This window comes from Streptomyces sp. NPDC102514, from assembly GCF_055584525.1.
This window is the reverse complement of sequence record NZ_JBVJLW010000011.1, coordinates 273,748-329,731: the sequence shown is the minus strand read 5'-3', so window position 1 is coordinate 329,731 and position 55,984 is coordinate 273,748. Positions and strand designations below refer to the sequence as shown.

At 71.3% G+C, this 55,984-nt stretch carries 50 protein-coding genes and 1 pseudogene (1 of these 51 cut by a window edge); 25 read left to right on the top strand and 26 right to left on the bottom strand.

The features are described 5' to 3' along the window. Positions 1-2,149 carry the 5' portion of a S8 family peptidase gene (locus ACZ60E_RS27415; protein ID WP_469443869.1) on the bottom strand. 1,283 nt of this gene lie to the left of the window's left edge, so the window shows 2,149 of its 3,432 coding nt (coding positions 1-2,149); it begins with the start codon at positions 2,147-2,149; its stop codon lies beyond the left edge, outside the window. A 30-nt stretch (positions 2,150-2,179) separates the two neighbouring features. Next, a complete protein-coding gene (locus tag ACZ60E_RS27410; protein ID WP_469443867.1) occupies positions 2,180-3,040 on the bottom strand; it encodes a DUF3152 domain-containing protein in 861 nt (286 codons plus the stop codon). A 98-nt stretch (positions 3,041-3,138) separates the two neighbouring features. On the opposite strand from ACZ60E_RS27410, the gene ACZ60E_RS27405 reads away from it, so the two are divergent. Genes ACZ60E_RS27405 through ACZ60E_RS27395 form a run of 3 tightly spaced genes read left to right on the top strand, consistent with a single transcriptional unit; the run spans position 3,139 to position 5,866 of the window. After that, positions 3,139-3,834 carry a response regulator gene (locus ACZ60E_RS27405; RefSeq protein ID WP_384805733.1) on the top strand — a complete coding sequence of 232 codons (696 nt, stop codon included), beginning with the start codon at positions 3,139-3,141 and terminating at the stop codon, positions 3,832-3,834. Positions 3,835-3,866: 32 nt separating this feature from the next. Next, positions 3,867-5,300, top strand: coding sequence for an ATP-binding protein (locus ACZ60E_RS27400; RefSeq protein ID WP_469443929.1), 1,434 nt, complete (start codon positions 3,867-3,869; stop codon positions 5,298-5,300). Further along, positions 5,297-5,866, top strand: coding sequence for a hypothetical protein (locus ACZ60E_RS27395; RefSeq protein ID WP_469443865.1), 570 nt, complete (start codon positions 5,297-5,299; stop codon positions 5,864-5,866). The genes ACZ60E_RS27400 and ACZ60E_RS27395 overlap by 4 nt, the downstream gene beginning before the upstream one ends. A 193-nt stretch (positions 5,867-6,059) precedes the next feature. On the opposite strand, the gene ACZ60E_RS27390 is transcribed toward ACZ60E_RS27395, so the two are convergent. Together ACZ60E_RS27390 and ACZ60E_RS27385 are read right to left on the bottom strand one after the other, a co-directional pair. Beyond that, on the bottom strand, positions 6,060-7,232 hold the full coding sequence (locus tag ACZ60E_RS27390) for a 4-hydroxybenzoate 3-monooxygenase (RefSeq protein ID WP_469443863.1): 1,173 nt from the start codon (positions 7,230-7,232) through the stop codon (positions 6,060-6,062). 224 nt (positions 7,233-7,456) lie between these two features. Then, positions 7,457-8,242 carry a helix-turn-helix transcriptional regulator gene (locus tag ACZ60E_RS27385; RefSeq protein WP_469443861.1) on the bottom strand — a complete coding sequence of 262 codons (786 nt, stop codon included), beginning with the start codon at positions 8,240-8,242 and terminating at the stop codon, positions 7,457-7,459. Between the two features lie 124 nt (positions 8,243-8,366). Here ACZ60E_RS27385 and ACZ60E_RS27380 point away from each other — a divergent pair. Then, a pseudogene (locus tag ACZ60E_RS27380) lies at positions 8,367-8,728 on the top strand (siderophore-interacting protein); the annotation flags it as partial. A 625-nt stretch (positions 8,729-9,353) separates the two neighbouring features. After that, entirely contained in the window at positions 9,354-9,926 is a 573-nt protein-coding gene (locus ACZ60E_RS27375) for a DUF4760 domain-containing protein (protein ID WP_469443859.1), read from the top strand. Between the two features lie 1,007 nt (positions 9,927-10,933). Here the strand turns inward: ACZ60E_RS27375 and ACZ60E_RS27370 are convergent. Continuing rightward, positions 10,934-11,332 carry a transposase family protein gene (locus tag ACZ60E_RS27370; protein WP_469443857.1) on the bottom strand — a complete coding sequence of 133 codons (399 nt, stop codon included), beginning with the start codon at positions 11,330-11,332 and terminating at the stop codon, positions 10,934-10,936. Between the two features lie 193 nt (positions 11,333-11,525). Further along, positions 11,526-11,753: a hypothetical protein gene (locus ACZ60E_RS27365; protein ID WP_469443856.1), complete on the bottom strand. Its 228-nt coding sequence runs from the start codon at positions 11,751-11,753 to the stop codon at positions 11,526-11,528. A 268-nt stretch (positions 11,754-12,021) separates the two neighbouring features. Here ACZ60E_RS27365 and ACZ60E_RS27360 point away from each other — a divergent pair, with 268 nt between their 5' ends. Further along, the gene (locus tag ACZ60E_RS27360) at positions 12,022-12,468 is read left to right on the top strand and encodes a hypothetical protein (RefSeq protein ID WP_469443854.1); all 447 of its coding nucleotides are present in this window, start codon (positions 12,022-12,024) and stop codon (positions 12,466-12,468) included. A gap of 268 nt (positions 12,469-12,736) precedes the next feature. Here ACZ60E_RS27360 and ACZ60E_RS27355 read toward each other — a convergent pair whose 3' ends face one another. Then, complete coding sequence (locus ACZ60E_RS27355) at positions 12,737-13,702, bottom strand: pirin family protein (protein ID WP_384805715.1); 966 nt, start codon at positions 13,700-13,702, stop codon at positions 12,737-12,739. A 205-nt stretch (positions 13,703-13,907) separates the two neighbouring features. Here ACZ60E_RS27355 and ACZ60E_RS27350 point away from each other — a divergent pair, with 205 nt between their 5' ends. Further along, positions 13,908-14,255 carry a tetratricopeptide repeat protein gene (locus ACZ60E_RS27350; protein WP_384805713.1) on the top strand — a complete coding sequence of 116 codons (348 nt, stop codon included), beginning with the start codon at positions 13,908-13,910 and terminating at the stop codon, positions 14,253-14,255. A gap of 63 nt (positions 14,256-14,318) precedes the next feature. On the opposite strand, the gene ACZ60E_RS27345 is transcribed toward ACZ60E_RS27350, so the two are convergent. Then, on the bottom strand, positions 14,319-15,767 hold the full coding sequence (locus ACZ60E_RS27345) for a PepSY-associated TM helix domain-containing protein (RefSeq protein WP_469443850.1): 1,449 nt from the start codon (positions 15,765-15,767) through the stop codon (positions 14,319-14,321). A 176-nt stretch (positions 15,768-15,943) separates the two neighbouring features. On the opposite strand from ACZ60E_RS27345, the gene ACZ60E_RS27340 reads away from it, so the two are divergent. Next, a complete protein-coding gene (locus ACZ60E_RS27340; protein WP_384805709.1) occupies positions 15,944-16,585 on the top strand; it encodes a peptide deformylase in 642 nt (213 codons plus the stop codon). Between the two features lie 90 nt (positions 16,586-16,675). Here ACZ60E_RS27340 and ACZ60E_RS27335 read toward each other — a convergent pair whose 3' ends face one another. Then, the gene (locus ACZ60E_RS27335) at positions 16,676-18,112 is read right to left on the bottom strand and encodes a dihydrolipoyl dehydrogenase family protein (protein ID WP_469443849.1); all 1,437 of its coding nucleotides are present in this window, start codon (positions 18,110-18,112) and stop codon (positions 16,676-16,678) included. A 113-nt stretch (positions 18,113-18,225) separates the two neighbouring features. On the opposite strand from ACZ60E_RS27335, the gene trxA reads away from it, so the two are divergent. Further along, positions 18,226-18,612 carry a thioredoxin gene (gene trxA / locus ACZ60E_RS27330; RefSeq protein ID WP_263973099.1) on the top strand — a complete coding sequence of 129 codons (387 nt, stop codon included), beginning with the start codon at positions 18,226-18,228 and terminating at the stop codon, positions 18,610-18,612. A gap of 141 nt (positions 18,613-18,753) precedes the next feature. Here the strand turns inward: trxA and ACZ60E_RS27325 are convergent, their stop codons facing one another. Beyond that, positions 18,754-19,788 carry a LacI family DNA-binding transcriptional regulator gene (locus tag ACZ60E_RS27325; protein WP_469443847.1) on the bottom strand — a complete coding sequence of 345 codons (1,035 nt, stop codon included), beginning with the start codon at positions 19,786-19,788 and terminating at the stop codon, positions 18,754-18,756. A gap of 134 nt (positions 19,789-19,922) precedes the next feature. Further along, positions 19,923-20,585 carry a TetR/AcrR family transcriptional regulator gene (locus ACZ60E_RS27320; protein WP_469443845.1) on the bottom strand — a complete coding sequence of 221 codons (663 nt, stop codon included), beginning with the start codon at positions 20,583-20,585 and terminating at the stop codon, positions 19,923-19,925. 118 nt (positions 20,586-20,703) lie between these two features. On the opposite strand from ACZ60E_RS27320, the gene ACZ60E_RS27315 reads away from it, so the two are divergent. After that, the gene (locus ACZ60E_RS27315; protein ID WP_384805701.1) at positions 20,704-21,267 is read left to right on the top strand and encodes an NAD(P)H-dependent oxidoreductase; all 564 of its coding nucleotides are present in this window, start codon (positions 20,704-20,706) and stop codon (positions 21,265-21,267) included. Positions 21,268-21,396: 129 nt separating this feature from the next. Here the strand turns inward: ACZ60E_RS27315 and ACZ60E_RS27310 are convergent, their stop codons facing one another. Beyond that, positions 21,397-22,278 (bottom strand): LLM class F420-dependent oxidoreductase, encoded by an 882-nt coding sequence (locus ACZ60E_RS27310; protein WP_469443843.1) that lies wholly within the window; start codon positions 22,276-22,278, stop codon positions 21,397-21,399. A gap of 248 nt (positions 22,279-22,526) precedes the next feature. Between ACZ60E_RS27310 and ACZ60E_RS27305 the strand changes: the two genes are divergently transcribed. The 4 genes from ACZ60E_RS27305 to ACZ60E_RS27290 all read left to right on the top strand — a co-directional run bounded on the left by ACZ60E_RS27305 (position 22,527) and on the right by ACZ60E_RS27290 (position 26,600). Then, complete coding sequence (locus tag ACZ60E_RS27305) at positions 22,527-23,996, top strand: amidase (protein ID WP_469443841.1); 1,470 nt, start codon at positions 22,527-22,529, stop codon at positions 23,994-23,996. A gap of 10 nt (positions 23,997-24,006) precedes the next feature. Further along, positions 24,007-24,225: a hypothetical protein gene (locus ACZ60E_RS27300; protein WP_199854866.1), complete on the top strand. Its 219-nt coding sequence runs from the start codon at positions 24,007-24,009 to the stop codon at positions 24,223-24,225. Positions 24,226-24,370: 145 nt separating this feature from the next. Further along, positions 24,371-25,867, top strand: a complete 1,497-nt coding sequence (locus ACZ60E_RS27295; protein WP_469443838.1) for an SPFH domain-containing protein — start codon at positions 24,371-24,373, stop codon at positions 25,865-25,867. A gap of 286 nt (positions 25,868-26,153) precedes the next feature. Then, a complete protein-coding gene (locus tag ACZ60E_RS27290; RefSeq protein ID WP_384805693.1) occupies positions 26,154-26,600 on the top strand; it encodes a type II toxin-antitoxin system PemK/MazF family toxin in 447 nt (148 codons plus the stop codon). Here ACZ60E_RS27290 and ACZ60E_RS27285 read toward each other — a convergent pair. Further along, positions 26,585-27,460 carry a TIGR02452 family protein gene (locus ACZ60E_RS27285; protein ID WP_469443836.1) on the bottom strand — a complete coding sequence of 292 codons (876 nt, stop codon included), beginning with the start codon at positions 27,458-27,460 and terminating at the stop codon, positions 26,585-26,587. The genes ACZ60E_RS27290 and ACZ60E_RS27285 overlap by 16 nt on opposite strands. Positions 27,461-27,718: 258 nt before the next feature. Here ACZ60E_RS27285 and egtA point away from each other — a divergent pair, with 258 nt between their 5' ends. The 5 genes from egtA (at position 27,719) to ACZ60E_RS27260 (ending at position 32,630) form a co-directional block, all read left to right on the top strand. Beyond that, the gene (gene egtA / locus ACZ60E_RS27280) at positions 27,719-29,122 is read left to right on the top strand and encodes an ergothioneine biosynthesis glutamate--cysteine ligase EgtA (RefSeq protein ID WP_469443834.1); all 1,404 of its coding nucleotides are present in this window, start codon (positions 27,719-27,721) and stop codon (positions 29,120-29,122) included. After that, a complete protein-coding gene (gene egtB / locus ACZ60E_RS27275; RefSeq protein WP_469443833.1) occupies positions 29,119-30,465 on the top strand; it encodes an ergothioneine biosynthesis protein EgtB in 1,347 nt (448 codons plus the stop codon). Before egtA ends, egtB begins: the two co-directional genes overlap by 4 nt. Continuing rightward, positions 30,465-31,331: an ergothioneine biosynthesis protein EgtC gene (gene egtC, locus ACZ60E_RS27270; RefSeq protein ID WP_469443831.1), complete on the top strand. Its 867-nt coding sequence runs from the start codon at positions 30,465-30,467 to the stop codon at positions 31,329-31,331. The genes egtB and egtC overlap by 1 nt, the downstream gene beginning before the upstream one ends. Next, positions 31,328-32,290, top strand: a complete 963-nt coding sequence (egtD, locus tag ACZ60E_RS27265; protein ID WP_384805683.1) for an L-histidine N(alpha)-methyltransferase — start codon at positions 31,328-31,330, stop codon at positions 32,288-32,290. The genes egtC and egtD overlap by 4 nt, the downstream gene beginning before the upstream one ends. 124 nt (positions 32,291-32,414) lie before the next feature. Further along, a complete protein-coding gene (locus ACZ60E_RS27260) occupies positions 32,415-32,630 on the top strand; it encodes a dodecin (RefSeq protein WP_107019416.1) in 216 nt (71 codons plus the stop codon). A gap of 117 nt (positions 32,631-32,747) precedes the next feature. Here the strand turns inward: ACZ60E_RS27260 and ACZ60E_RS27255 are convergent, their stop codons facing one another. The 3 genes from ACZ60E_RS27255 to ACZ60E_RS27245 all read right to left on the bottom strand — a co-directional run bounded on the left by ACZ60E_RS27255 (position 32,748) and on the right by ACZ60E_RS27245 (position 35,302). Next, entirely contained in the window at positions 32,748-33,236 is a 489-nt protein-coding gene (locus ACZ60E_RS27255; protein WP_469443828.1) for a phosphatase domain-containing protein, read from the bottom strand. 75 nt (positions 33,237-33,311) lie between these two features. Next, a complete protein-coding gene (locus ACZ60E_RS27250; protein ID WP_469443827.1) occupies positions 33,312-34,103 on the bottom strand; it encodes a sulfite exporter TauE/SafE family protein in 792 nt (263 codons plus the stop codon). A 143-nt stretch (positions 34,104-34,246) separates the two neighbouring features. Then, positions 34,247-35,302, bottom strand: a complete 1,056-nt coding sequence (locus ACZ60E_RS27245; protein WP_469443826.1) for a LacI family DNA-binding transcriptional regulator — start codon at positions 35,300-35,302, stop codon at positions 34,247-34,249. 126 nt (positions 35,303-35,428) lie between these two features. Between ACZ60E_RS27245 and ACZ60E_RS27240 the strand changes: the two genes are divergently transcribed. The 3 genes from ACZ60E_RS27240 (at position 35,429) to ACZ60E_RS27230 (ending at position 38,282) form a co-directional block, all read left to right on the top strand. Continuing rightward, positions 35,429-36,190, top strand: a complete 762-nt coding sequence (locus tag ACZ60E_RS27240) for an SDR family oxidoreductase (protein WP_384805674.1) — start codon at positions 35,429-35,431, stop codon at positions 36,188-36,190. Positions 36,191-36,261: 71 nt separating this feature from the next. Then, positions 36,262-37,266, top strand: coding sequence for a Gfo/Idh/MocA family protein (locus ACZ60E_RS27235; RefSeq protein WP_384805672.1), 1,005 nt, complete (start codon positions 36,262-36,264; stop codon positions 37,264-37,266). Beyond that, on the top strand, positions 37,263-38,282 hold the full coding sequence (locus ACZ60E_RS27230; RefSeq protein WP_469443824.1) for a Gfo/Idh/MocA family protein: 1,020 nt from the start codon (positions 37,263-37,265) through the stop codon (positions 38,280-38,282). Before ACZ60E_RS27235 ends, ACZ60E_RS27230 begins: the two co-directional genes overlap by 4 nt. 50 nt (positions 38,283-38,332) lie before the next feature. Here ACZ60E_RS27230 and ACZ60E_RS27225 read toward each other — a convergent pair whose 3' ends face one another. Beyond that, positions 38,333-39,220, bottom strand: a complete 888-nt coding sequence (locus ACZ60E_RS27225) for a sugar phosphate isomerase/epimerase family protein (RefSeq protein ID WP_384805668.1) — start codon at positions 39,218-39,220, stop codon at positions 38,333-38,335. A gap of 201 nt (positions 39,221-39,421) precedes the next feature. Between ACZ60E_RS27225 and ACZ60E_RS27220 the strand changes: the two genes are divergently transcribed. After that, positions 39,422-40,438, top strand: coding sequence for an LLM class flavin-dependent oxidoreductase (locus ACZ60E_RS27220; protein WP_469443822.1), 1,017 nt, complete (start codon positions 39,422-39,424; stop codon positions 40,436-40,438). A gap of 173 nt (positions 40,439-40,611) precedes the next feature. Beyond that, positions 40,612-42,987 (top strand): ATP-binding cassette domain-containing protein, encoded by a 2,376-nt coding sequence (locus ACZ60E_RS27215; RefSeq protein ID WP_469443821.1) that lies wholly within the window; start codon positions 40,612-40,614, stop codon positions 42,985-42,987. Here the strand turns inward: ACZ60E_RS27215 and ACZ60E_RS27210 are convergent. The 6 genes from ACZ60E_RS27210 to ACZ60E_RS27185 all read right to left on the bottom strand — a co-directional run bounded on the left by ACZ60E_RS27210 (position 42,975) and on the right by ACZ60E_RS27185 (position 50,208). After that, on the bottom strand, positions 42,975-44,495 hold the full coding sequence (locus ACZ60E_RS27210) for an acyl-CoA synthetase (protein WP_469443820.1): 1,521 nt from the start codon (positions 44,493-44,495) through the stop codon (positions 42,975-42,977). The genes ACZ60E_RS27215 and ACZ60E_RS27210 overlap by 13 nt on opposite strands. Before the next feature lie 33 nt (positions 44,496-44,528). Further along, entirely contained in the window at positions 44,529-45,335 is an 807-nt protein-coding gene (locus ACZ60E_RS27205; protein WP_469443818.1) for a lysophospholipid acyltransferase family protein, read from the bottom strand. 242 nt (positions 45,336-45,577) lie between these two features. Continuing rightward, complete coding sequence (locus ACZ60E_RS27200; protein WP_385838058.1) at positions 45,578-46,348, bottom strand: GNAT family N-acetyltransferase; 771 nt, start codon at positions 46,346-46,348, stop codon at positions 45,578-45,580. Between the two features lie 416 nt (positions 46,349-46,764). After that, positions 46,765-47,514 carry a succinate dehydrogenase/fumarate reductase iron-sulfur subunit gene (locus ACZ60E_RS27195; RefSeq protein WP_384805656.1) on the bottom strand — a complete coding sequence of 250 codons (750 nt, stop codon included), beginning with the start codon at positions 47,512-47,514 and terminating at the stop codon, positions 46,765-46,767. Further along, on the bottom strand, positions 47,511-49,499 hold the full coding sequence (locus ACZ60E_RS27190; RefSeq protein ID WP_453790358.1) for a fumarate reductase/succinate dehydrogenase flavoprotein subunit: 1,989 nt from the start codon (positions 49,497-49,499) through the stop codon (positions 47,511-47,513). Before ACZ60E_RS27190 ends, ACZ60E_RS27195 begins: the two co-directional genes overlap by 4 nt. A 1-nt stretch (position 49,500) precedes the next feature. Further along, the gene (locus ACZ60E_RS27185) at positions 49,501-50,208 is read right to left on the bottom strand and encodes a succinate dehydrogenase (protein ID WP_453790359.1); all 708 of its coding nucleotides are present in this window, start codon (positions 50,206-50,208) and stop codon (positions 49,501-49,503) included. A gap of 94 nt (positions 50,209-50,302) precedes the next feature. Here ACZ60E_RS27185 and ACZ60E_RS27180 point away from each other — a divergent pair, with 94 nt between their 5' ends. Further along, positions 50,303-51,187, top strand: coding sequence for a LysR family transcriptional regulator (locus ACZ60E_RS27180; RefSeq protein WP_453790360.1), 885 nt, complete (start codon positions 50,303-50,305; stop codon positions 51,185-51,187). Positions 51,188-51,470: 283 nt separating this feature from the next. Here the strand turns inward: ACZ60E_RS27180 and ACZ60E_RS27175 are convergent, their stop codons facing one another. The 3 genes from ACZ60E_RS27175 to ACZ60E_RS27165 all read right to left on the bottom strand — a co-directional run bounded on the left by ACZ60E_RS27175 (position 51,471) and on the right by ACZ60E_RS27165 (position 55,695). Further along, positions 51,471-53,606 (bottom strand): putative bifunctional diguanylate cyclase/phosphodiesterase, encoded by a 2,136-nt coding sequence (locus ACZ60E_RS27175; RefSeq protein WP_469443813.1) that lies wholly within the window; start codon positions 53,604-53,606, stop codon positions 51,471-51,473. Continuing rightward, entirely contained in the window at positions 53,603-54,415 is an 813-nt protein-coding gene (locus tag ACZ60E_RS27170; protein WP_384805648.1) for an SAM-dependent methyltransferase, read from the bottom strand. The genes ACZ60E_RS27175 and ACZ60E_RS27170 overlap by 4 nt, the downstream gene beginning before the upstream one ends. Before the next feature lie 305 nt (positions 54,416-54,720). Then, entirely contained in the window at positions 54,721-55,695 is a 975-nt protein-coding gene (locus tag ACZ60E_RS27165; RefSeq protein ID WP_469443811.1) for an SCO0930 family lipoprotein, read from the bottom strand. Between the last annotated feature and the right edge of the window lie 289 nt (positions 55,696-55,984).

Below are 55,984 nucleotides of genomic sequence, written 5' to 3'. Positions count from 1 at the left end.
CGGTCGTGTCCCGGTCCAGGCGAAGCCTCGGCTGGACCAGGACGGCGTGCTCGCCGGAGCCGGTCGACGGGTGGATCACCCCGGTGAGGAGGTAATCGGCCTTGGGCAGCCGGACCGTCAGCTCGCCGTCCCGCTCGTCGGCGTACTCGGCGTAGAAGCTGCCGTTCAGGTCCGCGACGGAGGTTACGGCGTCGCCGGTCGCCCTGCCGTCCTCGTCGGTGTGCCTGAGCGTCAGGTCGTACGACTCGACCTCGCGGTCCACCCCGACCGCGGAGCGCACCTGGATCCTCCCGTCGGCGGAGGAGGCCGTGACCGAGCCGCCGAAGCTGCCGTCCACGGTTCCGGCGCGGGTGTCCGCGGTGACCTCCGCGCTCGCCTCGCCGCCCGCGGGGACCGTGATCTGCTGCGGGGAGACGGTGAACATGCCCTCGGCGGCGAGCTTGCGGTCCACTCCGTACGCGTCCACGGACAGGTCGAGCGTGACCGGATCGGTGCCGAGGTTGCGGTAGGTGAGCTTCTTGGTCCGGGCCGTGTCGTCGTCGTGCGGCCACTGCTGGACGCCGAAGTCGAGGCGGGCCTGCTCGGTGACCACGTTCTCGTCCAGCGCCCGGACCAGATCGACCCGTCCGGTGCCCTGCTGGAAGGAGCTGTACGTGCCCGGCTTCGCGGAACCGGTCAGCACCGCCTTGATCCGCTCACCGCGCCAGCCGGGGTGCTGCTGGGCGAGGATCGCCGCGGCGCCCGCCACATGCGGGGTGGCCATCGAGGTGCCCTCGATCGTCAGGTAGCCGGGGACGTCCGAGGGATACAGGTCCGCCAGGACACTGTCGGCTGCGGCCGCGGCGGTGATGTCGACTCCCGGCGCGGTCAGGTCGGGTTTGACCCCGCCGTCGCCGACGCGCGGACCGCGGCTGGAGAAGGCGGCCAGCGCGTCGGACTTGTCGACCGCGCCGACCGTCAGGGCGGACGCCGCGCTGCCCGGTGAGCCGACGGTCCGTTCGCCGTCGCCCTCGTTGCCGGCCGCGATGACGAAGAGGGTGCCGGACTCGGCGGAGAGCCGGTCGACCGCCTCCTCCATCGGGTCGATGCCGGGGAGATCCGGGCCGCCCAGGCTCAGGTTGACGACGTCCGCGCCCTGGGCCACCGCCCACTCCATGCCCACGATGATCTCGGAGTCGTAGCCCTCGCCCCAGTCGTTCAGGACCTTGCCGTTGAGCAGCCCGGCGCCGGGTGCGACGCCCTTGTACTTTCCGCCGGACTTCGCTCCGCTGCCCGCCACGGTGGATGCCACGTGTGTGCCGTGTCCGTACCTGTCGGTCGTGCTGCCGGTGCCGCTGAAGTCCTGCTCCGCGACCACCTTGCCCGCGAGGTCGGGGTGGGCGGTGTCGATGCCGGTGTCCAGGACGGCGACCTTGGTGCCGGTGCCGTCGAAGCCCGCGGCCCAGGCGGTCGGCGCGCCGATCTGCGGGACGCTCCGGTCGAGCGAGGCCCGGCGCTTCCCGTCGAGCCACAGCTTCTCCACGCCGGCCGTGGAGGCGAACCGCGCCGTCCCCGCGGCCGAGTTGTCGGTCACGGCCTTCCAGAACCCGGCACCGCGCTTCTTCGCGGAGCGCATCGCCCTGCCGTTGACCACCGGCAGCTGTCGGCCCAGCCGTGCCCCGGCCGCGGTGAACGGGCTCGTGGAAGGAGCGCTGTTGCCGTGGAAGGTGACGATCAGCGGGAGGTCGGAACGGCCCGCGTCGTCGTAGCCGTCTTTGACCAGCTGGGTGACGTCGAACAGCCGGGGATCCAACGTGCCCCGCGCGAGCAGAAGTTGGGCATCACCGGGAACGACTCGGGTGTGCCCGGCGACGACCCGGACCGAGAACGGCATACCCTCGCGGCCCTGGGCCCGCTGCACCCCGGAGACCTGTCCGGTGCCGTCCACCAGGACCCGGTCGCCGGTGACGAGCGTGACCGTCCTGACGGCGGAGGCCTTGCGGGTGCTCTTGCCCGAGGCGACGCCGACGACTCCCGCACCCACCGTTCCCGTGCCGACCGTTGCTGTGCCGACGGCTCCCGCCCCGGCCGGCAGCCCGGCGAGGACCAGGGCCGCGGAGGCCACCCCCGCAGCCAGGGCCGCGTGTCTGTGGCGCACGCGTAACTGCATCTGAACTCCAATTGGTCGGTGGATCAGGACTCACGGGGCGGTGGGGCCCGTGATCAGGCGGCCGTCACGGTCGTACGGCCAGACATTGGGGACACAGCCGTGCAGGCCCTTGATCTGCTGCATCATCGCCGGGGCCGGCCGGCCCTCGCCGGGGCAGGTGACATGGCCGTGGCCGAGGAAGTGGCCCACCTCGTGGTTGATGATCAGGGAGCGGTATCCGACGACGTCCTCGGTGTAGAACTCGGTCGCCAGGACCCAGCGTCTGAGGTTGACCATCACGTCGTCGTGCACACTGCAATTGACCTTGCCGCCGGTGTCGAGGCCTCCCCCGGCGCAGATCGCGTCGACAGTTCCCGGGGTGGCGAGGCGCACCCTGAAGTCGGTGGGCCCGCTCGACACCCGCTGGAACGCCGAGTGGCCGTCGGCCGTCCAGCCGCGCGGGTCGGCCAGGGTCCGCTCCACCTGTTCGGCCACGTCCGCGGGGGAGATCGTCAGGCCCTTCTCCACCTCGACCCGGTACCGCAGGGGCGTGCCTCTGCCGACCTTCTCGCTCTGGCCGGAGGCGGTGACGAAGGTCCCCGGGCCGCTCTCGGGCAGGGGGGTGGTGGAAGGGCCGACCGCCGCGCTGCTCCGGTCCGGTCCCGGCGGCTCACCGGCCCGCGGCGGAGCCGGAGTTCCGGAGGGCGTGGGGGAGCCGGTCACAGGAATCCCGGACGGCACGGTCGCCGTGGGCGATCGTCTTGCGTCGGACGGCAGCCACGCCATCACCGCGCCACCGACCGCCGCGAAGACCGCCAACGCGGCCAGACCGCCGGTCAGTCGGCCCTGCACGCGCCGCGCGGAGCGTTTCCGGCGACGACCGCCGCCGGGCTTTCGTTTGTGCGCTGTCACGGTCGTTCACGATGTGATCGCCATGTGATCGGACCTGGCCCGGAAGGTAACGAAACGATAACCCTCTTCGTGGTCATGCCGATGTGGATACTGTGCGCATGTCACGCGTACTGCTGATCGAAGACGATCCCGCCGTCAGGGAGGGCGTCACTCTGGCCCTGCGTCGGCAAGGACATGACGTCGCCGCCGCCGCGACCGGCGAGGAGGGCCTTGACCGGTTGCGGTCCTTCCGGCCGGACATCGTCGTCCTCGATCTGATGCTCCCCGGCATGACCGGTCTGGAGGTGTGCCGCACCGTACGGACCCTCGACCAGACCCTGCCGATCATCATGGCGACCGCCCGGGGGGACGAAGTGGACATCGTTGTCGGCCTGGAGGCCGGCGCCGACGACTACGTCGTCAAGCCCGTCCTGGCCCGCGTGCTCGACGCGCGCATACGTGCCGTCCTGCGCCGGGCGGCCGGGGCCGCGCCCGGTGCCGAGGGCCTGCCGAAGATCCACACCTACGGCGAACTGGCCGTCGACCGGGCCGGTCTGACGGTCGCGCTGCACGGCGAGCCGATCGCCCTCGCCCCCTCCGAGCTGCGGCTTCTGCTCACCCTGACCGCCTCACCGGGCCAGGTGTTCAGCCGTCAGCAGCTTCTGGAGGCGGTCTGGGAGCACGACTACCACGGCGACGCGCGTCTGGTGGACGCCTGCGTCAAGCGCCTGCGCACCAAGATGTCCGAACCGCCGCGCGCACCCCGGTACATCCACACCGTGCGCGGCTTCGGCTACCGATTCGCGGCGCCGTGAGGAGGCGCCGGCTGCGCGGGCTCCGGTTCCGCATGGTGGTGGCCTTCGGACTCGTCGCCGCGATCTCCGCGGTCACGACCGGTGCCCTGACCTTCCGGGAGGCCCGCACAGGTGTGCTCCAGCAGAGTCAGGACGCCACCATCAGACAACTGCGCACCCAGCTCAACCAGTACGCGGCCGAACTCTCCCTTCCTCCCGAGCGGTCAGCGCTGCGGAAGTTCGCGCAGGACTTGGCGGCCACCGAGTCCCGGGGCAACTGGCGGGTCTTGGTAACCTATGGAGACCTCAGCGGCTCCTCCGCCTCCGGCGACCCCTTCACCGAGGTGACGCCCGCTCTGCGCGAGGCCGTCGCGTCCAGCCGGGCCACCGTCTTTCAACGGGTCCGCCACGGCGGCCGCACCTCCCTCGTCGTCGGCATGTCGATCCTCTTCAGCACCCAGCGCATCCCGGACAGCGTCGAGACGGCCAGCGGGGCCCGGGTGTTCCTGGTGGTCCCGCAGACCACTGAACAGGCCTACGTCGACGCCCTGGTGACCGCGGCCGAACGGGCCATGGCGGCCGCCCTGGCCCTCGCCGTGGTGCTCGCCCTCCTCGCCGCGCGCGGAGTGCTGGTCCCGGTGCGGAAGCTGCGGCTCGCCACCCGCCGGGTCGCCGAGGGCCGTCTGGACACGCGGCTCGCGGTCAACGGCTCCGACGAACTCGCCGAGCTGTCCCACACGTTCAACGAGACGGCTGCCGCGCTGGAGACCTCGGTCGCCGAACTGCGTGAGATGGAGGCGCGGGCCCGCCGCTTCGCCGCCGACGTCTCGCACGAACTGCGCACCCCGCTCGCCGCGATGTCGGCGGTCACCGACGTCCTCGACGAGGACGCCGCCCGACTGGACCCGGACACCGCCACCGCGGTCCGGCTGATCAGCACGGAGACCGTCAAACTCGCCCGGCTCGTCAACGACTTGATGGAGATATCCCGATTCGACGCGGGTGCCGCGGTGCTCCACCTGGACGAGATCGACCTCGCCGAGTCGATCCGGCGCACCCTCGCCTCCCGCGGCTGGACGGACACGGTGGAGACCGAACTGCCGCCGCCGCACGCGGTACGCGCACGAGTCGACCCGCGCCGCGTCGACGTGATCGTCGCCAACCTGGTCGGCAACGCCCTCAAGCACGGCGCCCGTCCGGTCATGGTGCGCCTGAACGGTGACGACACGGTGGCCGTGATCGAGGTCCGGGACAGCGGCCCCGGCATCCCGTCCCAGGCCCTGCCACACGTCTTCGAACGGTTCTACAAGTCCGACAGCGCCCGGATCCGCTCCGAGGGCAGTGGCCTCGGCCTGTCCATCACCGCCGAGAACGTCCGCCTCCACGGCGGTACCGTGCGCGCCGCCAGCCACCCGGCGGGCGGTGCCGCCTTCACCGTCGAACTCCCGCTGCGGCGGGCGGAGCCGACCGAGGAGTACCGGCCATGAAAGCCCTGCACCGCGCCCCGCTGCTGGCGCTGCTCGCCGTCACCTCCTGCGGGATCCCCGCAACCGGAGTGGTCGAGGCGGGCGGTCCCGCGAGCGGGTCCCTGCCGCTCACGCCGGTCTACTTCGTCGAGAACGGCCGACTCGCCGCCCTGCCGCGCAACACCGGCCGGCCCGGCGACCCCACGGACGCGCTGCGGCTGCTGATGGCCGGTCCGATGGCCGGCGAGGGGGGCACCGACAGTCTCACCACCGAGTTGCCCCTCCTGCCAACCGCCATGGCACCGCCGTCGGCCGCCGTCGACGTACCGGGGGGCTCGCCGTCGGACCCGTCCGGCGCAGCCGGGAGCGCGTCGGACACCCCGACCGTGACGGTCGCGGGGAACGTGATGACGATCCGACTGCCCGCGGGCATGGCCGGGTTGAGCGATCTCGGGGTTCGGCAACTGGTATGCACGGCGACCGCCGCGTACCGCCTCACCCGTCCCAGCACCGCGGCGCTGACCGCGGCGGTGACCGGCGGCGGACACCTGGTCAGGACGTCGGACGCGCGCTGCCCCAGCCGATGAGCGGCCTCCCCGCCAGAGCGGCCGCGGTGTCCGCCTGCTGGAACTGGCTCAGGAGCTGGTTCTGGCCGGCGAGGAGCTCGGTGAGGAACGGCGGGCGGCGCGCAGGAGTTCGGCGACGTCACCGCTGCGCGACCCGGAGGGGCCGGAAGTGGACGAGGACGACGACGCAGCATAATTCCGGAGGAGGTGGGGTCTAGTTGGTACCAGCGGTCAGTTCACTGAACAGCTTGTTCGCCGACTCCGAGGCGAACTGCCGCTGGAGTTCGGCGCGGGCGATCTGCTTCTTGAACTCGCCCTCGTAGCCGTGGAATCCGGCGTTGTGCATGGTGTCGGTGATCCACGTGGCGAACGCCTGGTAGTTCCAGATGTGCGGCAGGCAGGTCTGCGAGTAGCTGTCGAGGAGGCTGGAGTCGCCCTCCTTGGCGTGGCGGATCACCGCGCGGGCGAAGACCTGGGTGTCGTGCAGAGCGAGGTGGATGCCCTTGGCGCTCATCGGCGGCACGATGTGCGCGGCATCGCCCAGGAGGTAGAGCTTGCCGTAGCTCATCGGGTCGAACACGACGCTGCGCAGCGGAACGATCTGCTTGGAAACGATGTGCCCTCGCGAGGGCGGCGTGCCGAAGCGGGCCTCCAGCTCGCTCCAGATGCGCTCGTCCGGCCACTGCTCGAGGGTGTCGTCGACCGCGCACTGGAGGTAGATGCGGCTGGCCTCGGAGCCGCGGGGGATCATCCCGGCCAGGCCCAGTTCGTGGATCGCCATGCCTGAGGGCTTGGTCTCGGTGGCAGCCAGGACGCTGAGCCAGGAGTAGCCGTACGCGTGGGAGTACTCGGTCAGCGCGGAGGCGGGGATGGAGCGGCGGGAGACACCGTGGAAGCCGTCACAGCCGGCGACGAAGTCGCAGCCGATGGCTCGCGCCGCACCATCGGCGTCCCGGTAGCGCACCACGGGGTGGCCCTGGGTGAGGTTCTCCAGGGCGACGTCCGCGGCTTCGTAGCGCAGGTCACCGCCTTCGCGGAGGAAGACCTCGGTGAGGTTGCGCACCAGGACCTGCTGCGGGCAGTACAGGCTCTCGTTGTTGTCATCGTCCACGTCGATCGGCATCGCGTGGCCGTCGATGTAGAAGCCGCCCTCGCTGTGCGGGATGGGGTCGCCCGCCAGGACCTCCTCCAGGCCCCATTCGCGGAACAGGCGCACCCCGAAGGTGTCGATCGTTCCGGCGCGCTGGCGCTTCTCGACGTAGGCGCGCGGGTGCTTCTCCAGCACGGTGCAGTCGACGCCGTTGCGCAGCAGGAAGTTGCCGAGGGTCAGACCGGCGACGCCGGCCCCGATGATGACGACGGCTGTGTCGTCGCGTGTCTCAGTCATGCGTGGGAGCCCTTCATGGTCCGTGCAGTGGTCGGTACGCGCCGAGCGCGTACGTCGCGGCGCCGGCCGTGAAGTGGGAGGCCGGCGCTCGCTCGCTGTCCACTGTGGAAGATCCGGCGGGCTGTGAACCACTGGTAAGTCGACACCTGATACCGGAAACCCGCCAAGAAGGCTCGGACCTTGCGCACCGCGCACCTGACCAGGGCAAACAACCCCGAGGACGGCTAGCGCGCGTGGAAGCGCAGGCCGGCCTGGTAGCGGCCGGGGGTCTGGCCGACGACCTCGGTGAAGGCGTCGATGAAGGTGGACGGGTTGGACCAGCCGCACGCGACCGCGGTCTCCGTCACCGTCATCCCGTCGGTCAGGTGCGCCAGGGCGTGGTGGATGCGCAGGGTGGTCCGCCAACGGTGGAAGCTCATGCTCAGCTCGGCGTGGAAGAGGCGGCTGAGCGTGCGCTCGCTTGCTCCCACCGCCCTGCCCAGCTCGGCCAGGGTGGAAGGCCGGGCGGGGTCCGCGCGCAGCAGGTCGGTGGCGGCGCGCAGCCGGTCGTCGCTCGCTTCGGGAAGGTGGAGGGAGGTCTCTGCGGCGTCGGCCAACTCGTCCACGATCACGGCGAGCAGGCGCCGGTGGGCGCCGGACCGCCGTTCCGGCTCGTCGGTGAGCGCCAGGAGAGCCTCGCGCAGCAGCGGGCTCACCGCGAAGACGCTGGGGTGATTGATGAGCTCGGCGCACAGGTCGAGCGGTACGGACACCAGCCGCACGTCGGTCTGGCCGTAGAAGCGGTGCGAGTGGGCGAAGCGCGGGGGCGTCCAGGTGATCCGGTCTGCCGGGGCGACCCAGGTGCCGCGCTCCGTCGCCGTGGCCAGGGCGCCGGCGGCGGCGTAGACCAGCTGGCCCTGGACGTGGCTGTGGGGGTCGAGCTGGAAGCCGTGCGGCAGCCAGGCACCGCCTTGCAGGATCTGATCCTCTGCCTCGGCGGGCGTCGGTGAAGGATGGCGGGTTGTCGGCATCAAGCGTCAGTTTACCGGTGGTCTCGCGGGGTGCGCCGCGCCGACAGTGGTCGCATGACCACGATGACGCTCAAGTCCCGTCCCCGGGGGAGGTAGCGGTGGCCTCCCGCCGCACAAGCGGCGGATGCTGTCGTTGACCGTGCGGGGAAGCGAGCAGCCCAGTCCGCACTTCATGACCGTCACACTGGGCGGCGAGGACGTCCGGCACCTTCAGCGATCAGGCTTCGACCAGGCCGGACGTCTGTTCTCGCCGGCCCCGACGACGACGCCACCGAGGTGTTCCTGCCCAGCAGCGAGCGGTGGATTCTCCAACTCACGCTCCAGGTCGGCAAACAGCGTCCGCAGATGAGGACCTGCTCGATCCGGCGGTTCCGGCCCGAGGCGTCGGCCTTCGACATCGAGATCTCACGCCACGCGGACGACAGCCCCGGCGCAGCCGGCCCGGGCACCCGGTGGGCGCGCGCCGCCGAGCCCGGCACCAGGGTCGCGTTCATCGACGCAAGACACAGGACAACAGCGTGGGGAGCAAGGCGAGGGGGCGTCCACCCCAGCCGAGGCCCTTCCGTCTACGGACGCTGGCGCGTTCCTCATGTCGCGCGGCGAGGACGTCGGGATGCCGGGCGTTGGAGTCCCTCCGGCCCGCGGAACACAGCTCGTCCCTGTCCCCCATGTTGTTCCACCGGAGACGCCAAGCGGCTTCCTCACCGGCGGTCGAATATCCTTCCCCACCGGTTATGGGCCTGGCGGTGACCTGAAGCTCTGATCTGGTCCAGAGATAACCGAGCTGATCCACCGCCAGATGGCCGCAAGAATCGTGTCGTCGCCGTGTCTTTTTGCTTCGGCCGCGATCACCGCGGCATCATCACCGCGCTCGAACCGCTCGGCCGCCTCCCGCCTCAGCAGTTCCCGCTTCTCCTGCTCGGCGGGCGTGTACCCGCCCCTCTGCGCGTACCTCATGATCCCGTCGTACCGCAGGGATCATGAACCGTCACGATCCCGCAGGCTCTACGATTCAACCTGAATAGCGACGGGCTCACTACAAGAGCAGGCAGAAATATTCCAGATGTGTGCATCCGGCTTTTCGGCTGCGATTCCTCTCTAGCTTGATCGGATGTTCAAAGCGTTCCTCATCAACGTACTCCCAGTCGTCATCGCCGTGGTCGCCATCGCTGTTCCCACCTGGATTGGTGTCCGGCAGACGCGGATCAGCCAGCACGTGAACAATATTCAGGCGATGATCACTCTGCTCGACGAGTTCCGGTCAGCCGCGTTTCACAACCAGCACGACTATGTGTGCAACCGTCTCCAGCAGGAACACGACCCGAGCGAGGGAGTGCGCGGGCTTCCCAGCGAGGCGAAGGCGGCCTTCTGCAATGTCGTGTACTACTACCAGTCCTTCGCCACCCTGACCGTCTTCCAGCTCGTGGACGAGAAGTTGTTTCTTCCGCTTCTACGGCACCGGATCATCAACGTCTGGAGGGCCACCCAGCCATTCGTGGAACGAGAGCGCGAGTTGCGAGGAAGCGACAGCTCATACCTCTCAGCGTTCCAGGAACTCGCCCGCCGGACGGCCGAACTGCCCAGCACTTATATCCACGACCGCATTCTCGACACCCGGCGCAACCGGCGAAGGCGTTTCTCCTTATGGACAAGCCGCCGACGTTCCGCACCGGACGGCATGTGATCCGGGGCCAGTACAGCTACGGCAATACCGCGATGAGTACTCAGCCTGACTCTACGAGTTCAACCTGAGTAACGACGCCGAAACCGCCACGGACATCAAGCTCCAGAAACGGATCATGGCCGATCGCGCCGGCGTCCCGCTTCTACGACAACGCGTCGCCCTGATCGCACACTTGCGACGCCACGGCTCCTCCCGGACCACGTCCCCGTATTAATCTCCGGCTACAAAAATCTTGCCAGGGGCCTCGAAGCACAGCACGCGGCGTGGCAGCGCGCAGCAAGCCTCGTCGAATACGTCGGCGCACTCCGACTTCACGCAGAAAATCTGCCGCCCGGGCCGGCAAGGGAGGAAGCCGACGCATGGATCGCGTGGACCGAGAGCCACGTCTAACGCCTGACCCCGCTCAACGGTTCACCGTTGCTACCCGAAATCCCCGAGCCTCGCACCGAAGACCTCCAGCCGTTCATGCACGGCTGGAGCCCCTACGGACCCACATGCTCTCACTAGACCGGCGTGGACGGCGTTTCCAACCTGTGCCATGTGGGACCGAGCCGCAGCGTCCGCCCAAGCTGCGAGGAGCCACACAGCGCTCCGGAGACCCGGATACCCGTCCCCACCTGACGACCAACTCACCGAGTGTGAGCGAGAAGAACCACAAGCAGACCATCTCGACGATCACCGAACGTCAGGACCACCACATCGCCACCCGCAAGGTGATCACCCCCAGGCTTCGCAGGGGCAACCGTCCCCAGCGCCCTGGGACTCGTCCAAGTAGGCAATGCGCGCCGAGGCATCACGCGCCATCGCGGTACAACGCGCCCCATTCCCACCAAGATCCGGACCACACACGGGCCAACTCCCCACATCTGAGCCGTCGGACCTACATTCCTGCTGGTCAAAAGGGTGTGACGCTTGTACCACCAGCAAGCGATCGGAGCAGCAGTTAACGAGCTCGTGCACGGTAGGCCGTGGCACGTCGGGATGTGTGGCATGGTCGGTGTTCAGACTCAAAGGCCGCGGTCGAGGGCGGCGGTCTGTTGATGTGAGAGGGGTCCGGCGACGGCTTGGACGATGTCGCTCATGTGCTCGCGTCGGCCAAGGTGCCGGGTCGGGGCCCGCCAGTTCTTGAGGTGCGCGATGCCGTGCTCGACACGGATGCGCCGTGAGGAGTGCGCCCTGCGCTGCTGCTCGTGCCGCTCCTCGTGCCAGACAGGTGCGTTCTTCTTGAACTTGCGATGCCGCGGTGTCACCACCCGGCCGCCGGTCTGCGCTCCCATGCCCTGGTAGCCGGCATCCGCGAGGATCTCCATAAACGGGCCGCCGGCCAGGAGCTGGACCAAGCCCAGTTCCCGGGCCTGGGTGATGTCAGCACAACTGCCCAGCCGAACCGGACCGCAGAACAGCATGCGCCCCTCGCCTTCACGGCGTTCTGCTTGGTCTTTCCGGAGACGAACTCGTCGCGGTCCTTACGGCCTGCAGCCGGACGTCCGGTGCGATGGCGCATCCCCGCTGCGCGAGCAGGGGACGCACCTCGCCGATGGAGCGGGTGAGGATGGAGCGGTCCACGCCGAACCAGCAGGCCAGCACGTCATGCGTGGTTCAATGACGCAGACTCACCAGCATGGCCAGCAGCCGGTCGACGAAGACGAACTGGTGCTTCGCCCCAGCTCCTACCGCCCGTTGCCGTGGCCGTACCGTCAGGCGTGCCTGATGCCGCTCGTGCCACAACGGCCCGATCTCGGCGCTGAGTTCAGCGATCACAACCGGCGACAGCCCGGTGATCCGGTACTCCGCCACGATCAACTCGCGCGCCCCAGCCCCCATCATGCAGATCTCAACGAGCCACCCGGGCACCGAGCCACGGCCTACCCGTGCACGAGCTCGTAAGGGTTATCCCGTAAAGATCTGCGAGTCACCTCCGGCACAGCGAGCCACCGTTCCACCTGTCAAGCTACTGGGCGAGGCCGAGGTTGCGCATACCGGCAATGCCGAGCACGGCGCGGTGACACTTCACCACAACCGCGTCCTGCTCCCGTGAGTCCTACTGCTGAGCGCCGGCAGAAGTCGGCTACGCCGGGGGATCGGGACGCGAGTCATGCAGAAGTACGCGATCGTCCAGCACATCACGCGGTTCTTCCGGCCCTCGCGTGGTGCAAGACAGCAGCCGGGCACGTTCACCCGGCAACTGGTGGGGCTCTGGCTGTTCGCACTTGCCTTCGGGGCCGGGCTCACCGCGATCGGCTGGGACGACGAGTTCGGCCTGGCGCTGCTGCTCCTCTTCTATGGCGACATCATCGACGGGGTGCGGTACCGCTGGACGGCCGCACTGGCCGCGCTGACAGTCCTGTCGGCTGCGAGCCGACTCACAAGAGCCGTCCTGCCCGGCTCCCTCGACGGCGCCTGGGCGCAGACCATTGGCTCCGCTGTCGGTGTCACGCTCGGGCTGGCAGTGAGCGCCGCGATCACACGACTTCCGGAACGCAGACCACATCGGCCCGCCGGGGGACACGACGGCGGGGTCAGTGGTCAAGACTCACCGTAAACGGTACCTACCGGACCGCGCCGAGATCGCCCCCAGCACATCACGGCTCTCATCAGCAGGCCCATCTGATTACGCGTCAGCACAGTCAGCATTCGGTTTGCCAAACCCTGCTCCTGCTACTGATGGCTGAACACGCGAAGCGGTACGCGCCCTCGGAGCCCGTGGGCCGGGCATGATCATCCCGCCACAGCTGCTCGCATGCGCCGCACGCAGGGCGCGTCCCCCAGAGCCGCAGCTATGCCGGCAGCAGCCGCACCATCTGCGCCGGTCAGCGCACCCGGCCCCGGGGCTTCAGCGGGACGGGCGGCAGGGCCGGTGCCGAGAGCGGGCCTCCGTCGTAGCCCTTCACCTCGCCGAACCGCGACCCCGTCGCCCAGTCGGCGCGGGCCTGTTCGATCTCCGTCTGGGAGCGGCCGATGAAGTTCCACCACATGATGAGCTCTTCTTCGAACGGCTCGCCGCCGAGGAGCATCAGGCCCGCGTCCGACTCGGCCCGCAGGGGGAGTTCGGTGCGGCCGCAGCCCAGGTAGAGCATGGAGCCGGGGAGCAGCGGTACGCCGTCCACGTGGGCCTCGCCGGACATGGACAGCACGGCGTACTCGAAATCCGGCTCCAGCGGCAGGCGTACGTCCGCGCCCTGGGCCAGGGCCAGATCGGCGCCGACGATCGGCGTGTACGTCGTGCCGGGCGAGGCGGCGCCGTCGACGCCGCCCAGGACGATCGTGGCCTTGAGGCCGGGAGCCGTCACGACGGGCAGCTCGCTGTGGTGTTCGAAACGCGGGTCGGTGTGGCGGTCCGTGTCGGGCAGGGCGACCCACAACTGCGCGCCGTGCAGGAAGCGGGCGTGCGACCTGGGGCTCTCCTCGGAGTGGCTGATGGCCCGGCCGGAGGTCATGAGCCCCAGCTCACGCGGGCGGATCGTCTGCAGGCTGCCCGTGGAGTCGCGGTGCAGCACCTCGCCCTCGTGCAGCCAGCTGACGGTCTGCAGGCCCATGTGCGGATGCGGCGGCACCTGCATGCCGGGCTCTTCGGCGATGTCGTCGGGGCCGTAGTGATCGACGAAGCACCAGGCGCCCACCATGCGCCGGCCCAGGTTGGGCAGCAGCCGCCGGACCTCGCTGGACTCGCCGAGCTTGACCCGGCGGGGGCTGAGGAGTTCACGTACCGGCTCCGCCACCACGAAACCCCGGCCGCCGCACATCGCGGGAACGGCCTCGCGATCAAGATTGCTCATGGCCCACAACCTAGCCCCGTGAAGGACCGTCCGTCATACCGTCGACCCGCCCGTCGGCAGCCGTTTGACCGAGAACCGGCGTGCACGCCGGGGAGACCGCCGATGCACCACCCGCCGACCACACGCCGACCATCGCACAGGTCGTGGAATATTCAACAACACCGAGGGGTTCTGGCCGTCGAAAGAGACTGAGGAGGTCACAGACGTGGACACGACCTACTACGACCACGGGACGACCGCGGAGCGCTGGGAACGCGCCCGGATGTTCTTCGACGCCAAGGAGTACGCCGCCTCGGCGCGCGTTCTCGACGCTCTGGTCGAGGAGGTGCCGCAGGAGACGGGCCCCCGGCTGCTGCTGGCCCGTGCGTACTACCACTCGGCGCAGCTGAGCCGGGCGGAGGCCGAACTGCGCGTCCTCGTCGAGAACGACCCCGTCGAGCACTACGCCCGTCTCATGCTCGGCCGGACACTCCAGCGCCAGGGCCGCGACGACGAGGCCGAGTCGCACCTGCGGCTCGCCTCCGCCCTCGCGGGAGATTTCGACTCCCTGTGAGCGGAGTGAGGGGAGAGTGAGCGAAGGTCCCCCGGACCGCCCTTGGCGGTCCGGGGGACCTCGCTAGTTGGCGGTCTCCTTCTCGGTCTCTCGCGCCGCCTCCTTGTCGGCCCCCTTCGTGGGGCCGTACGTGCGTTTGCCCCGCCGGTAGGCGATCTCGCCGAGGACGACGTCCACCGCGATGAACGCGGCCAGCGAGATGCCGAGCAGGGGCACGAAGTACCCGAGGACGGCGACGCCCGCCATCAGCGGGACGAGGATGTGCGCGGGCACCTGCTGCCAGGCGCCGCGCGGGATGGGGCGGCCGAACGCCGAGGCGCGGCCCCGCTGCCACCACATGCGGTAGCCCCACAGGATCAGCAGGATCAAGCTGAGGGCGAGAGCCATCAGGACCAGCTGGTTGACGATGCCGAAGAGGATGCCGGTGTGCGCGTCGATGCCCCAGCGGGTGAGCTTCGCCAGGACCGGGTAGTCGGCGAACCGCACGGTGTCGGTCACCTCGCCGGTCGCGGGGTCGACCGCGACCGCGTCCTGCTTGGTGGGCCAACTGCGCTGGACCTGGCTGACCTTGTACGCCGACTCGGCGTCCGCGGGCGGCACGATCTCCACCGGGTCGCCCAGGCCCTCCGCCCGCGCGGCGGCCAGCACCTTGTCGAGGCCGACGCCGTGCTCGACGCCGCCCTCGGCCGACCCCGAACCGTGGCCCGCGTGTTCGCCGCCCGCGGCGGCCGACACCGACGGGGTCGCCTGGCGCAGCGAGGTGCGCAGCTCGTCGATGTTCGCCCCGGCGTACGTCGACCAGGTCAGGCCCGTCGCCGAGAGGAAGATGAAGCCGACCGCGGCCCAGACGCCGACCGAACCGTGCAGGCCGAGGGTGCGCCGGCGCCCGCTGGTGCCGCGTATCTTGCGCTGCGTACGACGGCGGCCGAACCAGAGGACCAGACCGCCGCCGGCGATCACCCACAGCCAGCTGGCGGCGAGTTCGCTGTAGAGGCGGCCGTCGTCGCCGAGTTTCAGATTGGCGTGGAACTCGTCGATCCAGGTGCGCAGCGGCAGGGCGCCGCTGGATCCGTACTGTTCGAGCGCGCCGCGCACCTCGGCGGTGTACGGGTCGACGAACACCGCGAGGGTGTGGGTCTCGGCGATGCCGGAGACGCCGGACAGCATCACCCTGGTCGTCGCGTCGTCCTCGGGCGAGGGGCGTACCGCGGAGACCGTTCCCTCCGGGTGGGCCTTGCGCGCGGCGGCGACCTGCTCGGAGATCGGCAGCTTCTCGTCGCCGACCGGGACGGTCATCTCGTGCGAGTAGAGGATCTTCTCGGCCTGGAACGACGCCGCGTAGAGGAATCCGGTCGTGGCGGCGACCAGCAGGAACGGGGCGACGAGCACTCCGGCGTAGAAGTGCAGCCGCAGCACCAGCGGGCGCAGCGGCGCCCAGCCGCCGCGTTTCGGCGGGGCGGGGGTGACGGACTGCGGGGACTCGTCCGTCTCGGTCGTGGGAGCGGTGGACATCGGCTGGCTTCTCCGGTCGGGCAGGGGACGACGGGGCCGTACTCGGCCGTTGCGGTGCAGTAGTCGGTCCGCGGGCCCGTCGAGTTCCCGGAGATTCATGTGGCGTGGGTCACACACCTGTTCGTACGCCAGGGAGCCGCCTCGCACCCCGGAGTTCCGCTTGGCATGCTGGCGCGATGGCATCATCCAGTGACCTCACGCCCCTCAGCGACCGAGTGGAGGAACTCCTCTCCCGTACGGGCCCGTTGCCGATCGTCTCCGCCGGTGACCCCGTGCTGCGCGGTGCGGCCGAGCCGTTCGACGGCCAGCTCGATCCGGCGCTCCTGGCCCGCTTCGTCGCGGCCCTGCGCGACACCATGCACGCGGCACCGGGAGTCGGGCTGGCCGCGCCCCAGGTGGGCATCCCGCTGCGGATCGCGGTGATCGAGGACCCGGCGCCCGTCCCGGACGAGATCCGCGAGGTACGCGGCCGGGTGCCGCTGCCCTTCCGGGTCCTGGTCAATCCGGTGTACGAGCCCGTGGGCACGGCGCGTGCCGCGTTCTTCGAGGGCTGTCTGAGTGTGCCGGGCTGGCAGGCGGTGGTGGCGAGGCCCGCCGAGGTGCGGCTCCTGGCGCGGGACGAGCACGGCGGGCCGGTGGACGAGGTGTTCACGGGCTGGCCGGCCCGGATCGTCCAGCACGAGACCGACCACCTGGACGGCACGCTCTACCTCGACCGGGCCGAACTGCGCTCGCTGTCCTCGAACGAGGCGATGGCGCAGTGGTGGGCCCAGCCGACTCCGTCGGAGGCGGCGAAGGGGCTGGGCTTCGAGCTGTAGCGCGCCCTTCCGCACGGTCGGGCCCGGCTGCTTCTCCGCCGGGCCCGACCACTTACCCGCCGGGCCGGGCTACTCCCCCGCCCGGCCGGGCTACTTGCTGTCGCGGTACGCCTCCAGCAGCCTCAGCCACACCTCGCTGACCGTCGGGTAGGACGGGACCGCGTGCCACAGCCGGTTCACCGGGACCTCTCCGACGACCGCGATCGTGGCGGAGTGGATCAGTTCGCCGACGCCGGGGCCGACGAAGGTGACACCGCGCAGGGTCTCGGTGTCCAGGTCGACGATCATGCGGGCCCGGCCGCGGTAGCCGTCGGCGTACAGGCCGGCGCCGGCGACCGTGGAGAGGTCGACGTCGACCGCCCTGACGCGGTGGCCGGCCTGCTCGGCCTCGGCGAGGGAGAGGCCCACGGAGCCGGCCTCCGGGTCGGTGAAGACGACCTGGGGAACGGCGGCGTTGTCGGCGGTCGCGGAGTGCGCGCCCCAGGGGTCGGTCTCCAGCAGCGGCACACCGGCCGCGCGGGCGGCGATGGCCGCGCCCGCGATCCGGGCCTGGTACTTGCCCTGGTGGGTGAGCAGGGCACGGTGGTTGACGTCGCCGACCCCGTACAGCCAGTCGGTGCCCGTGACGCGGAGGCTGTCGTCGACCTCCAGCCAGGAACCGGGCGTGAGGCCGACCGTCTCCAGGCCGACGTCGTCGGTGCGCGGGGCGCGTCCGGTGGCGAAGAGGATCTCGTCGGCCTCGATGCGGTCGCCCGTGGAGGTGGTGACGACGACCGTGCCGCCCTCCCGGGTCACCGACTCGACCGAGGCGCCGGTGCGCACGTCCGCGCCCGCCTCGGTGAGCGCCTCGGCGACCAGCTCGCCCGCGAAGGGCTCCATGCGGGGCAGCAGGCCCTTGCCGCGGACGAGGATCGTGACCTGGGAGCCGAGGGCCTGCCAGGCGGTGGCCATCTCGACGCCGACGACTCCCCCGCCGACGACGACGAGGCGGCCCGGGACGGCCTGGGCGCTGGTGGCCTCACGGCTGGTCCAGGGCTTGACCTCGTCGATGCCCGGCAGGTCGGGCAGGACGGCCCGGGTGCCGGTGCTGACCGCCACGGCGTGCCGGGCGGTCAGCACGTGCCGTTCCCCGTCGGGGCCCTCGACGGTGACCCGGCGCGGCCCGTCGAGCCTGCCGTGTCCTCGGTAGAGGTCGACTCCGACACCTTCGAGCCACTGGACCTGGCCGTCGTCCTTCCAGTCCGAGGTGTAGTAGTTGCGGTGGGCGAGGACCTCTGCCGCGTCGAGGGGACCCTGCACGGCCTGGCGCAGTCCTGGCACCTTGCGGGCGTCCGCGCGGGCGATCGCCGGGCGCAGCAGGACCTTGCTGGGCATGCAGGCCCAGTACGAGCACTCGCCGCCGACCAGTTCGCTCTCCACGATCGCGGCGGAGAGGCCTGCCGCGCGGGCGCGGTCGGCGACGTTCTCCCCCACGGGCCCGGCCCCTAGCACCACGACGTCGTACACGTTGGTTTCCGTTTCCGTCATGGGGTCAGTCTGGTCGTTGGTGTGGGTCGTGGCCACACGGGTAGGCGCGCGGAATACGGCGCCGGTCGGTGCCGTTGTGCACAACGGCCACGCACCGACCCCGAGAAGAGGGAATCAACGCCATGAGCAGCACCGTGGAGCTCACCAAGGAGAACTTCGACCAGACGGTCACGGACAACGAATTCGTCCTGATCGACTTCTGGGCGTCCTGGTGCGGCCCGTGCCGGCAGTTCGCCCCGGTCTACGAGAAGGCGGCGGAGGCCAATTCCGACCTGGTGTTCGCCAAGGTGGACACGGAGGCGCAGCCGGAGCTGGCCGCGGCCTTCGAGATCCAGTCGATCCCGACGCTGATGATCATCCGCGACCAGGTCGCGATCTTCTCGCAGCCGGGTGCGCTGCCCGAGGCCGCCCTGGAGGACGTCATCGGCCAGGCCCGCAAGCTGGACATGGACGAGGTCCGCAAGTCGGTGGCGGAGCAGCAGGCGAAGCAGGCCGAGTAGCGGGGCGTGAACGGCGCCCCGAAGGGGGCGCGGGGAACTGCGCGAGCAACCCCCACACGGCCGCGGACGAACATCCTGGCGGACGGTTCCGGCGGTCGGCGGCAGCCCCCAGGGCGCTGCCCCCGGCCGGCCGGGGAGCCGTCAGCTCGACTCCCGGTGGACGACCTCCGCCCCCAGCACCACACGGGCCTCCGGCTCCGCCGAAGGCTCCCGCACGGCACGGTCGACCAGCTCGGCCAGTTCCTCCCCGGACGGCAGCTCGATGTGGACCGTGCTCAGCCGCGGCCGCAGCAGCCGTCCGAGCATCAGATCGTCCGCGCCGACGACGGCCGTCTCCTCCGGGATGCCGACCCCCTCGTCCTGCAGCGCTCGCATCAGCAGCATCGCGAACTCGTCGTTGTACGAGAAGACGGCGTCCAGGCCGAGCGACCGCCAGCGCTCCGCGAGATCGGCCGCGGCCTTCTCGTCGTAGGCGAGCGGCACCTCGGTCACCGTGGCGTCCGTGCCGGTCAGGGCCTGGCGTACGCCTTCGAGCCGGGGCCTGGAGAAGATCTCCAGACCGGGATCCTCGGGCACCAGCACCCCGACGCGCCGGTAGCCCCGGGCCAGCAGGTGCGCGCCGACGCTGCGGCCGACCTCCTGGTGGTCCATGAGGAGCGCGTGTGCGCCCTCGATGCGTTCGGGACCGAGGGTGACCACGGCCCGGGCGCCGGAGCGCTTGAGCACGGACACGCCACGCGGTCCGAGGCCCCCGCCGGGCGCCAGTACGGCGACCGGCCGCAGCTCGGCCCAGGCGCGGGCCGCCTCGTCGCCCCGCAGGCCCAGTCCCCCGTACTGCACGACGGTGTATTCGAGGCGGCTGAGCGCCCATTGGAGTTCGTTGAAGAACTGGCTGTAGAGCGGGCCCACGGGCACGTCCGGCGCGGGCATCAGGACCATGCGGCTGTGCCCGGCGCGCAGGCTGCGGGCCGCGGCGTGCGGCACGTACCCGAGTTCCTCGGCCGCCTGGTGGACGCGGCGGCGGGTGGGTTCGCTGATCCGTACGGCGCTGGTGTTGTTGAGGACGTAGGAGACGGTCGCGCGTGACACACCCGCCAGACGGGCCACATCGGCACTCGTCGGCACGGAGCGCTGCGCGGGCGGCGGAGGGGCGGATGTTTTCGGTATCTGCACCATGAGGTACGGCATCCTTGCAGAAGCCCCGCGCGGGCCCGGGGCCGGGGGCGCCCCAAGTCGCTTCCCTGCCAAGGCAGTTCCGTTCGGATCAGGTGTGCGACTCCGTACGGGTCAAGTCGGCGACTCGGTACGGGTCAGGCCGGCGGCTCCGTGCGCGTCACGCGTGCGACCAGGTCGGTCCAGCCCGCTTCCAGCCGCTCCAGCGGCATCCCGCACTCCTTGGTCAGGTGGTGGATCAGCGCGGGGTCGAGGTATCCCATCAGCGTCTGGGCGAGGAGGGCGCAGTCGGCGTCCGGCGCCGCCTGGCGCAGCAGCAGGGTGACGTGGCCGGTCAGGAAACGCTGGGGCGGGAACGAGAAGCGGCGGGCCGGTTCCGGCTGGGCGGCCAGTTGCAGATCCAGCTGCTCGACCGACTGACGCAGCACGGCGCATCCGAACGCTCTCAGCCGCTCGACCGGCGGCGCGCCGGGGCCCAGCGGCGGCGGGCCGCTGAGGAAGGCGGCCTGGAGCTGCTTGGCGGAGTGGTCGAGGAGCGCCATGAGCAGGCCGGTGCGGTCGCCGAAGCGGCGGAAGACGGTTCCTTTGCCGACCTCGGCGGCCACGGCCACCGCCTCCATCGTGACGCCGGCCGCGCCGTGCTCCGCGACCAGGCGGGTGGCCGCCTCCAGCAGCCGGGCCCGGTTGCGGGCCGCGTCCGCACGCAGGCACGGCTCGTCCTCACCGGTGGTGAGTTCCAGGAGAACGGGCTCGCCGGTCGGCACCTGGGGCTTGGGAAAGGGCGGCAGGGAGGCGGACATGAAGACAGCGTAACGCCGGGGGAAGAAAACTGGACCGTGGTCCGTTTGGCTGGTAGAACTTTAAACGGACCCCGGTCCGGATCGTAACGGCAATGTTTCATCCTCCTTGGAGCCCCCCATGACTGTTCGTATCCTCGCGCTCGTCGGCAGCCTTCGCGCCGGCTCGCACAACCGCCAGCTCGCCGAGGCCGCCGTCAAGCTCGCGCCCGAGGGCGCGGAGGTCGACCTGTTCGAGGGCCTGGCCGACATCCCCTTCTACAACGAGGACATCGACATCGAGGGCGACGTCCCGGCCGCCGCCGCCCGGCTGCGCGAGGCCGCGGGCAGCGCCGACGCCATCCTGCTGTTCTCGCCCGAGTACAACGGCACCATCCCGGCCGTCCTGAAGAACGCCATCGACTGGCTGTCCCGCCCGTTCGGCGCGAGCGGCCTCAAGGACAAGCCCCTCGCCGTGGTCGGTACCGCCTACGGCCAGTTCGGCGGCGTCTGGGCGCAGGACGAGGCCCGCAAGGCCGCCGGCATCGCCGGTGCCAAGGTTCTCGAGGACATCAAGCTCTCCATCGCCGGCTCGGTCGTCCGCTTCGCCGAGACGCACCCCTCCGACGACGCCGAGGTCGCCGCGCAGCTGACCGAGGTCATCAGCCGGATCCACGGCGAGGCCACCGCGCCCGTCGCCGCCTGACCCTCACACCTGCACGTTCCCTGCTGACGCGCGGCCCTCGCCGCGCGTCACAGCCGTACGCGGTACCGGTGCAGTACGCGGCCCACGTGCCGTACACGGCTCTCGTGCCGTACGCGGCGCCGGTGCGCCTCAGTCGAGTCCGGCCAGCCGCTCGACCACCGGGGCGACCCCGCGCTCGATCCACTCGGCGGGCTCGTCGACGCGCGGGCCCAGGATCACGGTCTCGACGCCGAGCTTCGCGTAGTCCGCCATCTCCCGTGTGAAGGCGTCCAGTTCGGCCCCGCTCCTGGGGTCGCCCGAGTGGACCATCGTCTTGCGCACCTCGGCGTAGTCACGGCCCACGGCGTCGCAGTGCCCGCGCAGGACGTCCAGCTTGTGCCCGACCTCCTCGGGGGTCGAGGCGAACAGGTTGCAGGCGTCCGCGTACCGGGCCACCAGCCGCAGCGTCTTCTTCTCGCCGCCGCCACCGACCATGATCTCCGGACGCGGGGTGCTCACCGGAGCCGGTACGCAGAGGGTCTCGGAGAGCCGGTAGTGCTTGCCCTCGAAGGGGCCGTTCGTCTGCGGGTCCCACATCTGCAGACAGATCCGCAGCGTCTCCTCCAGCCGTTCGAAACGCTCCGCGAGCGCCGGGAACGGCACGCCCAGGCCCTCGTGCTCGCGGTCGTACCAGGCCGCCCCGATCCCCAGCGCGGCCCGCCCGCCCGACAGGACGTCGAGCGTGGTGGCGATCTTGGCGAGGAGGCCGGGGTGGCGGTAGGTCACCCCGGTCACGAGCGTCCCGAGCTGAACGGTGGAGGTGTGGGCGGCGAGGAAACCGAGGGTCGTGTACGACTCCAGCATGGCGTCCTCGGCACCGCCGTTGAACTCCATCTGGAAGTAGTGGTCCATGACCGACATCCAGCTCACGCCCGCGGCCTCGGCGGCGGCGCCCGCCGCGGCCAGTTCCGGGCCGAGCGCGCTAGCGCCGCGAGGATGGTTGAACCGGTTGATGTGCACGCCGACCCGCATGTGCTTCTCCGTCGCTCTCGGACCACCGCCGGACGGTCGCCGACTCCCGTGACGGTAGAACTTGAAGAGCACTCCAAGGCAAGGGCGGACCGCCGGGGAAGGGCCCGGCGCATGAGCGAACAGCCGTCCCCGCCAACGAAGTCGGACGCCCCGTACCGCATACGCCATCCGGAGGTTACCGTTCGGTAGACATCGTGCTCCCGGAGGTGGCAGCCCCTCATGACGCCCAACCGTGTACGGAAGCCCGTATGACGTCCGGCCGTGCCGCGGGGCTCGCGGAGCGCGCCCGTGCCCTGGCCGAGGGCTCGGTGTCCTCGCGGGCGCTCGTCGAGGAGGCCCTCGCCGGGATCGCGGCGACCCAGGGCACGCTGAACGCCTTCCGGCTGGTGCGCGCCGAGGCCGCGCTCGCGGAGGCCGACGCCGCCGACAGGGAACGGGCGGTGGGCGGCCACCGGCCGCTGCTCGGGGTGCCGGTGGCGGTCAAGGACGACATGGACGTGGCGGGCGAACCGACGGCCTTCGGCTGCCGCGGCGCGTTCCCGCCGGTCGCCGAGGACGGCGAGGCGGTACGCCGGCTGCGGGCGGCCGGGGCCGTGATCGTCGGCAAGACCAACACCTGCGAGCTGGGACAGTGGCCCTTCACCGAGGGCCCGGCCTTCGGCGACACCCGCAACCCGTGGCACACCGGCCACACCCCGGGCGGCTCGTCCGGCGGTTCGGCCGCCGCCGTCGCGGCGGGTCTCGTTCCCGCCGCGCTGGGCTCGGACGGGGCGGGCTCGGTGCGCATCCCCGCGTCCTGGACCCATCTGATCGGCATCAAACCGCAGCGCGGCCGGATCTCGACCTGGCCGCGCCCGGAGTCCTTCCACGGCATCACGGTCAACGGCACGCTGGCCCGTACGGTCGAGGACGCGGCGCTGCTCCTGGACGCGGCGAGCGGCAGCCACGCACGCGACCTGCACCGCCCGCCCGCGCTCCGCACGGCCGACGCGGTGGGCCGGGACCCGGGGCGGCTGCGGATCGCACTGTCGCTGAAACCTCCGTTCACGGCGGTGCCCGCACGCCTGCGCCCCGACGTACGGGCCCGGGTCGTCGCCCTCGCGGAACGGCTGGCCGCGCTCGGGCACGAGGTCGAGGAGGCCGACCCGGCGTACGGGCAGATCGGTCTCGCGTTCCTTCCGCGCGCCACCGCCGGGATCGCCGAGCGCGTACGTGACGTGCCCGACCCCGCCCTCCTCGACCGGCGTACCCGTGAGGCGGCCCGGCTCGGGCGGCTGCTCGGCGGGGCCCCGCTGCGGGCCGCCCGGCGCGCCGAGGCACGGCTGCACCGGCGGATCGGGGCGCTCTTCACGACGTACGACGTGGTCCTGGCGCCGACGACGGCCGCTCCTGCGCCGCGGATCGGCGCGCTGCACGGGCTGAGCGGGTTCGGCACGGACCGGGCCATGATCGCCGCGTGTCCGTACGCCTGGCCGTGGAACGTGCTGGGCTGGCCCGGGGTGAACGTCCCCGCGGGCTTCGTCGACGGCTTCCTTCCCGTGGGCGCCCAGCTCCTCGGCCCCGCGCACAGCGAGCCGCTCCTCGTCTCGCTCGCCGCGCAACTGGAGGCGGACCAGCGGTGGTTCGAGCGGTGGCCGGGCCACGCGACGGGTCACGAAACGGGCGGCGGTGCGACGGAGTCCGGTCCGCACGCCGGTCCATGGTCCGCGGGCCCGTAGGCTTGGTGTCATGGACGACGCGTCGATGGTGGGGCTCATGGGGCGGGTCACCGGAACGGTGGGGCCCGGGCTCGTCGGCGAGGTGATCGTCCGGGTGCGGGGCGGCGCCGAGCACTTCCTCGCGTACGCCGCCTCCTCGAAGGACCGCATCGAGTCGGGCACGGTCGTCATGGTGGTGGAGTACCTGCCGCCGCGCACGGTGTACGTGTCGCCCGCGTACGACAGTTGAAGCCGGTGCGGGCGCTTTGACCATGTGAGCGTGTAGTACGTATCAAGGATGTCCCAAGGACGCGTCGGGCTCTGTACCCGCGGGTCCGCGCGGGCGCACACTCCCTTCGTTCGGTGCCGAAAGGGCACCATGCAACAGGGGGCGAATGCCGATGATCGTCGGCGTCGTAGCGGGGGCAGTGGTCCTCGCGCTCGTTTTCATCGTGGTGGTCTTCAAGCTCATGTGGCGGGTCGCGGAGCCCAACGAAGCTCTGATCATCTCCGGTTCGAAGCATCGGATGGAGGGCCTCGAGGAGGGCATGGGCTTCCGTATCGTCACCGGGCGCGGCACGCTCGTCATGCCGGGCGTCCAGGCGGTGCGCAAACTCTCGCTCGACCTCAACGAGACCGAGCTGTCCGTGGACTGCGTGACCCACCAGGGCATTCCGCTCAAGGTGCGGGGCGTGGTCATCTTCAAGGTGGGCGACGACTTCGTGTCGATCGCCAACGCGGGGCGCCGCTTCCTCGACCAGCAGAAGCTGATGTCGGAGCGGGTACACAACGTATTCGCCGGTCATCTGCGGTCCATCGTCGGCGGGTTGACCGTCGAGGACATGATCCGCGACCGGGAGAAGCTGACGGGGCAGACCCGTGCCGCGTGCGGTACGGAGATGGAGAAGCTGGGGCTGATCGTCGACTCGCTGCAGATCCACGAGATCGAGGATCCGACGGGGTACATCAAGAACCTGGCCATGCCGCACGCGGCGGCCGTCCAGCGGGACGCCCGGATCGCGCAGGCCGAGGCGAACCGGCTGGCCACCGAGGCCGAGCAGCAGGCCTCCGCGCGGATGGCGGAGGCGACCAGGGACAGCGAGATCCTGCAGGCCGGCTACCAGGCGGAGCGCGACAACGCCGCGGCCAAGTCGCGGCAGGCCGGGCCGCTCGCCGAAGCGAGGGCCCGCCAGGAGGTCGTGGTCCAGGAGACACGCGTCGCCGAACTGAAGGCGCACCGGCGCGAACAGCAGCTGCAGGCGGACGTCCGCAAGCCCGCGGACGCGAAGGCGTACGAGAAGCGCACGCTGGCCGAGGCGGAGCGCGATGTGCGGATCTCCGCGGCGCAGGCCAAGGCGAAGGAGACGGAGCTGGCCGCCGCGGCGGAGGCGACCCGGGTCAAGACGGCCGCGGGGGCGGAGGCCGAGGCCACGAAGGCGCGTGGGTCCGCGGTCGCGACCGCCACCCGGGCGACGGGTGAGGCGGAGGCCGCCGCCGCGCAGGCCAAGGGGCTGGCGATCGCCGAGTCCACGCGGGCGAAGGGGCTCGCGGAGGCGGAGGCCATCGCGGCGCGGGCCGCCGCCCTGGCCGAGAACCAGGAGGCCGTCGTCGCGCAGCAACTCGCGGAGAACTGGCCGGAGATCGTCAAGGCCGGTGCGGGGGCGTTCGGGAACGTCGAGCACATGGTGCTGCTGAACGGGGCCGAGGGGATGTCGGACATGTTCGCCAAGGCGCTGACCATGGGCGGGACGGGGCTCGGGCTTGCCCGACAGCTGCTCGCGTCCATGAACACGAACGGGCATGCGGGCAAGGAGGGTTCGCCTGTGAACGGGTTCACGTCTCCGGGGGCTTCCCCGGGTTCACAGAAGGTGGCGGTGGACGGGGAGTCGTAGCGGCGCCGTCGGGGTGGGCGTTCGTTGACGGGTGCGGGTCCGTCGTGGCCGGTCGCGCCGTTCCCCGCGCCCCTGAAAAACGGCCGTCACCCGCGTCCCCGGCGGGAAAGAGGCGCGGGTTGGGGAGTCGTAGCGGCGCCGTCGGGGTGGGTGATCGTCGACGGGTGCGGGTCCGTCGTGGCTGGGCGCGCCGTTCCCCGCGCCCCTGAAAGCGGCGGTTGCCCGTGCCCCTGGCTGGAAAGGGGCGTGGCAATCGCCGCTGGGGGCGCGGGTTAACGTGTCCGCTGTGACTGCTTCTGCCGAGCAAGATGTTCCTGGGCGATTCGGGCCCTCCGCCACCGTCGAGGCCGATCCGCGGCGGGTCGGGGTCGTGCGGACCGAGTACTCCCCCGCGCACGACGGCGACCCGGACCCGGGCGAGATCGTGTGGACCTGGGTGCCCTACGAGGAGAACGACGGGCGGGGCAAGGACCGGCCCGTGCTGGTGGTCGCCCGCGAGGGTGCCGACACGTTCCTCGCCGTGCAGTTGTCGAGCAAGGGGCACGACGGCGACCGGGAGTGGGTGCCGATCGGCAGCGGGCCCTGGGACCGGTCCGGGCGCGACTCGTGGGTGGACGTGGACCGGGTGCTGCGGCTGCACGAGAAGGGGATGCGCCGGGAGGCGTGCGCGCTGGACCGGATGCGGTTCAACCTGGTGGTGCACCGGCTGCGGGAGCGCTACGGCTGGCGCTGAACGGGCCTGAACGCCTGCTCGAAGGCCGTCCTGACCACCGCTCCCCTCGTCCGGTCCAGCACGCCGAAGACGACGTGCTCGAAGGCGCGGGAGAAACGTCCGCCGTCCCCGAGGAGCGTGGCGAAGGTGCTCGCCACCTGCGCCGGGTCGTTCTGGAACACTCCGCAGCCCCAGGCGCCCAGCACCAGCCGGCGGTAGCCGTGCGCCTCGGCCGTCTCCAGGACGCGCTCGGCGCGGGAGGCCAGGGCGCGCGGTAGCTCGGGCACGCGCTCCGGCATGGTGCGCTTGATCACTCCGGCGTTGGGTGCGGCGGCCGTGAGGAATCCGGCGGTGTACGGCTCGTCGAGCAGCGCTCCCCGGTCGTCGCGGAAGACCGGGACGGCCGGTGAGTGGATCACCCGATCGGTGTAGAAGGTGTCGCGGTGTGTCCGGTGGTGGTCGTAGAACGCACGCACCCCCACCACGCACGTGTAGAGCGCGGAGGCCCGGCACAGGGCCTCCTCCTGGGCCTGCGCGCCGTTCAGATAGCCCCCGCCCGGATTGCGCGCCGAGGAGAAGTTCAGCACCGCGACCGGGCCGGTCAGCCGGCGGGCCGCTTCCAGGCTGCTCTCGCCCGTGACCTCGAAGAACGTGTCCGCGAAGGACGCAATCGCGGAGGGCGTACTCGCGGAGGGCGTGTTCGCGGGGTCCGGCACGGGGCCCACCGCCCCCACGGGCTCCGGACCGTACATCCGGGTGCCTTCCCGTGCGGCGGCCACCGCCGCGGCGATCGACACCTCGCGCCCGTCGGACGCGCGGTACGAACCCGCCGCGACGATCTCCTCCGTCCGCCGTGCGATCGCGCGCAGCCGTGCGCTCATGGCGCCACCCCTGTAGGCGCCGTGCTCGCGCCCCGCGCGATCTCCCCCGGTACCTCTGCCGCATCCCCCGTCGTGCTCATGAACGCATGGTGAGCGATCCTGGTCTGGAGTCGCAACAGAGTTTCACGCACCCAAAAGCGGCGATACGCACCCTTGTGCGAACCGACTCAAGGGTCTTGGGTGGGACGAGCGTCTGTCGGGCCGGCCCATCCGAAGCCGGACCCGACGGCATGGATGGAATCTCAGGAGGATCCCGACATGTCCGATTCGGTGAGTGACTGTACGGAGCCACGCCGCTCCGCCGTCACCGAGGCCGAAGTGGAGGCACTGGTCCGAGGCATATGCTTCAAAACCGGACCGCCTCGCTTCCTCGGTGTGGAACTCGAATGGCTCGTCCACGAGCCGCGCTCCCCGCGGCTCCCCGTACCACCTGAACGTCGCGAAGCGGCCTACGCCGCAGTGCGGGCCCTGCCCCTGAGTTCGGCGGTCACCGTCGAACCGGGCGGACAGCTGGAGCTCAGCTCCGCACCCGCCGCCTCCCTGATGGAGTGCATCGCCTCCGTCTCCGCCGACCTCGACGCCGTACGCGGTGTACTGCGTGAGGCGGGTCTCGCCCTCTGCGGACTGGGCCAGGACCCCTGGAACGAACCCACCCGGTTCCTCCATGAGCCGCGTTACGACGCCATGGAGACCTGTCTCGACCGCGCGGGCCCCGAGGGCCGCGCCATGATGTGCTCCTCCGCCTCCGTCCAGGTCTGCCTGGACGCCGGGTACGAGGAACCGGGACCGCTCGGTCTCGGACGGCGCTGGTGGCTGGCCCATCAGCTGGGCGCGGTGCTGGTGGGCGCCTTCGCCAATTCCCCGATGGCCCGGGGTCGGCCCACGGGCTGGCGCTCCACCCGGCAGTCCCTGTGGGCAGCGATGGATCCGGGCCGCACCAGCGCCCCGCCCCTCGACGGCGACCCGCGGGCCGCCTGGGCACGGCACGTCCTGGACGCGCCGGTGATGTGCGTGCGCGCGCCCAGCGGCCCCTGGGCCGTACCGGAGGGGCTGAGTTTCCGGGAGTGGACCCGGTCCGACGCTCCGCCCGGCCGGGAGGACCTCGACTACCACCAGACGACCCTGTTCCCGCCGGTCCGGCCGCGCGGGCATCTGGAGCTGCGCATGATCGACGCGCAGCCGGGCGACGACGGCTGGATCGTGCCACTGGCCGTGACGACGGCGCTGTTCGACGACCCGGAGGCCGCCGAGACCGCCTACCGGACGGTGAAACCCCTCGCCGAACGGGCCGGCGCGCTGCCCGCTCCGCTCAACCCGCTGTGGACGACCGCCGCCCGCTCGGGCCTGGCCGACCCGGAGCTGCGGGAGGCGGCCGTGACCTGTTTCGCGGCGGCTGCCGACGCGCTGCCCAGGATCGGCGCGAGCACCGAGGTGCAGCGGGCGGTCGCGGAGTTCACCGACCGCTTCGTCGCCCGGGGCCGGTGTCCCGCCGACGACCTGCTGGACCGTGCCGCCGACTCCGGTCATCCGGACCACGGCACGCTCCTCGGCGCCGGACAGGGCGCGGGACACAGCACGGGCCGCGGCTCGGAGGACGGCACGGGACACAGCACAGAACACGGCACAGAACACCTGCTCAGCGGGAAGGACTTCCGCCCATGACCGACCCCGGTACCGGCACCACGTTCGACGACCCGGAGGCGCTCAGGAAACGTGCGCTGGCGGCGCTGCTCACGGCCCGCGAGCGCACGGCACTGCTGACCTCCTGCGTCGAGGACCCCGAACTGACCGCGCAGCACTCGCCGTTGATGTCCCCGCTGGTGTGGGACCTCGCGCACATCGGCAACCAGGAAGAGCTGTGGCTGCTGCGGACGGTCGCCGGCCGTGACGCGCTGCGGCCCGACATCGACGGCCTGTACGACGCGTTCCAGCACCCGCGCGCCGAGCGGCCCTCGCTTCCGCTGCTGCCGCCCGCGGAGGCCCGCACCTACGCCGCCGAGGTGCGCGGGCGGGCGCTCGACATCCTGGAGAGCACCGCGTTCGAAGGCACCGGCGCCCGGCTGACCGAAGCCGGGTTCGCCTTCGGCATGATCGCCCAGCACGAACAGCAGCACGACGAGACCATGCTGATCACCCATCAGCTCCGCCGGGGCCCGGTGGCCCTGACGGCTCCGGACCCGATGCCCGTACCCGCGTTCGGCGGGCCGGCCGAAGTGCTGGTCCCGGGCGGCCCGTTCACGATGGGCACGTCCACCGAGCCGTGGGCGCTGGACAACGAACGGCCGGCGCACGCGCGTCTGGTGCCGCCGTTCTTCATCGACACCACCCCGGTGACGAACGAGGCGTACCAGGCGTTCATCGCCGACGGCGGCTACACCGACCGCCGCTGGTGGGCACCGGAGGGCTGGGCCCACATCCGGGAACACTCCATCGGGGCGCCGCTGTTCTGGCGCCGCGACGGCGGGCAGTGGCTGCGGCGGCGCTTCGGCGCCACCGAGGTCGTACCGCCCGACGAGCCCGTCCTGCACGTCAGCTGGTACGAGGCCGACGCGTACGCGCGCTGGGCGGGGCGGCGCCTGCCCAGCGAGGCCGAGTGGGAGAAGGCGGCGCGGCACGACCCGGAGACGGGCCGCTCGACGCGCTATCCGTGGGGCGACGCCGACCCCACGCCCGAGCACGCCAACCTCGGCCAGCGCCATCTGCGCCCGGCCCCGGCCGGCAGCTATCCGGAGGGCCAGTCACCGCTGGGCGTACGGCAGTTGATCGGTGACGTGTGGGAGTGGACGTCCAGCGAGCTGCTCCCCTATCCGGGCTTCCACGCCTTCCCGTACAAGGAGTACTCGGAGGTGTTCTTCGGGTCGGAGCACAAGGTGCTGCGCGGCGGCTCGTTCGCCGTGGACGCGGTGGCCTGCCGCGGGACGTTCCGCAACTGGGACTATCCGGTCCGGCGGCAGATCTTCTCCGGGTTCCGTACCGCCCGGGACGCCGCCCCGGACAGCGTCTGATGTGCCGTCATCTGGCATACCTGGGGCCCGAGGAGCCGCTGGGGCGGCTCCTCGTGGACCCGGCCCACAGCCTGTACCGCCAGTCGTGGGCGCCCCGGCGCCAGCGGCACGGGACCGTCAACGCCGACGGTTTCGGCGTCGGCTGGTACGCCGAGGACGACCCGGTCCCCGGGCGCTACCGGCGTACCGGGCCGATCTGGGGCGACCAGTCCTTCGCCGACCTCGCGCGGGTGGTGCGCTCGGGCGCGCTGCTCGCCGCGGTGCGGGACGCGACCCTGGCGGGGGCGGACGGGGAGGCCGCGGCGGCGCCGTTCGCCGCGGGCACCTGGCTGTTCAGCCACAACGGCGCGATCGCGGGCTGGCCGCGTTCGCTGGCGCCGCTGGCCGGGACGCTGCCCGCCGCGGACCTGCTGTCGATGGAGGCGCGCTGCGACTCGGCGCTCGTCTGGGCGCTGGTCCTGAACCGGCTGCGCGGCGGTGACGAGGAGGGGCAGGCCCTCGCCGACACGGTTCTCGACGTGGCGGCGGCGGCCCCCGGCTCCCGCCTCAACCTGCTGCTCACCAACGGCGAGGTGATCGCCGCCACCGCGTGGGGCGACACGCTCTGGTATCTGACCGAGCCCGGCCGGCGCACCGTCGTCGCGTCCGAGCCGTACGACGACGATCCGCACTGGCAGGAGGTGCCGGACCGCACGCTGCTCGCCGCGAGCCGCACGGACGTCCTGCTCACCCCGCTGAAGGACATCGACGCACCCGTGGCATCCATGGCGAACGCTTCCGCCCCGGGCGCTTCCGCCCCGGGCACCCCCGCATCGAGCACGTCCGTACCGAGCGCATCCGTTCCGAGCAAGGAGCCCCGTACGTGAGTCCGTTCCTGGTCACCCGCACGCTGCCCGAGGACGCCACGGACGCCGCCCTGCGGGCCGACGTCCTGCACGGCCTGACCCGCACTGCGAAGACGCTCCCGCCCAAGTGGTTCTACGACGCGCTCGGCAGTGAGCTCTTCGAGAAGATCACCGCGCTGCCCGAGTACTACCCGACCCGTGCCGAGCGCGAGATCCTCGTGGCCCGGGCGCCGGAGATCGCCGCGGCGACCGGCGCGCGCACGCTCGTCGAGCTGGGCTCGGGCTCGTCCGAGAAGACGAAGCACCTGCTCGACGCACTGCCCGCGCTGCACACCTATGTGCCGGTGGACGTGAGCGAGAGCGCGCTCAGGCAGGCCGGTGAGGCGCTGGCCACCGAGCGGCCCTCGCTCGACGTGCACGCGCTGATCGCCGACTTCACCGGTGGTCTCACGCTGCCCGACACGCCCGGCCCGCGGCTCGTCGTGTTCCTGGGCGGCACGCTCGGCAATCTGCTGCCCGCCGAACGCGCCTCGTTCCTGGCGTCGGTACGGTCCCTGCTGTCGCCCGGGGACGCCCTGCTCCTCGGCACCGACCTGGTGAAGGACGAGTCGGTGCTCGTCGCGGCCTACGACGACGCGGCGGGGGTGACGGCCGCGTTCAACAAGAACGTGCTGAGCGTCGTCAACCGCGAGCTCGGCGCGGACTTCGACCCCGACGGGTTCAGCCATGTCGCCCGCTGGAACGCCGAGGAGGAGTGGATCGAGATGCGGCTGCGGGCCCTGTCGGCCGTGACCGTGAAGATCCCGGCGCTCGACATCGCCGTGGAGTTCGCCGAGGGCGAGGAGATGCGCACCGAGGTGTCGGCGAAGTTCCGCGAGGCGGGCGTACGCGGAGAACTGGCCGCGACCGGACTCGAACTCACCCACTGGTGGACGGACGCCGAGGGGAGGTTCGCGCTGTCGCTGAGCACGGCCCGGTGAACCGCACCGGACCGGAGCCCGCCGGAATCCGTGTCCCCCGGGCCCACATCTCGCGGTCCCCCGCCTCGTGGGGCACCGTGGAACGACACGTGGCACACGGGCCACGGCGGAGAGGAGCACCCGCATGTCCGACCACACCTACCGGGTCACCGAGATCGTCGGAACCTCGCACGAGGGCATCGACCAGGCGATCCGCAACGGCGTCTCCCGGGCCTCGCAGACCCTGCGCAACCTCGACTGGTTCGAGGTCACGCAGGTGCGCGGGCAGATCGAGAACGGTCAGGTCAAGCACTACCAGGTCGGCCTGAAGGTCGGTTTCCGCCTGGAGGACTCGGCCTGACGGCCGCCCGTGATCGACAAGCACGAGCACGAACACAAGCACGAGTGCCGGCACATGACGTGCACCGGGTGACGTGCACCGGCCCCTCCCCGCACGTTCGGGAGGGGCCGGTGCACGTCACGTCCGCCCGTCGCGCTCCTGCGCTTCCTCAAGCGCCGCCGACGCGGCGGCCCAGCGGGCCCGTACGACGGTGAATCCGGCGCGTTCGGCGTCCTCGCACACCAGCTCGTCGTCGTCCACGAGCACCCCGATCTCGCGGTTGCGGGCCAGTTCGTGGAGGATCTGCAGCTTGGTGCGCCGGGCGGGCCTGCGGTCGTCGTTGCGCCGCATCCGGACGCGGCCCTCGGGCAGGCCCTGGGCGGCGATCCAGGCCAGCGTGTCCTTGCGGCAGCGCTCGGGCCGCCCGGTCAGATAGAGGACCTCGCACTCCTCGGCGTGCTCCAGGGCCAGTGCCACGCCCTCGGCCAGGGGCGGATCGTGCGGCGCCGCGGCGAAGAAGGCGTCCCAGTTCCGCGGCTTCTGCTCCAGGAACCGCTGCCGGTGCGCGGTGTCGGCGAGCGTGCCGTCGAGGTCGAAGACGGCGAGGGGCGTGCTGTTGTTCGTCACAGCGGCCACCCTAGAACGCCGCTTCGGCCAGCTCGGGCCCCGCTTCGGTCACCTCGAAACGCCGCTCCCCTCCGGTCAGGACGCGGTCGCGTCCCGCCACAGGGTCCACGCGAGTCCGAAGCCGGCGAGGGCGATCGCGATGCGCAGCGGGGCCTCGGGCAGTCGCCGTACGACCACGGGTCCCATCCAGGCGCCCGCGAAGCAGCCCACGCCGAGCGTGAGGGCCGCGCTCCAGTCGACCGGGGCGAGGAAGGCGTAGGCGACGGCCGCGGTGACGTTGGCGGCGCCGGTGGCGATGTTCTTGACCGCGTTGGTCACGGGCAGCGGTTCCGTCGCGGACAGGGAGAGCACGGCGAGCATCAGGACGCCCGCCGCCGCGCCGAAGTAGCCGCCGTACAGACCGACCAGCAGTACGGCACAGGCCAGGGGGAGCCCGGGTACGGACGAGGCCGGGCCGGCGCTGAGGCGCGCGGTCAGCCGCCGCAGGGGCTCACGGATCAGGATCAGTACCGAGCCGAGGGCCACGAGCCACGGTACGACCAGCTCGAACGTCGACGAGGGTGTGCCGAGGAGCAGGGCCGCGCCGATCGCCCCGCCCAGTGCCGCCGCGAGGCCCAGCCGGATCAGCCGGGCGCGCTGGCCGCGCAGTTCGACCCGGGCGCCCACCGCGCTTCCGACGGTGTTGGAGAAGAGCGCCACGGTGTTGGTGACATTGGCCGCCACGGGCGGCAGGCCCGCGGCGAGGAGCGCGGGGTAGCTGAACAGCGAGGCCAGACCGGCGATGGAACCGGCGATCCCGGAGGCGACACCGGCGGCAAGGAGCAGCAGGACGCGTCCGGGGTCGGCTCCGGCGATGAGCGCTTGCACGTGACCCTCTTGTCTCCACGGGTGCGGTGGCGTCCTGGCCCGCCACACACTGTCGTTCCACCCTATAGACACCATCCACATATGCAGACAGCGGGGCACGGCTGAACTCACCCGGGGGTCTCCCGGGGCCCGCTCCTCAGGTGTCAGACGCCGAACGGCCCGGCCGACGCGAGCGGCACACCCGGCGGCATGTTGTACGGCGTGACCACCTGGATCGCCGACGGCAGGAAGGGGCCTTCGTCGGGAAGCGCCTTGTGCGCGCGCATGATGGTCTGGCAGGCGCGCCGCATGTCCTGGCGCAGGTCGTGGTGGAGCACGGCGGACAGCCGGCCTTCGCGCAGGAAGCCGGTGTTGTCGTGATCCAGGTCGTGGGCGATGAACACCGCGCACTCCCGGCCGAGGAGGCCGAACGCGTCGAGGGTCGCCGCGTTGCCGCCGCCGGCCGAGTAGACGGCGATGACGTCCTCGTCCCGCTTGAGGGCGTCCAGGACGAGGTCCCGCTGGGTGGCGTCAAGCCCGTCGCTGTCGGTGACCTCCACCAGGGACCTTCCGGGCTGCGCGCTCCGCATCGCGCTGCGGAAACCCATCTCCCGCTCCTCCTCGCCGCGGAAGGAGCCCCGGCTGATCGTGGCGAGCACGTTGCCCGGCCGGTCGCCGAGCCACTGCCCGATGAGATAGGCGGCGGTGGCGCCCGCCGCCCGGTTGTCGATCCCCACGTACGCCATGCGCGCGCTGCTGGGCAGATCGCTCACCAGCGTGACGACGGGGATGCCCGCCGCGACCAGCCGGCTGACGGCGGCGACGATCTCCGGCAGGTCCGGCGCCTTGAGGATCACGCCCTGCGAGCCGCGCTTGGCGATCTTGTCCAGGGTCACGACCAGGTCCGAGGCGGGGCAGGTCTCCCGGAAGTGGAAGCGCGACCGGACCACGGCGGGGTGCAGGGAGGGCAGTTCGGCCTCCAGGGCGTCCCGTACGGCGGTGGAGAACCGTTCCGGCGTCTGCATCACGATGTCGATCATGAACGTGCGGCCGCCGATGCGCACCTGGGTCCGCTGGCGGTCCAGGTCCTTGATGGCCTGGCGCACCTCCATGACGGTGCTCTCCCGTACGCCGCCGCGGTCGTTGAGGACGCGGTCGACCGTGGCCTCGCTCAGACCGGCCTGACGGGCGATCTCCCTGATCGGATATGGATGGCGCACGACGGCCCCCGCTGCAAATGACGGACTTTTGATGGCTCTCTGCGGATTGTATGACGGCCTTTCGTTCACAAGACTGACAGTGGCGCCGCCGGAGCCGAAGCCTGAGCCGAAGGAGACAACGCACTCATGGGACTTCTTGAGGACAAGGTCGTCCTCGTCAACGGCGGCAGCCAGGGAGTGGGCGCGGGGATCGTCCGCGCGGCCCTGCGCGAGGGCGCGACCGTCGTCTTCACCGGACGCCGGGCCGAGGTCGGCGAGAAACTCGCCGCGGACACCGGCGCCCGTTTCGTACGCGCCGACCTGGCGGACGCGGCGCAGGCGCGCGACAGCGTGGTCCGGACCGTGGACACGTACGGGCGTATCGACTGCCTGGTCAACGCGGCGGGGCTCACGTCACGCGGTTCGCTCCTGGACACCACGCCGGAACTGTTCGACGCGCACATGGCGATCAATCTGCGGGCGCCGTTCTTCGCGATGCAGGCCGCGGTCACCGACATGACGGCCCGCAAGGCGCCCGGCACGGTCGTGAACATCATCTCGAACTGCGCGCACGGCGGCCCGCCGCATCTGGCGCCGTACTCCACGGCGAAGGCCGGTCTCGCGGGGCTCACCCGCAACGCGGCCCACGCGCACCGCTGGGACCGGATCCGCATCAACGGCCTGAACATCGGCTGGACGGACACCGAGGGCGAGGACGCCACCCAGCGCGCCTTCCACGACGCGGGCGACGACTGGCGGGAGAAGGCCGCGGCGGCCCTGCCGATGGGCAAGCTCGGACAGGTCGACGAGATCGCCGACTTCGTCGTCCTCCTGCTCTCCGATCGCAGCGGTGTGGTGACCGGCTCGGTCATCGACTGGGACCAGACCGTCTTCGGCGGGCTCGACTGAACCGCCCTCGGGGCTGAACCTCCGGGTTGAACCTCTGGGCTGAACCATTGGGTTGAAGGAGCAAGATTCGCATGCGTATTGGCATCATGGGGCTGGGCCGGATCGGCGCGTTCCACGCGGAGACCCTGGCCGGACTCGAAGCGGTCGACTCGCTCGTGGTGACCGACCCGGTCGCCGCGGCGGCCTCGTCGGCCGCCGAGCGGTTCGGGGCCACGGCCGTGGACTCCCCCGACGCGGTGTTCGCCGCCGGCGTCGACGGAGTCGTGATCGCCGCCGCGACCGACGCCCACCCCGAACTCCTCCTCGCCGCCGTCAAGGCGGGCATCCCGGTCTTCTGCGAGAAGCCCGTGGCCCGCGGTGTCGAGGAGAGCCTCGAAGTGCTGCGCGCGGTGGAGGCCGGCGGGGTCGAGGTGCACATCGGCTACAACCGGCGCTTCGACGCGGGCTGTGTCGCCGCGCGCCAGGCCGTGGTGAGCGGTGAACTCGGTCTGCTGCACACCGTGCGGTCCACCACCCTGGACCCCGCGCCGCCGCCCGCCGCGTACGTGGCCGTGTCCGGCGGCATCTTCCGCGACTGCAGCGTGCACGACTTCGACATCGTGCGCTGGGTCACCGGCCGCGAGGTCGTCGAGGTGTACGCGACCGGCGGCAACCGGGGCGCGGACTTCATCGCGGCGGCGGGCGACGCCGACACCGCCTCCGCGCTGCTCACCTTCGACGACGGCACGATCGGTGTCATCTCCAACTCCCGTCACAACGCCCGCGGTTACGATGTCCGCCTGGAGGTGCACGGCATGCTGGACAGCATCGCCGTGGGCCTGGAGGACAAGCTGCCGCTGCGGTCCGTCGAGCCGGGCGCCACCTTCCCCGCCGGGCCCCCGCACCACTTCTTCATGGACCGCTTCGCCGCCGCCTACCGCGCCGAACTCACCGCGTTCACCGAGGTCGTGGCGGGCTCCCGGCCCTCCCCCTGCACCGTGGCCGACGCCCTCGAAGCGAGCTGGATCGCCGAGGCCTGCACGCTGTCGCTGCGCGAGCACCGGCCCGTACGACTGGAAGAGGTGCGCACCGCATGACGGAGGAACCCCTGCGGATCGGGGTGCTGGGCGCGGCCCGTATCGCCGAGCTGTCGATCGCGGGACCCGCCCGGGTGACCGGCCACCGTCTCGTGGCGGTGGCCGCCCGCGACCGGTCCCGCGCCGAGGCCTTCGCCGCCGAGCACGACGTCGAACGGGTCCTGGACTCGTACGCCGACGTCGTATCCGACCCGGCGGTCGAGGTCGTCTACAACCCCCTCGCCAACGGCCTGCACGCGCCCTGGAACCTCGCCGCGCTCGCCGCGGGCAAGCATGTGCTCACCGAGAAACCCTCGGCGAGCAACACCGAGGAGGCCGCCGAGGTCCGGGACGCCGTCGCGAAGGCCGGCACGGTCTTCATGGAGGGCTTCCACTATCTGTTCCACCCGGTCACCCGGCGTCTGCACGAGCTGCTGGAGAGCGGGGAGCTGGGCGAGCTGCGGCATGTGGAGACCACGATGGTCATGCCGGCCCCGCCGGACACGGACCCGCGCTGGTCGCTGCCCCTCGCGGGCGGCGCCCTGATGGACCTGGGCTGCTACAGCCTGCACGCCCAGCGGGTGCTCGCGCCCTGGGCGGGCGGCGTCCCGCGGCTCGTCGCGGCGCGCGGCGGCGAACGGGTGGGCGCGCCCGGGGTGGACGAATGGCTGGACGCGGACCTGGAGTTCCCGGGCGGCGCCACCGGTACGGCCCGCTGCCACATGGCGCACGACGGGTGGGAGATGAGCTGCCGGATCGTGGGCTCGCACGGTGAGGCGACGGCGGTGAACTTCGTCCAGCCGCATCTGGACGACCGGGTCCGGGTCCGTACGGCCTCGGGCGAGCGCGTCGAGATGCTCGGCCGCCGGTCCTCGTACACCTATCAGCTCGAAGCGTTCGCGGCGCATCTGCGCAGGGGCGTGCCCCTGCGGCTGGACGCCGATGACGCGCTCGCCACGATGCGTCTCATCGACGACTGCTACCGGAGTGCGGGGCTGCCGCTCAGGCCGCGGACGGCTCTTCCGTCCACGCCCTGAGCGGTCCTGCCTCTTCTCTTCCTGGCGGCTTCAGCGGTTGCTTCAGCGCATCACTGTCGTGCGTCGCGGAGCACCGAGCGCAGGAATTCCGCGCTGCTCCACACGTCGTCGACGGGCCCCTTGCCGGCGGGCTCGTCGGTGAGGATGGTGTCCTGCTCCAGGACGTACCAGCCGTCGTAGCCGCGTGCCCCGAGGTGGCTCACGATGGCCCGGACGTCCACGTCACCGGCGCCGAGCGGCCGGTACATGCCGTCCCGGACGGCGTCCGTGTAGCTGAGGCGGCCCGACCGGACCTTGGCGGCGAGGGCGGCGTCCACGTCCTTCATATGGGTGTGGGCGATCCGCTCGGGGGCCTGCCGGGTCAGCTCGGCGGGGTCGGTACCGCCGATGAGCAGGTGGCCCGTGTCGAGACAGAGCGAGATCGCGGAGTGCTCCAGCACCCGCTGGACCTCCTCGCCGTTCTCGACCATCGTGCCGACGTGCGGGTGCAGTACCGCCTGCACGCCCCGTTCGGCGGCCAGCGCGGTCAGACGGTCCAGGTTGGACAGCAGCAGCTTCCAGCCGTCGGCGTCCAGCTCGGGCCTGGAGTCGTACCCCTCCTGCCCCGTGACGGCCGACAGGACCAGGACGTCGGCCCCGGACGCGGCATAGCTCTCCAGGAGCGTGTCGACCTCGGGCAGCGGATCATGCCCGGGTACGTGCAGCAGGAGCGGGGTGAAGCCGCCGACCGCCTGGAGGTCGTGGTGGGCGAGGACCTGCGCCATGGCCGCAGGCTCGCCGGGCAGAAAGCCCTCGGGCCCGAACTCGGTGGCGGCGAGGCCGACCTCGCGCATCTCCTTCAGCACGCGCTCGGGCGTCAACTGGTAACCCCAGTCGGGTACTTCGCACACGCCCCACGAGATGGGCGCACCGGCGATCCGCGGTGATCGAGTGTCCATGGCGCAACGTTAAGTGCATCCCGGCCCAAAAATGAAGGGGTCGATCCCTCAGCGGGGCCTCATCGTGTCCATCTTTTTCCCGTCATTCGCCACCCTGCCGAAACCCACCCGGAAGAAATCGGCGAAACGACTGTTGAGACAGACGAAGGAGCACAGCGCTTCCACCCCGTTCCTTCCAGCGGAGAGGCCGACGGAGAAGCCATGTCGCACCAGCAGGACCACCGGACCCGCTTCTCCGTCCTCGACCGCTCGCGCACCCGGGAGGGCCACGGTGCCCCCGAGGCGCTGCGCGACACCGTCCGGCTGGCGCGGGAGCTGGAGGGGCTCGGCTACCACCGGATCTGGGTCTCGGAGCACCACGGCGTACCGGGCGTCGCCGGTTCCGCGCCGACCGTCCTGGCCGCCGCGGTCGCCGCCGCGACCCGCTCGATCCGGGTGGGCACGGGCGGGGTGATGCTGCCCAATCATCAGCCCCTGGTGGTGGCGGAACAGTTCGGCGTCCTGGAATCCCTCTTCCCCGGCCGTATCGACATGGGTCTGGGCCGGTCCGTGGGGTTCACGGACGGCGTACGCAGGGCGCTGGGCCGGGACAAGGACGTGGCCGACGACTTCGCGGCGCAGCTCGACGAGCTGCTGGGCTGGTTCCGCGGCACGTCCCCGACCGGGGTGCGCGCACGCCCCGCCGAGGGTCTGACCGTGCCACCGTTCGTGCTGGCCATGGGCGAGGGCGCGACGATCGCCGCCCGGGCCGGGCTGCCCATGGTGATCGGCGACATCAGGAACCGCGAGAAGATGCGCCGCGGCATCGACCACTACCGCGAGACGTTCCGGCCCTCCGTGTGGGCGTCGGAGCCGTACGTCGTCATCTCGGGCACGGTCGCGGTCGCGGGGACGCCGGAGGAGGCACGGCGGCTGCTGCTGCCGGAGGCGTGGTCGATGGCGTACGCACGCACGCACGGTACGTTTCCGCCGTTGCCGTCCGCCGAGCGGGTCGAGTCGCTGACGCCGGCGATGACGGAGAAGGAGCGGGGCTTCTACGAGTCCGGGCTCTCCGGTCAGATCGCCGGGACCGAGGAGCAGGTCGCCCATGAGCTGTCGACGGTGATCAAGGAGACCTCTGCGGACGAGGTGCTGGTCACGACCAGTACGTACGACCGGGAGGGGCTGGTGGACTCGTTCCGGCGGCTGGCGCGGGTTGTGGGGCTGGAGCCGGTATGAGTGTTCCACTGGGGTGACCTCGGGTTTGTGGGGTGAGTGCGGGCAGGCTGGTGCTGGTCGCGCCCACTCGGCGGAGCCGCAAAATGTCACAGCCCCGCGCCCCTTACGGGCGCGCCCTGCCGCACCGTGCATCATCGGTACTGCCCCGCTCGCCGTACCTCTGGAGTCACCCCATGCACAGCCCCCATGACCCGTACGTCCGCGTGCGGGGTGCCCGTGAGCACAATCTTCAGGGGGTCGACGTCGACATCCCGCGGGATGTGCTGGTGGTGTTCACGGGGGTGTCCGGGTCCGGGAAGTCGTCGCTGGCCTTCGGGACGATCTACGCGGAGGCCCAGCGGCGGTACTTCGAGTCGGTGGCCCCGTACGCGCGGCGGCTGATCCATCAGGTGGGGGCGCCTAAGGTCGGCGACATCAGCGGACTGCCGCCCGCGGTGTCGCTCCAGCAGCGGCGGTCGACGCCCACCTCTCGCTCCTCGGTGGGTACGGTCACCAACCTCTCGAACTCCCTGCGGATGCTGTTCTCCCGCGCGGGCCGGTACCCGCCGGGCGCCGAACGGCTCGACTCGGACTCCTTCTCGCCGAACACCGCCGCCGGGGCCTGCCCCGAGTGCCACGGGCTCGGCCAGGTGCACCGCACGACCGAGGAACTGCTGGTCCCCGATCTGGCGCTGTCGATCCGGGAGGGCGCGATCGCCGCATGGCCGGGCGCCTGGCAGGGCAAGAACCTGCGCGACGTCCTCGACACGCTGGGGTACGACGTCGACCGGCCGTGGCGCGACCTGCCCGCCGGGCAGCGCGGGTGGATCCTCTTCACGGACGAGCAGCCGGTCGTGACGGTCCATCCGGTACGGGACGCGGGGCGCATCCAACGCCCGTACCAGGGCACGTACATGAGCGCACGCCGCTATGTCCTGAAGACGTTCTCGGACTCCAGGAGTCAGACGTTGCGGGCGAAGGCGGAGCGGTTCCTCGCCGCGACGCCCTGTCCGCTGTGCGGTGGCAGCCGGCTGCGGCCCGAGGCGCTCGCGGTGACCTTCGCGGGCCGGACCATCGCGGAGCTTGCCGCGCTGCCGCTCGTCGAACTGGCCGGCTCCCTGGCGGATCACGGTGGTTCGGAGACGGCCCGTGTCCTCACGGAGGACCTGCTCGCCCGTATCTCCCCCGTCACCGAACTGGGTCTCGGCTACCTCAGCCTCGCCCGGTCCACCCCGACCCTGTCGGCGGGCGAGCTGCAACGGCTGCGCCTGGCCACGCAGTTGCGCTCCGGGCTCTTCGGGGTCGTCTACGTCCTGGACGAGCCGTCCGCCGGACTGCACCCGGCGGACACCGAGGCCCTGCTCACGGTCCTGGACCGGCTGAAGGCGGCGGGCAACTCGGTGTTCGTCGTGGAGCACAGCCTCGACGTCGTGCGCGGCGCCGACTGGCTGGTCGACGTGGGCCCGAAGGCGGGCGAGCACGGCGGGCAGGTGCTGCACAGCGGCCCGGTGGCGGAGCTGGAGCACGTCACCGGGTCCGCGACGGGCCGGTTCCTCTTCGACCGCTCCCCCGCTCCGGTACGCGAAGTCCGCGCGGCACGAGGCTGGTTGAAGGCCGGGCCGGTGAACCGCCACAACCTGCGCGACACGACGGCCGAGTTCCCGCTCGGTGTCCTCACCGCGGTCACCGGTGTCTCCGGCTCGGGCAAGTCCACGCTCATCGGGGAGATCACGGAGCAACTGCCGGGTGTGGGACGGCTGGTGAGCGTCGACCAGAAGCCCATCGGCCGTACGCCCCGCTCGAATCTGGCCACGTACACGGGTCTCTTCGACGTCGTGCGCAAGGTCTTCGCCGGGACGGAGGAGGCGGGCCGTCGCGGGTACGGGGTCGGCCGGTTCTCCTTCAACGTCCCTGGCGGGCGGTGCGAGACCTGTCAGGGCGAGGGGTTCGTCAGCGTCGAGCTGCTCTTCCTGCCGAGCACCTACGCCCCGTGCCCGGACTGCGGCGGGGCGCGCTACAACCCCGAGACGCTCGAAGTGACGTACCGGGACAAGAACATCGCGCAGGTGCTGGACCTGACGGTCGAGGCCGCCGCCGGCTTCTTCGCGGACACCCCGGCCGTGGCCCGCAGCCTCGCCACGCTCCTCGACGTCGGCCTCGGCTATCTGCGGCTCGGCCAGCCCGCGACCGAGCTGTCCGGCGGCGAGGCACAGCGCATCAAGCTCGCGAGCGAACTCCAGCGCGTACGCCGGGGCCACACGCTCTACCTCCTCGACGAGCCGACGACCGGTCTGCACCCGGCCGATGTCGAGGTGCTGATGCGGCAGTTGCACGGTCTGGTCGACGGCGGGCACAGCGTCGTGGTCGTGGAGCACGACATGGCGGTGGTGGCGGGCGCCGACTGGGTGATCGACCTGGGCCCCGGCGGCGGCGACGCGGGCGGACGGATCGTGGCGGCGGGGCCTCCGGCGGAGGTCGCGCGGGCGGCGGGGAGCGCGACGGCCCCGTACCTCGCGCGTGCGCTGCCCCGGAGCGGCCCGCTGGAGCCGGACGGCTCTCAGTCCCAATAGGCCTGCCGCAGCCTTGACTTGGCCAGCTTGCCCGTAGGCGTACGCGGCAGCGCGTCCGTGAAGTCCACACTGCGGGGCGCCTTGTAGTGGGCGATGCGGTCGCGCACGAAGTCGAGGAGTTCGCGGGCGAGCCGCGGTCCCGGGGTCGCGCCGGGGGCCGGCTGGACGACGGCCTTGACCGCCTCGCCCATCTCCGGGTCCGGTACGCCGACGACCGCCACGTCGGCGACCTGGGGGTGCAGGGTGAGACAGTCCTCGATCTCCTGCGGGTAGATGTTCACGCCGCCGGAGATGATGGTGAACGCCCGGCGGTCGGTGAGGAAGAGATAGCCGTCCTCGTCGACGTGCCCGATGTCCCCGGTGGTCGTCCAGTTCGGGTGTTCGGGGTGCTGTGCCTGCCGGGTGCGGGCCTCGTCGTTGTGGTAGCGGAACGGGAGTTCGTCGCGCTCGAAGTACACGGTCCCGGTCTCGCCGACGGGCAGCACCTTGCCGTCGTCGTCGCAGATCCGCAGCTCGCCGAGGAATCCGCCGCGGCCCACCGTCCCGGGCTTGCGCAGCCACTCCTCGGGGCCGACGAAGGTGATCCCGTTGGCCTCGGTCGCCGAGTAGTACTCGTACAGGACGGGCCCCCACCAGTCCATCATCCGGCGTTTGACCTCGACGGGGCAGGGCGCGGCGGCGTGGACGGCGACCCTCGTCGACGACACGTCGTACGCGGCGCGCACCTCGTCCGGCAGCTTCAGCATCCGTACGAACATGGTGGGCACCCACTGGCTGTGCGTGACGCGGTGCCGTTCGATCGCCGCCAACGCGTCGCGCGGGTCGAAGGAGTCGAGGGAGTTCATCAGGACGACCGTGCCGCCGGTCGCGGTCACCACGAAGCTGAAGCGCAGGGGCGCCGCGTGGTAGAGCGGGGCCGGGCAGAGGTAGACGGTGTCCTCGCCGAAGCCGTACATGGGCTGGAAGAGCAGTTGGTACATGCTCATCTCCTCGCGGACGTCCCCCTCGGGGAGCGTCGGCGCGATGCCTTTGGGCAGGCCCGTGGTGCCGGAGGAGTAGAGCATGTCGACGCCGCGGGGCTGGTGGGCCGGGGGTTCGGGTGAGGCGTCGGCGAGGGCGCGTTCGTACGAGCCGTCGTCGAAGTTCAGGTGCAGTGCGGTGTCCGGCGCCAACTCGCGCACACCACGCCCGAGTTCGGTGAGGGGTGCCGAGACGATGAGCGCCCTCGCCCCGCAGTCGCGGACGATGTAGGCGGCCTCCTCGGCGGTCAGGTGGTGGTTGACCACGGTCAGGTAGAAGCCGGAGCGCAGTGCCGCCCAGTAGACCTCCAGGACGCGCGGGTCGTTGTCGGCGAGGAGCGCCAGATGGTCGCCGACGCGCAGTCCGGCGGACCGCAGATGGTCGGCGAGCCGCAGGGAACGGTCCTCCAGCCGGCCGTAGGTGAGAGCACGGCCGCCGTCGGCGGTGACGACGGCCGTCCTGGCGGGGTCGTACGCTCCGGGATACATGCGGGGACGGTACCCCGGTCAGGTGACGGACCGTCAGAGGTGTGCGTGCGCTTCCGTGTTCACGCGAGCGCGGGTGAGCGGGTGCGCGGCGCGGACGGAGTGGACGGCGACCGTTTCGGCGGCCCGGGCGAGGGTCCGCCGGTCGGGGGCGGAGCCCGGCGGGAGCAGCGGCCCGACCTGCACCTCGGCCACGAGGTCGCGGGCCGAGACGACCCGCCACACGGAGGTGAGCAGGGAGTCGCTGCCGACGAACGCGGGTGCGGTGCTGACCGCGCCCCCGTCGTGCCGGTACTGGAGGCCCACCGGCTGGACGGCCGCGTCCGCGTCGAGGGCGGCCTGGAAGGCGGCCCGGCGGAACCGGCCCTGGGCCCGGCCGCACCAGGTGCTCCCCTCGGGGAAGACCACGACCGCCCCGCCGTCACGCAGGGACTGCGCGATCCGCCCGACCGTCTCGGGCAGCGCGCGCAGCCGGTCGCGTTCGATGAACAGCGCGCCGCTGCTCGCGGTGAGCGCCCCGGCCACGGGCCACCGCCGGATCTCCGCCTTGGCGAGCATCCGGGCGGGCCGGACGGCCGCGAGCAGCGGGATGTCGAGCCAGGAGATGTGGTTGGCCACCAGCAGCAGGCCCCCGGTGGGCGGGGCCGCGCCGGTGGTCCGCAGCTCCACACCCGCGGCGCGCACGATCGTCCGGCACCACCGTCTGATGAGCCGGTCGCGCAGGCCCGCCGGAATGCGCGCGACGACCGGGATCAGCGCGATCCCGGTGGCGACCACGACGAGCAGCGAGACCAGCCGCAGCACGGCACGCGGCACGGCGGCGACCGCCCGTACCGACTCCACGCAGACCCCCGGGGTGCACGGGGCGCTGGGCAGCCATGCGCTCGCCGGAGGGGTGGCCGGACGCGCCCCGGACGGGCGTGCCCCTGTGGGGCGGGAGGCGACCTGCGAACCGCCGCGGCGCGGGCTGGGCACCTTTCCCATGCCCGGGCGCGGCGGGCCCGGGAAAGGCGGCCCGTCCGGGCCGGCGTGGGCCGCCGGGCCCCGGCGGGGACGCAGGAGCACGCCCATGCGGGACGTGCTCATCACGCGGGCACGAGGGAGAGGAAGTGCCGCAGATAGCGCGGGTTGACCCGGCGCATCGACAGCAGCACGTACAGGTCGGCGACGCCGAAGTCCGGGTCGTGGGCCGGCTCGGCACAAACCCAGGCACCGAGCCGCAGATAGCCGCGCAGGAGCGGGGGAAGTTCGGCGCGGCCCGCCCGGGCGACACCCTCGGAGTTCCAGGGCAGCAGCGGCCGTACGCGGTACTCCTCGGGGGCCAGGTGCTTGTCCCGCACCCGGTCCCAGGTGCCCGCGGCGAGAGTGCCGCCGTCGGCGAGCGGGATGGAGCAGCAGCCCGCCAGCCATTCGTGGCCGCCGTCGATCATGTAGCGGGCGATACCGGCCCAGATCAGACCGATGACGGCGCCGTCGCGGTGGTCGGGGTGGACGCAGGAGCGGCCGACCTCGACGAGGCCGGGGCGGATCGCGGCGAGGGGGCCGAGGTCGAACTCGCTCTCCGAGTAGAGCCGCCCGGCGACCGCGGCGCGCTCGGGCGGCAGCAGCCGGTAGGTGCCGACGACCTGGCCGGTCGTGGTGTCGCGCACGAGCAGGTGGTCGCAGTACGCGTCGAAGGCGTCGACGTCCAGGCCCGGCTGCGAGGTGGCCAGCAGGGCGCCCATCTCGCCGGCGAAGACGTCGTGGCGCAGTCGTTGTGCGTCCCGGACGTCGGACTCGTCGCGGGCGAGGGTGACGGTGTAGCGGGTGGGTGCCGTCGACAGTGGGGGGCTGTCGAGCGTGGAAACGCCGGTCATGGCTCTCTCCTGGTCACAGGCCGGATGCGGCGGAGCGGCGCGACGGACCATGCTGCACAGGTCCGTGCGCTCCTGTTCTTCCGACCCCGGCTGACCGCCGAGTAACCCACGGAGAGAGCGCGAGTGTGAGCTTGCTGAATCCCAGGGGTGGCGCTCCGCTTGCGGCACGGGGAACGACGCAGCCCTTCACCCTCAGGGGCGCGGGGAACGGCGCAATCTTTCGCCTTCAGACCCGCGGAGAACGACCCGGCCCTTCACCCTCAGGGGCGCGGGGAACGGCGCAATCCTTTGCCTTTGGGGGCGCGGGGAACGGCGCAGTCTTTCGTCTTTCAGGGGCGCGGGGAACTGCGCGACCAGCCCCCACGCACCCGCACCCGACACACACCCGAAGCCAGTTCACAAACGGGCGGCCAGCCCTACCGCTTCGCGGCCTTCCGGCCGGCCCGAAGCCATTCCTTGTTCATCCCGGTGATGGAGAACAAGGGAATCCCCTTGGGACAGGCAGTCGCACACTCCCCCACGAGCGTGCACCCCCCGAACCCCTCCTCATCCATCTGCGCCACCATGTCCAGCACCCGCGTCTCCCGCTCAGGAGCCCCCTGGGGCAGCACATTCAGATGATTCACCTTCGCCGAGGTGAACAGCATGGCGGCCCCGTTGGGGCAGGCGGCCACACACGCCCCGCACCCGATGCACTCGGCGTGCTCGAACGCGAAGTCCGCGTCGGGCTTCGGCACCGGCGTGGCGTGCGCCTCCGGCGCCGCCCCGGTCGGCACGCTGACGTACCCGCCGGCCTGGATGATCCGGTCGAACGCGGACCGGTCGACCACGAGGTCCTTGACGACGGGGAACGCGGAGGCCCGCCACGGCTCGATGTCGATCGTGTCCCCGTCCTGGAAGGACCGCATGTGCAGCTGACAGGTCGTGGTGCGCTCGGGCCCGTGCGCGTCACCGTTGATGACCAGCGAGCAGGCGCCGCAGATGCCCTCACGGCAGTCGTGGTCGAAGGCGACGGGATCGTCACCGGCGAGGATGAGTTCCTCGTTGAGGGTGTCGAGCATCTCCAGGAACGACATGTCGGCCGAGATGCCGTCCACGTCGTAGGTGGACATCGCTCCGTCGGCGTCGGCGTTCTGTTGCCGCCAGACGCGCAGGGTGAGCTTCATGCGTAGCTCCGCTGGGTGGGGTGGACGTACTCGAAGACGAGGTCTTCCTTGTGCAGGACGGGCGCCCCGCCGGTGTCGGTGAACTCCCAGGCGGCCGCGTAGGAGAACTCCTCGTCGCGGCGGGCCGCCTCACCGTCGGGGGTCTGGGACTCCTCCCGGAAGTGCCCGCCGCAGGACTCCTCGCGGTGCAGCGCGTCCAGGCACATCAGCTCGGCCAGTTCCAGGTAGTCGACGATCCGGTTGGCCTTCTCCAGCGACTGGTTGAACTCCTCGCCCGTTCCGGGCACCTTGATCCGCCGCCAGAACTCCTCCCGGATCTGCGGGATGCGCTCCAACGCCTTGCGCAGCCCCGATTCCGTACGGGCCATGCCGCAGAACTCCCACATCAGTTCGCCGAGTTCGCGGTGGAAGGAGTCGGGGGTGCGGTCGCCGTCCACGGCGAGCAGCAGCCGCAGCCGGTCCTCGGTGTCGGCCAGCACCTCCTGCACGACCGGGTGTTCGTCGTCGATGGTCTCGTGGTGCGGGTTGCGGGCGAGGTAGTCGTTGATGGTCGACGGCAGGACGAAGTAGCCGTCGGCGAGGCCCTGCATGAGCGCGGACGCGCCCAGCCGGTTCGCCCCGTGGTCGGAGAAGTTCGCCTCGCCGATCGCGAACAGGCCGGGCACGGTGGTCTGCAGGTCGTAGTCGACCCACAGGCCGCCCATCGTGTAGTGCACGGCCGGATAGATCCGCATCGGCACGCTGTACGGGTCCTCGGCGGTGATCCGCGCGTACATGTCGAAGAGGTTGCCGTACTTGGCCTCCACGGCCTTGCGGCCCATCCGCGCGATGGCGTCGGCGAAGTCGAGGTAGACGCCCTGCCCGCCGGGCCCGACGCCGCGCCCCTCGTCGCACACGTTCTTCGCGGCCCGTGAGGCGATGTCCCGCGGTACGAGGTTGCCGAACGCCGGGTAGATGCGCTCCAGGTAGTAGTCCCGCTCGTCCTCCGGGATCCGGTCCGCCGGACGGTCGTCGCCCTTGGCCTTGGGCACCCAGATCCGCCCGTCGTTGCGCAGCGACTCACTCATCAGCGTCAGCTTCGACTGGTGCTCACCGGTGCGCGGGATGCACGTGGGGTGGATCTGTGTGAAACACGGGTTGGCGAAGTACGCGCCCCGCCGGTGCGCCCGCCAGATCGCGGTGGCGTTGGAGTTCATGGCGTTGGTCGACAGGTAGAAGACGTTGCCGTACCCGCCGCTCGCCAGCACGACGGCGTCCGCGTAGTAGGTGTCGATCTTCCCGGTGATCAGATCGCGGGCCACGATCCCCCGCGCCCGCCCGTCCACGACGATCACGTCGAGCATCTCGGTGCGGGCGTGCATCTCCACCGTGCCGGCCGCGATCTGCCTGCTGAGGGCCTGGTAGGCGCCGAGCAGGAGCTGCTGGCCTGTCTGCCCGCGGGCGTAGAACGTCCGGGACACCTGCACCCCGCCGAACGACCGGGTGTCCAGCAGACCGCCGTACTCCCGCGCGAACGGCACGCCCTGCGCGACGCACTGGTCGATGATCTCCACGGAGATCTGCGCGAGGCGGTGCACGTTCGACTCGCGTGCGCGGAAGTCGCCTCCCTTGACGGTGTCGTAGAACAGGCGGTGCACCGAGTCGCCGTCGTTGCGGTAGTTCTTCGCGGCGTTGATCCCGCCCTGCGCGGCGATCGAGTGGGCCCGGCGCGGGGAGTCCTGATAGCAGAACTGCACGACGTGGTAGCCCTGTTCGGCGAGCGTGGCCCCGGCCGCGCCGCCCGCGAGTCCCGTACCGACGACGATCACGGTGTGCTTGCGGCGGTTGGCGGGGTTGACCAGTTTGGCCTCGAAGCGGCGGGTGTCCCAGCGCTCGTTCACCGGCCCCTGGGGGGCCTTGGCGTCGACGACCGGTTCCCCGGTCGCGTACTCGGTGAAGGTGCCGTGTCCGGCGAACTCGGTGGTTCCGGCGAATTCAGCAGTCATGTCAGCTCACCACTCCGGTCATCACGCCCACGGGTACGGCGACGAAGCCAGCCGTGAGGACCACGGCGAGCACGTTGGCGATGGTCTTGAAGGCCCGGTCACGGGTGCGGCTGCCCACGCCGAGGGTCTGTGCGGCGCTCCAGAAGCCGTGCTGGACGTGCAGGCCGAGCGCGAGCATCGCGACGATGTAGATGACGTTGCCGTACCAGGTGGAGAAGGTGTCGATCACGTTCTGGTACGGGTGTCCGTGCTGGAAGCCGTTCGCGTGGACGGTGCCGGTGGTCAGGTCCAGGATGTGCCAGACGATGAACAGGCCGAGGATGATCCCGCCCCAGCGCATCGTCCGCGTGGCGTAACTGGCGCGGCGCTTCTTGTGCACGTACTTGGTGGGGCGTGCCCCGATGTCGCGGCGGCTGAGCTGGTACGCGGACACGGCGTGCGCGACGACGGCGACGACCAGGACGACGCGGACGATCCACAGGGCCCACTCGTAGTGGAGGAAGGGCTCGCCCAGGGTGCGCAGCCAGTGGGCGTAGTGGTCGAACTCGCCCTCGCCGAAGAAGATCTTGAGGTTGCCCAGCATGTGGACGGCCAGGTACCCCAGCATGATCAGGCCGCTGACGGCCATCACGGTCTTCTTGCCGACGGAGGAGTCCCAGATGGTGCGCGTCATGGACGGTTTTCGTTCCGTCCGCGTTGCCAGAGCCATGTGATCGACGCTACGGCCGAGGGGGTCGATCGGTCCAAGACATGGTATGGCTCGTTTCCATAGGCGATGCCTATCACCGTCGTACGATGGGGTCATGCAGTTCCAGCAGCTCCAGTACTTCGTGGCGGTCGCCGAGACCCGGCATTTCACCCGGGCCGCCGATGTCGTCCACGTGGCCCAGCCGTCGCTCTCCCAGCAGATCAAGGCGCTGGAACGGGAGTTGGGGGCCGACCTCTTCCTCCGGGCGCGGGGGAACATCACGCTCACGGACGCCGGGGAGGCGCTGTTGCCGCTGGCGCGGCGCATCCTCGCGGACGCGGAGACCGCCCGGCACGAGGTGCAGGAACTGGCTCAGCTGCGCAGCGGGCGGGTGCGGCTGGGCGCGACGCCGAGCCTGTGCACGGGGCTGCTGCCGGATGTACTGCGCGCCTTCCACGACCGCTACCCCGGGATCAGGCTGCTGATCGAGGAGGGCGGCTCGCACGACCTCGTACGGGAGCTGGCGCGCGGGGCGCTCGACCTGGCTCTCGTCGTCCTTCCGCTGCCTACGCCGTCGCCCGCGCTGACCACGGTGGAGGTGCTGCGGGAGGACCTCGTGGTGGTGTCCTCACCGGAGGCGCCGGCGCCGGGCGGCGGGCGGCGGACCGTCGGTGTCCCCGACCTGGAGGGGGAACGGCTCGTGATGTTCCGGCACGGGTACGACCTGCGGGAGCTGACCGTCGCCGCGTGCCGCTCCGCGGGGTTCGAGCCGGATTTCGCGGTCGAGGGCGGGGAGATGGATGCGGTGCTGGGGTTCGTGCGGGCGGGGTTGGGGGTGGCTGTGGTGCCGCGGATGGTGGCGGTGCGGTCGGGGGCGGGGTTGCGGGTGACGCCGCTGGCCCGGCCCGGGCTGGCCCGGACCATCGCGCTGGCCCACCGCAGTGACGTGGCGCCACCGCGGGCTGCACGCGAACTGCAACGCATGCTGCTGAAAAGGTGACCGGCCTTCACTGACCCGCCTTTGCTCGATGCGGGCCCACTGCCACTCGTTGCGCCGTTCCCCGCGCCCCTTCCGGGGCTAGGGTGCGCTTCTGACCTGCGGGTACGTCGTGGCTGAGCGCGCCGTTCCCCGCGCCCCTAACGGGGCACCAGCGCCCCGAAGGGGCGCGGGGAACTGCGCGGCCGGCCCCCACGCACCCGCAGGTCGGAGACGGGCCGTCGCCCCCACCCCCCAGGGGCGCGGGGAACGGCGCGGGCAACCACCACTCACCCGCAAGGCCCGCTCAGCCCGTCGCGTCCACCAGCGCCAAGTCGTGCAGGCGGTCCGGTGGGCCGGGGCGGGCGTAGTACCAGCCCTGCGCCGTGTCGCAGCCCAGCAGACGGAGCTGCTCCGCCTGCGCCCCCGTCTCCACCCCCTCCACCGTGACCGCGAGGTCCAGGCTGTGGGCCAGTGAGACGATCCCCTCGACGATCTTGAGGTCGACCGGATCGGCGGGAAACTGCTGCATGCCCTGTGTGAAGGACCGGTCGAGCTTCAGGATGCTCACCGGCAGCCGCCGCAGATTGGCCAGGTTCGAGTACCCCGTGCCGAAGTCGTCCAGCGCGATGTCGACACCCATCTCGGCGAGTCGACGCAGCGGCTTCAACAGGTCGTCGTCCGCCCCGATGAGCGCCGACTCGGTGACCTCCAGGCAGAGGAAGTTCGGTTCGAGACCGACCCGCTCCAGGATGTCCACCGTGTCGGAGACGAGCCCGGGGTGGGTCAGCTGGCAGGGGGAGAGATTCACGTTGATCCGCAGCGGGCCCGCGTCGGAGTGACGTTCCTGCCACTCACGCGCCTGGCGGACCGACTGCTCCAGGACCCAGCGCCCCAGCGGGACGATCAGCCCCGTGTGCTCGGCGAGCGGGATGAACCGGTCCGGGCCGAGGACGCCGTGCTGCGGATGCAGCCACCGCACCAGGGCCTCGGCGCCGTGCACACTGCCGTCGCCGAGATGCACGAGCGGCTGGTACTCGATGAAGAACTCGCCCCGGTCCAGCGCCGCGGGCAGCGCCGTGGTGAGCCCGTGCCGGGTGATCGCGCGGGCGTCCGCCTCGGCGTCGGCCAGCTCGTAGCGGTTGCCGCCCGCCGACTTGGCCCGGTACATCGTGATGTCGGCGCTGCGCAGCACCTCCGCAGGGCCGCGCTCGCCCGCCGGACCCTCGACGATGCCGATGCTCCCGCGGACGGTGAGTTCGCGGCCGTCGATGCGCACCGGGGTGACCAGCGCGTTCATGATGCGGTCGGCGAGGGCGTCGACCTCGCTCTCGGTGTCGGGTCCGGTGGTCAGCGCCACGAACTCGTCGCCGCCGAGCCGGGCCACCATCTCGCCGGGCGCGGTCGCGCAGGACTGCAGCCGGTCGGCGACCTCGACGAGCAGCCGGTCGCCCGCCGCGTGCCCGAGGCTGTCGTTGATGGTCTTGAAGCCGTCGAGGTCGAGGTAGCAGAGCCCGAACCGCTGGCCGTCGCCCGCCGCGAGCGCCTTGTCGAGCCGCTCGAAGAACAGCGTGCGGTTGGGCAGCCCGGTGAGCGCGTCGTGCGTGGCCTCGTACCGAAGCCGGAGGTTGAGCAGCCTGCGCTCGGTGGTGTCCTCCATGAGGGCGAGCTGGTACTGCGGCCGGCCGTCCGGGTCGCGCAGCAGCGAGACGGTGAGGTTGGTCCACAGAACCGTTCCGTCGGGCCGGTAGAAGGCCTTCTCGACGTGGTAGTGCTCGCGGTCGCCGCGCACCAGCTCCTCGTAGAGCCGCCAGACCTGGGCGCCGTCCTCGGGGTGGGTCCACTCGGTGACGTTCCGCCCGCGCATCAGCTGCTCGGTCCCGCCGAACATCCGCAGCAGGGCGTTGTTCACCTGCAGGATGTTGCCGTCGAGGTCCGCGACGCCGATGCCTATGGCCGCGCCCTCGAAGACGGCGCGGAAGCGTGCCTCGGTCGCGTGCAGCGCGTCCGCGACGATTCCCTGGGCCTGGAGCGCGGCGCGTGCGATGGTCTCCTGCTCGGCCAGCGTCCGCTCCCGCAGCGCCCGGGCGAACCCGGCCGCCATGGCGTGCTGCAGCCGCGCGGAGCGGGCGCGCAGGGCGTCCTGCGCTCCGTCGCCGCCGCAGTAGAGCACCAGGTAGGCGTCGACGCAGTCGAGTGTGGCGCTGAGTGCTTCGGGCTCCGTGCAGTGCGCCCCGATGAGCGCGGCGCCGACGGCCTGCCCCTCGGCCGCCTCGAACGTCCTGGCCCGCAGCGCCTCACTGAGCCGCCTGGCGAGCGGCACGAGGCGCTGCTCGAACTCCGGGCGGGTCAGCGACGTGGCGGTCACCGGGAAGACGGCCCGGCTCCAGATCGTCGCGAACCTGCGCAGTCTGTCCTCCGGCCCGTCCGGCTCCGCGGTCACGCCGTGCGCCCCACGCCCGCGAAACCCGAGTAGGAATAAGGATCCTCGTCCTCGGACGCCGGGTCGGGCCGCCAGTTCGGCATCGGCACCAGTCCGGGTTCCACCATGTCGTACCCCTCGAAGAACCGCGCGATGTCCTCGCGCGAGCGCATGATCAGCGGGTTTCGGATGTCCTTGTAGACGTCGACGGCGCCCCCGGCCCGCTCCGGTGGGAGCGGGATCCCCTCGTACGAGGCATGAGTGACGACGAGCAGACTGCCGGGCGCGAGGGCGTCCCTCAGCTCGGCCACGGCATCGTACGGGTCGTCCTCGTCCTCCACGAAGTGCAGTATGGCAACGAGAAGCAGCGCCACTGGCTGATTCAGGTCTATCAGACGCTGCAGACGCGGACTCGCCAGGATCTCCCGGGGCTTGCGGAGGTCCGCGGTGACGACGTCCGCGTTCTCGTTGCCGGCCAGGACGGACTCGCTGTGCGCGACGGCCACCGGGTCGTGGTCCACGTAGACGACACGGGCGCCCGGGCGGGCGCTCTGGGCCACCTCGTGAACGTTGCCGAAGGTGGGGATGCCCGAGCCGATGTCGAGGAACTGGTCGATGCCCTCGGCGGCCGCGAAGCGCACCGCGCGGCGCAGGAACGCCCGGTTCGCCTGCATGACCTTGGGGAGCCCCGGCATGAACTCCATGGCCCTGCGCGCGGCTTCCCTGTCGACCTCGAAGTTGTGCGATCCGCCCAGGTAGTAGTCGTAGATGCGGCTCACACTGGGCACCGAGATGTCGATGCCGCGTGGGGCCCAGGCGGGACGCTCCATCTATGTCTCCAAGGCGTAGACGATCCGGTGTTCGAGCTGAGGCTACTGATCGCCCGCCAATGGAGCGAGTGGAAACGGAAATTGACCGTCCGTTCAACGCCACTGCCTCGGGCACGTGCCGAATGGAAGGCCCAGCGAAATCGCCCCGAAGCATTCCAAACGGATCCGACGGAACTGCGCAGAGTCACGAGCCGAACCGGGACGAGCCGGGCCGTGACGCGTCCGGATGTGAAAAAGCCGTTTCGCTCCCTGCGCGCGATGCGGAGGGAGCGAAACGGCGATTGTGCGTACTTGTTCCGATGTGGCTACTTCGGCTTGCCGAGCGGCTTGCCCTCGGGGGAGATGGCGTACCAGGTGCCGCCGACGCCCTGCCCGTTGGTGTCGCCGGGCTTCTTGTCACCCGCGAAGGTGTAGAGCGGCCAGCAGTCGATGCTCTGCTGCTTGAGGCCGTCCGGACGGTTGTTGATGACGTAGCCGCGCTTGCCGTCGTTCTTGTTGTCGATGCCCTTGGTGTCGGCGGCGTCCACCGGCTCGACGACCGGCCACTTCTCCAGGCACGCGCCGATGCAGTTCGACTTCATCGGCCACGGGACGTCCTTCTCGAACCGGTAGACCGTCATGCCGTTCTTGTCGATGACGACCTCGCCGAGCTCCGGGTCGTTGCGGGTCGACAGACCGGGCAGGTCGGCGGCCTCCGCCGTGCCGCCGCCGGCGCCTGCGGACGCCTTCTTGCCCGTGGGGGCCGAGGCGTACCAAGTGCCGCCCACGCCCTGGCCCTTGACGTCACCGGCCTTGGTGTCCTTCGCGAACCGGTACTGCGGCCAGCCGTCGATGGTCAGCTGCTTCGTGCCGTCGGAACGGGTGACCTCGCCCAGCAGGGCCTTGTCGATACCCACCGGGGCCGCGGCACCCGAGGACGGGACCGGGGGCCAGGCCGTGGCGCAGTCGCCGTCACAGGTCGACTTCGGCGGCTCCGCCGTGTCCTTGTCGAAGCGGTACAGCGTCATGCCCGCGCTGTCCGTGACCACTTCACCGAGCTTGTCGGTGTCCGACACGGCAAGCTGGCCGGCGCTCTGGGCGACCGCGCCCTGGCCGTCCGCGGCGGCGGCGCCCGTCTCGGTCGCCGCTCCCGCCGAACCGTAGCCACCCGCCGCGGGCGCCGCGCCCACGTTCTGGCTGCCGGTCGCATCGCTCGCCTTTTCCTGACCGCACGCCGTCGTCAGCACCAGCACTGCCGCAGCTGACGCTACGAGTGAGGCGCTCCGCCAGGAGGTCTTCATTGGTAACTCCCGCTGTTTGCATAGGTGTTGCGGCACTGCTCAGCACCGCGTATGGCCCTAGGTACGGGCGGGGGTGCGGTGAGTGTTCAAAGTGAGCACACATTTCTTTCTGGTAACGCCCGGGAGCCCTGCTCAGGGAGGGGTCGGGGAGGCTCGGGGAGACGTCAGGAAGGGGCGCCGGGAAAGGGGCGGGGAAGGCGCCCAGGAATCCTGGCGCCCGGCGCGGCTCCGGTCCCGGCCCAGGTCCCGGAACGCTCGCGGCGCCGTTCGGCAACGGCCTGAGGCCCCC

Bases quoted from the DNA above. Each gene is read 5' to 3' on its own strand.
- ACZ60E_RS27190 (WP_453790358.1), bottom strand. From the start codon at position 49,499: ATGACTGCTGAATTCGCCGGAACCACCGAGTTCGCCGGACACGGCACC.
- ACZ60E_RS27170 (WP_384805648.1), bottom strand. From the start codon at position 54,415: ATGGAGCGTCCCGCCTGGGCCCCACGCGGCATCGACATCTCGGTGCCC.
- ACZ60E_RS27305 (WP_469443841.1), top strand. From the start codon at position 22,527: ATGACGTCCGGCCGTGCCGCGGGGCTCGCGGAGCGCGCCCGTGCCCTG.
- ACZ60E_RS27215 (WP_469443821.1), top strand. From the start codon at position 40,612: ATGCACAGCCCCCATGACCCGTACGTCCGCGTGCGGGGTGCCCGTGAG.
- ACZ60E_RS27390 (WP_469443863.1), bottom strand. From the start codon at position 7,232: ATGACTGAGACACGCGACGACACAGCCGTCGTCATCATCGGGGCCGGC.
- ACZ60E_RS27320 (WP_469443845.1), bottom strand. From the start codon at position 20,585: ATGTCCGCCTCCCTGCCGCCCTTTCCCAAGCCCCAGGTGCCGACCGGC.
- ACZ60E_RS27375 (WP_469443859.1), top strand. From the start codon at position 9,354: ATGTTCAAAGCGTTCCTCATCAACGTACTCCCAGTCGTCATCGCCGTG.
- ACZ60E_RS27185 (WP_453790359.1), bottom strand. From the start codon at position 50,208: ATGGCTCTGGCAACGCGGACGGAACGAAAACCGTCCATGACGCGCACC.
- ACZ60E_RS27165 (WP_469443811.1), bottom strand. From the start codon at position 55,695: ATGAAGACCTCCTGGCGGAGCGCCTCACTCGTAGCGTCAGCTGCGGCA.
- ACZ60E_RS27220 (WP_469443822.1), top strand. From the start codon at position 39,422: ATGTCGCACCAGCAGGACCACCGGACCCGCTTCTCCGTCCTCGACCGC.
- ACZ60E_RS27200 (WP_385838058.1), bottom strand. From the start codon at position 46,348: ATGACCGGCGTTTCCACGCTCGACAGCCCCCCACTGTCGACGGCACCC.
- ACZ60E_RS27370 (WP_469443857.1), bottom strand. From the start codon at position 11,332: ATGCTGTTCTGCGGTCCGGTTCGGCTGGGCAGTTGTGCTGACATCACC.
- ACZ60E_RS27360 (WP_469443854.1), top strand. From the start codon at position 12,022: ATGCAGAAGTACGCGATCGTCCAGCACATCACGCGGTTCTTCCGGCCC.
- ACZ60E_RS27240 (WP_384805674.1), top strand. From the start codon at position 35,429: ATGGGACTTCTTGAGGACAAGGTCGTCCTCGTCAACGGCGGCAGCCAG.
- ACZ60E_RS27355 (WP_384805715.1), bottom strand. From the start codon at position 13,702: ATGAGCAATCTTGATCGCGAGGCCGTTCCCGCGATGTGCGGCGGCCGG.
- ACZ60E_RS27235 (WP_384805672.1), top strand. From the start codon at position 36,262: ATGCGTATTGGCATCATGGGGCTGGGCCGGATCGGCGCGTTCCACGCG.
- ACZ60E_RS27225 (WP_384805668.1), bottom strand. From the start codon at position 39,220: ATGGACACTCGATCACCGCGGATCGCCGGTGCGCCCATCTCGTGGGGC.
- ACZ60E_RS27195 (WP_384805656.1), bottom strand. From the start codon at position 47,514: ATGAAGCTCACCCTGCGCGTCTGGCGGCAACAGAACGCCGACGCCGAC.
- ACZ60E_RS27345 (WP_469443850.1), bottom strand. From the start codon at position 15,767: ATGTCCACCGCTCCCACGACCGAGACGGACGAGTCCCCGCAGTCCGTC.
- ACZ60E_RS27405 (WP_384805733.1), top strand. From the start codon at position 3,139: ATGTCACGCGTACTGCTGATCGAAGACGATCCCGCCGTCAGGGAGGGC.
- ACZ60E_RS27365 (WP_469443856.1), bottom strand. From the start codon at position 11,753: ATGATGGGGGCTGGGGCGCGCGAGTTGATCGTGGCGGAGTACCGGATC.
- ACZ60E_RS27260 (WP_107019416.1), top strand. From the start codon at position 32,415: ATGTCCGACCACACCTACCGGGTCACCGAGATCGTCGGAACCTCGCAC.
- ACZ60E_RS27180 (WP_453790360.1), top strand. From the start codon at position 50,303: ATGCAGTTCCAGCAGCTCCAGTACTTCGTGGCGGTCGCCGAGACCCGG.
- ACZ60E_RS27295 (WP_469443838.1), top strand. From the start codon at position 24,371: ATGCCGATGATCGTCGGCGTCGTAGCGGGGGCAGTGGTCCTCGCGCTC.
- ACZ60E_RS27385 (WP_469443861.1), bottom strand. From the start codon at position 8,242: ATGCCGACAACCCGCCATCCTTCACCGACGCCCGCCGAGGCAGAGGAT.
- ACZ60E_RS27285 (WP_469443836.1), bottom strand. From the start codon at position 27,460: ATGAGCGCACGGCTGCGCGCGATCGCACGGCGGACGGAGGAGATCGTC.
- ACZ60E_RS27395 (WP_469443865.1), top strand. From the start codon at position 5,297: ATGAAAGCCCTGCACCGCGCCCCGCTGCTGGCGCTGCTCGCCGTCACC.
- ACZ60E_RS27325 (WP_469443847.1), bottom strand. From the start codon at position 19,788: ATGGTGCAGATACCGAAAACATCCGCCCCTCCGCCGCCCGCGCAGCGC.
- ACZ60E_RS27335 (WP_469443849.1), bottom strand. From the start codon at position 18,112: ATGACGGAAACGGAAACCAACGTGTACGACGTCGTGGTGCTAGGGGCC.
- egtC (WP_469443831.1), top strand. From the start codon at position 30,465: ATGTGCCGTCATCTGGCATACCTGGGGCCCGAGGAGCCGCTGGGGCGG.
- ACZ60E_RS27310 (WP_469443843.1), bottom strand. From the start codon at position 22,278: ATGCGGGTCGGCGTGCACATCAACCGGTTCAACCATCCTCGCGGCGCT.
- ACZ60E_RS27340 (WP_384805709.1), top strand. From the start codon at position 15,944: ATGGCATCATCCAGTGACCTCACGCCCCTCAGCGACCGAGTGGAGGAA.
- ACZ60E_RS27210 (WP_469443820.1), bottom strand. From the start codon at position 44,495: ATGTATCCCGGAGCGTACGACCCCGCCAGGACGGCCGTCGTCACCGCC.
- egtB (WP_469443833.1), top strand. From the start codon at position 29,119: ATGACCGACCCCGGTACCGGCACCACGTTCGACGACCCGGAGGCGCTC.
- egtA (WP_469443834.1), top strand. From the start codon at position 27,719: ATGTCCGATTCGGTGAGTGACTGTACGGAGCCACGCCGCTCCGCCGTC.
- ACZ60E_RS27300 (WP_199854866.1), top strand. From the start codon at position 24,007: ATGGACGACGCGTCGATGGTGGGGCTCATGGGGCGGGTCACCGGAACG.
- ACZ60E_RS27400 (WP_469443929.1), top strand. From the start codon at position 3,867: ATGGTGGTGGCCTTCGGACTCGTCGCCGCGATCTCCGCGGTCACGACC.
- ACZ60E_RS27315 (WP_384805701.1), top strand. From the start codon at position 20,704: ATGACTGTTCGTATCCTCGCGCTCGTCGGCAGCCTTCGCGCCGGCTCG.
- ACZ60E_RS27230 (WP_469443824.1), top strand. From the start codon at position 37,263: ATGACGGAGGAACCCCTGCGGATCGGGGTGCTGGGCGCGGCCCGTATC.